Origin of the sequence: Rhizobium sp. BK181 (assembly GCF_014193305.1) — a bacterium.
Lineage (GTDB): Bacteria > Pseudomonadota > Alphaproteobacteria > Rhizobiales > Rhizobiaceae > Rhizobium.
In genome coordinates, this window is the sequence record NZ_JACHZA010000001.1 from 731153 (window position 1) to 788823 (window position 57671).

At 59.7% G+C, this 57671-nt stretch carries 53 protein-coding genes (2 of these 53 running past the window's edge); 10 read left to right on the forward strand and 43 right to left on the reverse strand.

All coding sequences use genetic code 11. The annotated features are described in order from the left end of the window. Window positions 1–680 carry the 5' end (the start) of an acetoacetate--CoA ligase gene (locus FHT77_RS03615; protein ID WP_183752586.1) on the reverse strand. 1273 nt of this gene lie to the left of the window's left edge, so only the first 680 of its 1953 coding nucleotides appear in the window; it begins with the start codon at window positions 678–680; its stop codon lies off the left edge, out of view. Between the two features lie 161 nt (window positions 681–841). Here FHT77_RS03615 and FHT77_RS03620 point away from each other — a divergent pair, with 161 nt between their 5' ends. Beyond that, window positions 842–2722, forward strand: coding sequence for an AsmA-like C-terminal region-containing protein (locus FHT77_RS03620; RefSeq protein ID WP_183752588.1), 1881 nt, complete (start codon window positions 842–844; stop codon window positions 2720–2722). Here FHT77_RS03620 and FHT77_RS03625 read toward each other — a convergent pair whose 3' ends face one another. The 5 genes from FHT77_RS03625 to FHT77_RS03645 form a co-directional block, all read right to left on the reverse strand. Continuing rightward, window positions 2723–3541, reverse strand: coding sequence for an ABC transporter permease (locus tag FHT77_RS03625; RefSeq protein ID WP_016552816.1), 819 nt, complete (start codon window positions 3539–3541; stop codon window positions 2723–2725). A 2-nt stretch (window positions 3542–3543) separates the two neighbouring features. Then, window positions 3544–4455 carry an ABC transporter permease subunit gene (locus FHT77_RS03630; protein WP_114711504.1) on the reverse strand — a complete coding sequence of 304 codons (912 nt, stop codon included), beginning with the start codon at window positions 4453–4455 and terminating at the stop codon, window positions 3544–3546. Between the two features lie 3 nt (window positions 4456–4458). Beyond that, entirely contained in the window at window positions 4459–5601 is a 1143-nt protein-coding gene (locus FHT77_RS03635; RefSeq protein WP_183752590.1) for an ABC transporter ATP-binding protein, read from the reverse strand. A gap of 93 nt (window positions 5602–5694) precedes the next feature. Continuing rightward, on the reverse strand, window positions 5695–6795 hold the full coding sequence (locus FHT77_RS03640) for a polyamine ABC transporter substrate-binding protein (protein ID WP_183752592.1): 1101 nt from the start codon (window positions 6793–6795) through the stop codon (window positions 5695–5697). Between the two features lie 129 nt (window positions 6796–6924). After that, window positions 6925–8337, reverse strand: a complete 1413-nt coding sequence (locus tag FHT77_RS03645) for a short-chain fatty acyl-CoA regulator family protein (protein ID WP_183752594.1) — start codon at window positions 8335–8337, stop codon at window positions 6925–6927. A gap of 191 nt (window positions 8338–8528) precedes the next feature. On the opposite strand from FHT77_RS03645, the gene aceA reads away from it, so the two are divergent. Then, window positions 8529–9818 carry an isocitrate lyase gene (gene aceA / locus FHT77_RS03650; protein ID WP_183752596.1) on the forward strand — a complete coding sequence of 430 codons (1290 nt, stop codon included), beginning with the start codon at window positions 8529–8531 and terminating at the stop codon, window positions 9816–9818. Window positions 9819–9840: 22 nt separating this feature from the next. After that, entirely contained in the window at window positions 9841–10077 is a 237-nt protein-coding gene (locus FHT77_RS03655) for a hypothetical protein (RefSeq protein WP_016552811.1), read from the forward strand. A gap of 19 nt (window positions 10078–10096) precedes the next feature. Here FHT77_RS03655 and FHT77_RS03660 read toward each other — a convergent pair whose 3' ends face one another. Next, window positions 10097–10966, reverse strand: a complete 870-nt coding sequence (locus FHT77_RS03660; RefSeq protein WP_183752597.1) for a LysR family transcriptional regulator — start codon at window positions 10964–10966, stop codon at window positions 10097–10099. 88 nt (window positions 10967–11054) lie between these two features. Here FHT77_RS03660 and FHT77_RS03665 point away from each other — a divergent pair, with 88 nt between their 5' ends. After that, the gene (locus FHT77_RS03665) at window positions 11055–11288 is read left to right on the forward strand and encodes a hypothetical protein (RefSeq protein ID WP_183752599.1); all 234 of its coding nucleotides are present in this window, start codon (window positions 11055–11057) and stop codon (window positions 11286–11288) included. On the opposite strand, the gene FHT77_RS03670 is transcribed toward FHT77_RS03665, so the two are convergent. From FHT77_RS03670 to FHT77_RS03685, 4 genes are all read right to left on the reverse strand, one after another. Next, window positions 11261–13102, reverse strand: coding sequence for a methyl-accepting chemotaxis protein (locus FHT77_RS03670; protein ID WP_183752606.1), 1842 nt, complete (start codon window positions 13100–13102; stop codon window positions 11261–11263). The genes FHT77_RS03665 and FHT77_RS03670 overlap by 28 nt on opposite strands. A gap of 166 nt (window positions 13103–13268) precedes the next feature. Then, complete coding sequence (locus FHT77_RS03675; protein ID WP_183752608.1) at window positions 13269–15797, reverse strand: methyl-accepting chemotaxis protein; 2529 nt, start codon at window positions 15795–15797, stop codon at window positions 13269–13271. Window positions 15798–16095: 298 nt separating this feature from the next. Further along, window positions 16096–16239, reverse strand: coding sequence for a hypothetical protein (locus FHT77_RS03680; protein ID WP_183752610.1), 144 nt, complete (start codon window positions 16237–16239; stop codon window positions 16096–16098). Window positions 16240–16388: 149 nt separating this feature from the next. Beyond that, entirely contained in the window at window positions 16389–17570 is a 1182-nt protein-coding gene (locus tag FHT77_RS03685; protein WP_183752612.1) for an NAD(P)/FAD-dependent oxidoreductase, read from the reverse strand. A gap of 125 nt (window positions 17571–17695) precedes the next feature. On the opposite strand from FHT77_RS03685, the gene FHT77_RS03690 reads away from it, so the two are divergent. The 5 genes from FHT77_RS03690 (at window position 17696) to edd (ending at window position 24644) form a co-directional block, all read left to right on the forward strand. Beyond that, entirely contained in the window at window positions 17696–19132 is a 1437-nt protein-coding gene (locus tag FHT77_RS03690) for a glutamine synthetase family protein (RefSeq protein ID WP_183752614.1), read from the forward strand. 13 nt (window positions 19133–19145) lie between these two features. After that, window positions 19146–20444, forward strand: coding sequence for an FAD-binding oxidoreductase (locus FHT77_RS03695; RefSeq protein ID WP_183752616.1), 1299 nt, complete (start codon window positions 19146–19148; stop codon window positions 20442–20444). A 133-nt stretch (window positions 20445–20577) separates the two neighbouring features. Further along, complete coding sequence (gene zwf / locus FHT77_RS03700; RefSeq protein WP_183752618.1) at window positions 20578–22053, forward strand: glucose-6-phosphate dehydrogenase; 1476 nt, start codon at window positions 20578–20580, stop codon at window positions 22051–22053. Window positions 22054–22064: 11 nt separating this feature from the next. After that, a complete protein-coding gene (gene pgl / locus FHT77_RS03705; protein ID WP_183752620.1) occupies window positions 22065–22763 on the forward strand; it encodes a 6-phosphogluconolactonase in 699 nt (232 codons plus the stop codon). 60 nt (window positions 22764–22823) lie between these two features. Further along, on the forward strand, window positions 22824–24644 hold the full coding sequence (gene edd / locus FHT77_RS03710) for a phosphogluconate dehydratase (RefSeq protein WP_114711477.1): 1821 nt from the start codon (window positions 22824–22826) through the stop codon (window positions 24642–24644). A gap of 72 nt (window positions 24645–24716) precedes the next feature. Here edd and FHT77_RS03715 read toward each other — a convergent pair whose 3' ends face one another. The 6 genes from FHT77_RS03715 to FHT77_RS03740 all read right to left on the reverse strand — a co-directional run bounded on the left by FHT77_RS03715 (window position 24717) and on the right by FHT77_RS03740 (window position 31840). After that, the gene (locus tag FHT77_RS03715) at window positions 24717–25070 is read right to left on the reverse strand and encodes a hypothetical protein (RefSeq protein WP_040673934.1); all 354 of its coding nucleotides are present in this window, start codon (window positions 25068–25070) and stop codon (window positions 24717–24719) included. A gap of 270 nt (window positions 25071–25340) precedes the next feature. Then, window positions 25341–26432 carry an ABC transporter ATP-binding protein gene (locus FHT77_RS03720; protein WP_183752622.1) on the reverse strand — a complete coding sequence of 364 codons (1092 nt, stop codon included), beginning with the start codon at window positions 26430–26432 and terminating at the stop codon, window positions 25341–25343. 20 nt (window positions 26433–26452) lie between these two features. Next, a complete protein-coding gene (locus FHT77_RS03725) occupies window positions 26453–28105 on the reverse strand; it encodes an alpha-glucosidase family protein (RefSeq protein WP_183752624.1) in 1653 nt (550 codons plus the stop codon). A 26-nt stretch (window positions 28106–28131) separates the two neighbouring features. Then, window positions 28132–29295, reverse strand: coding sequence for a carbohydrate ABC transporter permease (locus tag FHT77_RS03730; protein ID WP_183752626.1), 1164 nt, complete (start codon window positions 29293–29295; stop codon window positions 28132–28134). A 1-nt stretch (window position 29296) separates the two neighbouring features. Next, window positions 29297–30310: a carbohydrate ABC transporter permease gene (locus FHT77_RS03735; protein WP_114711469.1), complete on the reverse strand. Its 1014-nt coding sequence runs from the start codon at window positions 30308–30310 to the stop codon at window positions 29297–29299. 165 nt (window positions 30311–30475) lie between these two features. Then, the gene (locus FHT77_RS03740; protein ID WP_183752628.1) at window positions 30476–31840 is read right to left on the reverse strand and encodes an ABC transporter substrate-binding protein; all 1365 of its coding nucleotides are present in this window, start codon (window positions 31838–31840) and stop codon (window positions 30476–30478) included. A 282-nt stretch (window positions 31841–32122) separates the two neighbouring features. Here FHT77_RS03740 and FHT77_RS03745 point away from each other — a divergent pair, with 282 nt between their 5' ends. Then, window positions 32123–33169, forward strand: a complete 1047-nt coding sequence (locus tag FHT77_RS03745) for a substrate-binding domain-containing protein (RefSeq protein ID WP_183752630.1) — start codon at window positions 32123–32125, stop codon at window positions 33167–33169. On the opposite strand, the gene folD is transcribed toward FHT77_RS03745, so the two are convergent. The 26 genes from folD to FHT77_RS03875 all read right to left on the reverse strand — a co-directional run. Then, on the reverse strand, window positions 33148–34047 hold the full coding sequence (gene folD / locus FHT77_RS03750; RefSeq protein WP_183753873.1) for a bifunctional methylenetetrahydrofolate dehydrogenase/methenyltetrahydrofolate cyclohydrolase FolD: 900 nt from the start codon (window positions 34045–34047) through the stop codon (window positions 33148–33150). The two genes, FHT77_RS03745 and folD, sit on opposite strands and share 22 nt — an antisense overlap. A gap of 118 nt (window positions 34048–34165) precedes the next feature. Then, window positions 34166–35869, reverse strand: coding sequence for a succinoglycan biosynthesis protein (locus FHT77_RS03755; RefSeq protein ID WP_183752632.1), 1704 nt, complete (start codon window positions 35867–35869; stop codon window positions 34166–34168). A 120-nt stretch (window positions 35870–35989) separates the two neighbouring features. After that, a complete protein-coding gene (locus FHT77_RS03760) occupies window positions 35990–36781 on the reverse strand; it encodes a WecB/TagA/CpsF family glycosyltransferase (protein WP_183752634.1) in 792 nt (263 codons plus the stop codon). A 273-nt stretch (window positions 36782–37054) separates the two neighbouring features. Continuing rightward, window positions 37055–37588 (reverse strand): hypothetical protein, encoded by a 534-nt coding sequence (locus FHT77_RS03765; RefSeq protein WP_183752636.1) that lies wholly within the window; start codon window positions 37586–37588, stop codon window positions 37055–37057. Beyond that, window positions 37588–37953 (reverse strand): hypothetical protein, encoded by a 366-nt coding sequence (locus FHT77_RS03770; RefSeq protein ID WP_183752638.1) that lies wholly within the window; start codon window positions 37951–37953, stop codon window positions 37588–37590. Before FHT77_RS03770 ends, FHT77_RS03765 begins: the two co-directional genes overlap by 1 nt. 17 nt (window positions 37954–37970) lie before the next feature. Continuing rightward, window positions 37971–38537 (reverse strand): rod-binding protein, encoded by a 567-nt coding sequence (locus tag FHT77_RS03775; protein WP_016552788.1) that lies wholly within the window; start codon window positions 38535–38537, stop codon window positions 37971–37973. Between the two features lie 32 nt (window positions 38538–38569). Next, window positions 38570–38983 carry a hypothetical protein gene (locus tag FHT77_RS03780; RefSeq protein WP_183752640.1) on the reverse strand — a complete coding sequence of 138 codons (414 nt, stop codon included), beginning with the start codon at window positions 38981–38983 and terminating at the stop codon, window positions 38570–38572. A 4-nt stretch (window positions 38984–38987) separates the two neighbouring features. Beyond that, complete coding sequence (gene fliR / locus FHT77_RS03785; protein WP_183752642.1) at window positions 38988–39740, reverse strand: flagellar biosynthetic protein FliR; 753 nt, start codon at window positions 39738–39740, stop codon at window positions 38988–38990. Beyond that, on the reverse strand, window positions 39737–41824 hold the full coding sequence (gene flhA / locus FHT77_RS03790; protein ID WP_183752644.1) for a flagellar biosynthesis protein FlhA: 2088 nt from the start codon (window positions 41822–41824) through the stop codon (window positions 39737–39739). The genes fliR and flhA overlap by 4 nt, the downstream gene beginning before the upstream one ends. Before the next feature lie 88 nt (window positions 41825–41912). Continuing rightward, window positions 41913–42179, reverse strand: a complete 267-nt coding sequence (fliQ, locus tag FHT77_RS03795) for a flagellar biosynthesis protein FliQ (protein WP_016552783.1) — start codon at window positions 42177–42179, stop codon at window positions 41913–41915. Between the two features lie 64 nt (window positions 42180–42243). Beyond that, the gene (gene flgD, locus FHT77_RS03800) at window positions 42244–42684 is read right to left on the reverse strand and encodes a flagellar hook assembly protein FlgD (RefSeq protein WP_183752646.1); all 441 of its coding nucleotides are present in this window, start codon (window positions 42682–42684) and stop codon (window positions 42244–42246) included. Then, the gene (flbT, locus tag FHT77_RS03805) at window positions 42675–43124 is read right to left on the reverse strand and encodes a flagellar biosynthesis repressor FlbT (RefSeq protein WP_016552781.1); all 450 of its coding nucleotides are present in this window, start codon (window positions 43122–43124) and stop codon (window positions 42675–42677) included. Before flbT ends, flgD begins: the two co-directional genes overlap by 10 nt. After that, on the reverse strand, window positions 43121–43468 hold the full coding sequence (flaF, locus tag FHT77_RS03810; protein ID WP_007530128.1) for a flagellar biosynthesis regulator FlaF: 348 nt from the start codon (window positions 43466–43468) through the stop codon (window positions 43121–43123). Before flaF ends, flbT begins: the two co-directional genes overlap by 4 nt. Before the next feature lie 36 nt (window positions 43469–43504). Further along, complete coding sequence (locus FHT77_RS03815) at window positions 43505–44626, reverse strand: flagellar hook-associated family protein (protein WP_016552780.1); 1122 nt, start codon at window positions 44624–44626, stop codon at window positions 43505–43507. Window positions 44627–44629: 3 nt separating this feature from the next. Continuing rightward, window positions 44630–46096, reverse strand: a complete 1467-nt coding sequence (flgK, locus tag FHT77_RS03820) for a flagellar hook-associated protein FlgK (protein WP_183752648.1) — start codon at window positions 46094–46096, stop codon at window positions 44630–44632. Between the two features lie 18 nt (window positions 46097–46114). Beyond that, a complete protein-coding gene (locus tag FHT77_RS03825) occupies window positions 46115–47416 on the reverse strand; it encodes a flagellar hook protein FlgE (RefSeq protein WP_183752650.1) in 1302 nt (433 codons plus the stop codon). 129 nt (window positions 47417–47545) lie between these two features. Continuing rightward, on the reverse strand, window positions 47546–48217 hold the full coding sequence (gene rem / locus FHT77_RS03830; protein WP_016552777.1) for a transcriptional activator Rem: 672 nt from the start codon (window positions 48215–48217) through the stop codon (window positions 47546–47548). Window positions 48218–48500: 283 nt separating this feature from the next. Beyond that, entirely contained in the window at window positions 48501–49064 is a 564-nt protein-coding gene (locus FHT77_RS03835; protein ID WP_114711449.1) for a transglycosylase SLT domain-containing protein, read from the reverse strand. Beyond that, window positions 49006–50403 (reverse strand): flagellar hook-length control protein FliK, encoded by a 1398-nt coding sequence (locus FHT77_RS03840; protein ID WP_183752652.1) that lies wholly within the window; start codon window positions 50401–50403, stop codon window positions 49006–49008. Before FHT77_RS03840 ends, FHT77_RS03835 begins: the two co-directional genes overlap by 59 nt. Before the next feature lies 1 nt (window position 50404). Then, window positions 50405–51712 (reverse strand): chemotaxis protein MotC, encoded by a 1308-nt coding sequence (gene motC / locus FHT77_RS03845; protein WP_183752654.1) that lies wholly within the window; start codon window positions 51710–51712, stop codon window positions 50405–50407. A gap of 2 nt (window positions 51713–51714) precedes the next feature. Then, a complete protein-coding gene (locus FHT77_RS03850; protein WP_183752656.1) occupies window positions 51715–52998 on the reverse strand; it encodes a MotB family protein in 1284 nt (427 codons plus the stop codon). Next, window positions 52995–53630 (reverse strand): hypothetical protein, encoded by a 636-nt coding sequence (locus FHT77_RS03855; RefSeq protein ID WP_183752658.1) that lies wholly within the window; start codon window positions 53628–53630, stop codon window positions 52995–52997. The genes FHT77_RS03850 and FHT77_RS03855 overlap by 4 nt, the downstream gene beginning before the upstream one ends. 167 nt (window positions 53631–53797) lie before the next feature. After that, the gene (locus FHT77_RS03860) at window positions 53798–54763 is read right to left on the reverse strand and encodes a flagellin (protein WP_183752660.1); all 966 of its coding nucleotides are present in this window, start codon (window positions 54761–54763) and stop codon (window positions 53798–53800) included. Window positions 54764–55028: 265 nt separating this feature from the next. After that, window positions 55029–55937 carry a flagellin gene (locus tag FHT77_RS03865; protein ID WP_183752662.1) on the reverse strand — a complete coding sequence of 303 codons (909 nt, stop codon included), beginning with the start codon at window positions 55935–55937 and terminating at the stop codon, window positions 55029–55031. Window positions 55938–56179: 242 nt separating this feature from the next. Next, entirely contained in the window at window positions 56180–57070 is an 891-nt protein-coding gene (locus tag FHT77_RS03870; RefSeq protein ID WP_183752664.1) for a flagellin, read from the reverse strand. Between the two features lie 283 nt (window positions 57071–57353). Further along, window positions 57354–57671: the 3' portion of a flagellin gene (locus FHT77_RS03875; protein WP_183752666.1), read on the reverse strand. The gene runs 573 nt beyond the window's last position; the window shows 318 of its 891 coding nt (coding positions 574–891); its start codon lies off the right edge, out of view — the gene reads right to left on this strand; the stop codon is at window positions 57354–57356.

Genomic DNA, 57671 nt, shown 5'->3' on the forward strand with positions numbered 1-57671 from the left:
GCATAGTGGACGACGAGGCAGGGCACGCCAAGTTGCCTTGTCACGGCCGCGACCTTGGTCTTCACATCCTGCAGCTTGCCGCCGTACCAATAGCCGTCACAGGCGATAAAGAGCTTCGGCTCGATCTGACCAAACCGATCGAGCACGCCCTGCTCCCCGAAGTCTGGCGAACACGACGACCAGATCGCGCCGATCGAAGCGGCGGCCAGCATACAGGCCACCGTTTCCGGCATGTTCGGCATCATCGCCGCAATGCGATCCCCGGAGCCGATGCCCATCGACTTGAACACCTGCTGCAGCCTGGAAACCAAATCGCGCAGCCGATCCCAGCTCCAGCGGTCGGCGACCTTGTCTTCGCCGCGAAAAATCAGCGCATCGTCGGCACCTTCTTGGCAAAGCAGATTCTCGGCAAAATTCAGGGTGGCATCAGGGAAGAAGCGCGCATCCAACATGACATCGCCATTGACAAGCGCCGGGATTCCGCGCTCGCCTTTGACACCGCAGAAGTCCCAGACGGATGTCCAGAACCGCTCCCGATCAGCGACGGAAAATGCGTGCAGGTCGCCATAGCCTGCCAATGAGAGCCCAAAGTCGCGGTTGCACTTCTTCATGAAGGCATACATCGGACTTGCCTCGATCGATGCCTGAGATGGCACCCAAAGTGGCTTATCGTCGCGCATTCGACACTCCTTCTGTTCGCTCGCCTATATACAATGCAATATCAGCTTATAAGGGCAGTGACGAGCACGGCCAGCGGCATGTATTTGCAAGCAAACGGCATTTGATATATCCGGCATTTCAGAGCATTAAGGGCAACTACCCAAGGAGACTGGCGGATTATATGGGGACGTCACGACAGCCGCGGTGGTGGAACAAAATCAGGCCAGTGACCGGCTGGCTGCCAAGCTTTGCGAGGCTGGTAACAGTCACGCTGCTCGTTGTCTTGTCGATCTTCGTCGCGCTTCGGGTGGCCGCCCCCTATCTGATTTCCACCGGCCTTGTTCGATCCGGCATTGAGGATGCGCTTTCGAAATGGGCAGGCTATCGGGCAGAGATCGCCGGCAAGCCGGTCATCGAATTCTGGCCGACGCCTCGCATCATCCTCAGCAAGATCTCCGTTCGCCAGAAAGATGACGGCGCCAAGCTGCTTGGGACGGTCGAAAGCCTTTCCGCCGAGTTCAGCCTGATTGACGCGATCAGAGGGCGTGCAAGCTTCCACGAGTTCCATCTTCTGCGCCCCAACCTGCTGCTGACGCGTGAAAGCAGCGGCGTGATCGACTGGACCAATGAGGGGCTTCTGGCAAAGGCGATCGCCAATGCGCGTGAAGAAGGCGGAAGAGAAGTCCTCGACAAAAAGCTGGATGCCGCCATCGGGGCGATTACCGTTGAGGACGGGACAGTGAATGTCGCCGACGTCGCCAGCGGCAGGACGTTCCGTTTCGACGGCGTGACGGCCGATGTCAGCTGGCGCAAACTGTCGAGCCCAATCACCGCCGTGTTGATCGCACGGACGAGCGGACAGGATTTGAAGCTCGATTTTTCCTCCCGCAGCCCATTGCTCATCTTCGGCGGCAAGAGCGCGGAGATGACGGCGTCGCTGACTTCCGGCCTGCTTACAGCGCGGTTCCAAGGGGTGGCAAATATCTCGCATCTCTTCGACCTCTCCGGCAACATGGCGCTCAGCATCCCCGACATGCCGGCACTGCTGACATGGGTCGACCGATCGCTGCCGGGTATCGCGACCCTTCGGACCTTCTCGCTCGAGACGGATGTCGCGTCGGTGCCGAACGGCTTCCGCTTCGACAATGTCAACATGAGCATGAATGGATCGAATGCGCGCGGTGCTATGGATGTGGCCTTTCCACCGGGCAAACGCGCCAAGCTCGGCGGCACGCTCGCTTTCGACCAAATGAATTTCCGGTCGCTGTTCGATGCGTTTATCCTGCGCCTGGCCGCCGGTGAGGCGGATGGACCGCCCGATGGCGGACTTCTGCAAAAGCTGGACCTCGACCTGCGGCTTTCCGCCAAGCAGGCGCTGGTGGAGCCTTTCACGCTATCGGACGTCGGGGCCAGCATCATCGTTTCCAGCAACGAGGCGAAGTTCGACATCGGCGACAGCCAATTCGAGGGCGGCGAACTATCTGCTCACTTGGAGGCGATGCGTGGGGATTTCGACGGCGGTGGCAGATTGCAACTGTCGATCCGGGGTGCCGACTTTGCCGGCCTGATCGAGCGGCTTCAGCTCCAAGGACCGCTGCCGCTTGCAACGGGTTCGCTGGACATGTCGGTGAAGACATTGATGCCGCTCTGGAAGGCAGGCGCCAGCGACGTGACGGGAAGGATCGCCTTCCGCGCGCGGTCGGGCTCACTTCCAGGATTTGATGCGGAAGCGGTGCGCGAAGAGGCAGCACGGGCCGACTTCTTTCCCTTGAATTCAGTATCCCATCGCGCCTTCGCTTTCGACAATTTCGACATCACCGCGGACCTCGCGGACGGCGCAGCGACAATCCACGGGGCACGGATCGAGGGACCGCAGCAGACGCTGATCCTTTCGGGCGTCATTCCTTATCGGTCGAGTGGATTGGCCTTGTCGGGAACGATCGAGGCGACCGACCCAACGGTATCACCGAGCTTGCCGCCTCTCCCATTCTTCGTTGGCGGTGCGTGGCCGGAGCCGGTTATCTCGCCTGCCCCGGTCACGCAGCAGGGGTCGACCAAATAGTCACGGCGCGTTTGCCGCCGCACGCTCGTCCCGCTCGCGCTGCAGTTCGCGGCGCTTCGTGATCGTCGATGCACAGATGACGCCAATCGCCACGATGCCGATCAGAATAGTGCAGACCGCATTGATCTCGGGCGTTACCCCGAGGCGGACCTGGCTGTAGATCTTCATCGGCAGCGTCGTCGCTCCGGGGCCGGAGGTGAAGCTCGCGATGACAAGGTCATCCAGCGACAATGTGAAGGCGAGGATCCAGCCGGAAAGCACTGCAGGCGCAATAATCGGCAGCGTGATTTCGAAGAACGTCCGCACGGGCGGCGAGCCGAGATCCTGGGCCGCCTCCTCGATCGATCGGTCGAAGCTCAGCAGCCGCGATTGCACAACAACGGCAACGAAGCACATGGTCAGCGTCGTGTGCGCCAGCGTGATCGTCCAGAAGCCGCGGTCCAGGCCGATTGCGACGAAGAGCAGCAGAAGCGACAGGCCGGTGATCACCTCGGGCATGACCAGCGGCGCGTACACCATGCCGGAAAACAGCATGCGCCCGCGAAAGCGCGTGTAACGCACCAGAGCGATCGCGGCGAGCGTTCCGAGGATCGTTGCCGCGGTGGCCGAGAGTATCCCGACGCGGATCGTCACCCAGGCCGCATCGAGCAAAGCCTGATTATGAAGGAGCGAGACGTACCATTTGGCCGAAAAGCCACCCCAGACGGTCACGAGTTTCGACTCGTTGAAGGAAAACACGACCAGAAGAACGATCGGCAGGTAGAGAAACGCAAAGCCGAGCGCGACGGAAGCGACGTTGAAACGGGTCCATCTCAGCATGTCTATCTCCCCTGCTCATCGGCCTTGGCCTGCGCGTTCTGGAAGAACACGATCGGGATCACCAGGATCAGCAGCAGGATGGTCGCGACAGCCGAGGACACTGGCCAGTCGCGGTTGGAATTGAATTCGTTCCACAACGTCTTGCCGATCATCAGCGTCTGCGATCCGCCAAGGAGATCCGGGATAACGAACTCGCCGACAGCGGGGATAAACACGAGCATGCAGCCGGCGACGACGCCGGGCAGCGACAGCGGGAAAGTCACTCGCCAGAACGCGCTGATCGGCGTGCAGCCAAGATCCTGCGCAGCTTCGATCAAGGTGCCATCCATCTTTTCCAGCGAGGAGTAGAGCGGCAGGACCATGAACGGCAGGTAGGAATAGACGATGCCGATATAGACCGCGACATTGGTGTTCAGGATGATCAGCGGGGTGTCGATGACGTGCAGCGATAGCAGAAGCTGATTGAACAATCCTTCCGGCTTCAGGATCGCGATCCAGGCGTAGACCCGGATAAGGAAGCTCGTCCAGAACGGCAGGATGACGAGCATCAGCAGCGTCGGACGAATGCTGCGCGGCGCCTGTGCCATGCCGTAGGCGATCGGATAGGCGATCAGCAGCGTCAGGAACGTCGAGATGCCGGCGATCACCAGGCTCGATATGTAAGCGTTCACATAGAGCGGATCATCGATGAGGTAGCTATAGTTGTCGAAGGAAAAGGTGCCGACTTTTTCCCAGAAACCGGCCAAGCCATCACCGAGCGAAAAAACCGGCTCGTAGGGGGGCATGGCGATTGCCGTCGTCGACAGCGATATGCGGAAGACGATGAAGAACGGCGCCAGGAAGAACAGCAGCAGCCAGACATAGGGAACGATGATGACCAGGCGATTGTAGAAAGCGGAACCGAGCTTGCCCATGGTTCAATCCTTGAGAAGGACGCCGGCATCCTCGGCGAAGGTGATCCAGACTTCCTGATCGTAAGTAAACGGATCGTCGACGGCGCGTTGGGCATTGAGAAGCGAGGCCTTGACCACCTTGCCGCTCGTCAGCTTCACGTGGAAAACCGTCATGTCGCCGAGATAGCCGATGTCCCACAGCTCCCCGGAGGCCGCGTTCACCTTTGGATTGGCAGGCGGCTTGCGTGAAACCTTGAGCTTTTCCGGACGGATCGCGAAGCCGACAGACGAGCCCATGGTCGGCTTTTCGGGGGTGACGACGCTGATCGAGAAATCTTCGTCGACGGCAATCTCGACGGTGCTGTCATTCGCGCTCGCGACCTTGCCATCGAAGATGTTCACGTCACCGATGAAGTCAGCAACAAAGCGGGAGTTCGGCGCCTCGTAGATCTCGGCCGGCGTCGCCACCTGGACGACCTTGCCGTGGCTCATCACCGCAATTCGATCGGCCATGGTCATCGCCTCTTCCTGGTCGTGGGTGACCACGACAAAGGTCAGGCCGAGGTTCTGCTGCAGATCCATGAGCTCGAACTGCGTTTCCTCACGCAGCTTCTTGTCCAGCGCGCCAAGCGGCTCGTCGAGCAACAGCACCTTCGGCCGCTTGGCAAGGGAACGCGCCAGAGCAACGCGCTGGCGCTGGCCACCGGACAGCTGGTTCGGCTTGCGCGCGGCGAACTTCTCGAGCTTCACCATCTTCAGCATCTGCAGAACGCGCTCGGCAATCTCCTCCTTCGGCATGCCATCCTGGCGCAGGCCGAAGGCGATATTCTTTTCCACGGTCATATGCGGAAAGAGCGCGTAGGACTGAAACATCATGTTGACCGGCCGCTTATAGGGCGGCGTGCCGGCAAGGTTTGTGCCGTCGAGGACGATTTCGCCCGAAGTCGGCTGCTCGAAGCCTGCAAGCATGCGCAGCAGCGTCGACTTTCCGCAGCCGGAAGCCCCGAGCAGAGCAAAGAATTCGCGGTGATAGATATTCAGAGACAGGTCGTCGACGGCCGTGAAGTCGCCAAATCGCTTCGTGACGTTGTTGAACGATATAAACGGCTTCGATGCCGGGTCTGTCCACGGTGAAAAGGAGCGGCGGATATTGCCAAGTGACTTCATATTGTGCCCCGAAAAGTCATTCTAGGAGCCGGCTTCCCCGAGGCCGGCACGGAAAGAAAAGGCCCGGGCGTTACCGGCCGGGCCTAATTTTCGTTATTGGCCGGTGACGACTTTCGTCCAGATCCGGGTCGCGGTGCGCTGCGTTTTCGGATCCCATGGTGTGACGCTGTAGAGCTTCTTCATCACGTCCTCACTCGGATAGACCGACGGGTCGTCGAGGACTTCCTTGTCGATGAACTGCTGAGACGCCTTGTTGCCGTTGGCGTAGAACACATAGTTGCTGGCCTTGGCGATAACCTCAGGCTTCATCATGTAGTTGAGGAATTCGTGCGCCTCGGCGACGTGCTTGGCATCCGCCGGGATCGCCATCATGTCGAACCACATCTGCGCGCCCTGTGACGGAATGGAATAACCGACTTCGACGCCATTCTTGGCTTCGGTCGCACGGTTGGCAGCCTGGAAGATGTCGCCGGAGTAACCGAACGCGATGCAGATGTCACCGTTGGCCAAGGCGTTGATATATTCCGAGGAATGGAACTTGCGAACGAAGGGCCTTACCTTTTCCAGCAGTTCGCCGGCCTTCTGCAGATCGGCCGGCTTGCTCGAATTGGGATCAAGGCCGATATAGGTCAGGGCCGACGGCATGACGTCCTTTGGTGCATCCAGCATATAGATGCCGCAATCCTTGAATTTTGCCGCAACCGCCGGATCGAAGATTGCTTCAAGGCCCGGCGCCTTTGCGTCGGGTCCGAGGATCTCTGCGACCTTCTTCTTGTTGTAACCGATGCCGTTGGTGCCCCACATATAGTCCACCGCGTATTCGTTACCGGGGTCGTACATGGCGGTGCGCTGCTGGATCATATCCCACATATTAGAGAGATTCGGCAGCTTGGATTTGTCGAGCTTCTGGAAGACGCCGGCCTGGATCTGGCGTTGAAGGAAGTCGCCGCTCGGCACGACCACGTCGTAACCGGTGCCGCCAGCAAGCAGCTTTGTTTCAACCGTCTCGTTGGAATCGAAGGTGTCGTAGACGACCTTGATCCCCGTTTCCTTGGTAAAGTCTTCCAGGATGGAGCTGTCGATGTAGTCCGACCAGTTGTAGATGTTGACCACACGCTCCTGCGCAAAGGACGGCGCAGCGGCGAACGCGAGTATAACGGCGCTCGCTGCAAGTCTTGCGATTACTGACCTCATGCTATCTCCTGTTTTCTTCTTGCTTTGCGGTGCCGTTTGCCGACGCCGCCCCTCTGGTTTTGCAGGCAGACTAGAAAGGTTTTCGGAAGCCGACAAGCGCAAAAACCAGTAGTCTCAATCATTTCACAGTCATTGAAAGTCGAAGCTGCTGAGGCCTGCAACCATCTCATCGAGGCCCAACGGTCGCGTGACGGGCGGCTCGGCGCGCGAGAGGCAACCGCGCCGCTCACACAGGCGGCAGGCGGGTCCGATCAGGACCGGCTGCTGCGCAGTTACAACCTGACCATAGACCGACGCTTCACCGGTCACCGCCTCGCAGCCGAGTAGTAATGCCGTGCGCCTCACCCGCTCGCCGAACGCAACGTTCGGCCCCTCCAGCGTCCGGGCGACGGTGAGGTAGCGACCGCCATCCGGCAGTTCGACCGTTTCGGCAAGAATCTGGCCGGGCTGAAGGAAGGCCGCATGAATGTTCAGCTTGGGACAGCCGCCGCCAAAACGCGAATGCGGGAAACCCTGCGCTCCCGCACGCCGCAGCCGGTGGCCAGCCGCATCGATCTCCATCATGAAGAATGGAATGCCGGAGGCACCCGGACGCTGCAGCGTGACCAGCCGGGCCGCCGCCTGCGCATAGGAAACGCCGAAGCGCGAGCGAAGGATGTCGACATCGTATCGGCCGGCTTGAGCTGCAGAGAGGAATGGCGCGTAGGGCATGGCGAGCGCCAACGCGCCGTAACGAGAGAGTTCGAAGCGGGCTATCCGCTTCGCCTCCGGCGTCAACAGCGCCAGACCGTCGAGCTCCACCAGGATGGCATCGCGCAAGGCGAGCGTCGCAACCTCGATGGCGACCTCGTGCGCTTGATCGGCCGGTGACAGTCGCTCGGAGACGAAGAGACGCATCGAGTGCCGGTCGAAGCGGCGCCGCAGGTCGGGCATGACATGAACTGGAAGGACACGCACACTGATCCCGCGCTCCGCCCCGAGCCACTCCTTGAACGCCGCCGGCAAATCACGCACCTCGGTAAAGCGGGCCAGGAAGGCCTCTGCCGCTGCCTCCAGCTCAGGAAAATAGGCGGAGCGCCGCTCTAGAACATCGCGGACTTCGTCGGCTGGAAGCCGCGCGCCCGCCAGCGGCATTTGTCCCGGTCCCGCTGTCAGGGACGTCAGGTCCGACAAGCGGCTCGCCTGTTCGCTGTAGGCGCGGTACAGCTTGATGATGCCACTGGCCGCGTTGGGCGCTGCTTCCGCGACCTCGACGAGCTCCTGATCGCCGGGCAGTTCGCCCGCCAGCAGCGGATCCGCAAAAATCTCCCTCAGTTGATCGAGACTGCCGCCACTGCCTTCCCTCAGCTCCTCCAGATCGACCTTGTAGACCGAAGACAGCTTCAAGAGCAGTTGCACGGTCAGTGGCCGCTGGTTGCGCTCGATAAGGTTGAGATAGGACGGAGAGATCCCGAGCGCCTCGGCCATCGCGGACTGGGTCAAGCCGAGACCGTTTCGAATGCGCCGAACCTTTGGTCCCGCAAAGATCTTGCGCTCCGCCATGTGACAATCCTTTACAAAACTTCGACGAGCGACATTTACAATATTTTACAAATTCACAAAGCGAACCTGTCAAAGCTTTACATCCTAACTCGTTTTCGCCCGCTATACCATAGATAACTCTGGCTTTTCTCAGGGATTTGTAAATTCTGTCAAGCATCCAGACCGACCACACAATCTACAAGGAGCATGAGATGACAGAATTTGACAAGCTGCACCGGGATCTTCCGGCAGGACGTTTCAACGGGGTCGAGCGTCCCTACTCGATCGATGACGTCAAGCGGCTGCGCGGCTCCGTCGAACTACGCCATACCCTCGCCGAAATGGGCGCCAAGCGGCTGTGGCAACTTCTGCATCAGGATGATTTCGTCAACGCCCTCGGCGCGCTCTCCGGTAATCAGGCGATGCAAATGGTTCGTGCCGGATTGAAGGCAATCTACCTTTCCGGCTGGCAGGTCGCCGCAGACAGCAATACCGCTTCTGCCATGTACCCGGACCAGTCGCTTTATCCGGCGAACGCCGGGCCGGAGCTTGCCAAGCGGATCAACCGGACCCTGCAGCGCGCCGACCAGATCGAAACATCAGAGCGGAACGGCCTTTCCGTCGAGACCTGGTTTGCGCCGATCGTCGCCGACGCGGAGGCAGGCTTCGGCGGTCCGCTGAATGCCTTCGAGATTATGAAGGCCTATATCGAGGCCGGTGCCGCCGGCGTCCATTTCGAGGATCAGTTGGCGTCCGAGAAGAAATGCGGCCACCTCGGCGGCAAGGTTCTGATCCCGACTGCCGCGCACATCCGCAATCTCGACGCAGCACGCCTCGCAGCCGATGTCATGGGCGTCCCGACGCTCGTCATCGCCCGCACGGACGCCGAGGCCGCCAAGCTGCTGACCTCAGACATCGATGAACGCGACCAACCCTTTGTCGACTACGAGGCCGGTCGCACGGTCGAAGGCTTCTATCAGGTTCGCAACGGACTGGAGCCGTGCATCGCCCGCGCCGTGGCCTATGCACCGCACTGCGATCTCATCTGGTGCGAGACCTCGAAGCCGGATCTCGAGCAGGCGCGCCGCTTCGCCGAGGGGGTCCACAAGGTGCATCCGGGCAAGCTGCTCGCCTACAACTGCTCGCCGTCGTTCAACTGGAGGAAAAACCTCGACGATGCGACGATCGCCAAGTTCCAGCGCGAACTCGGCGCGATGGGTTACAAGTTCCAGTTCATCACGCTTGCCGGCTTCCACCAGTTGAACTTCGGGATGTACGAGCTCGCCCGCGGCTACAAGGACCGGCAGATGGCCGCCTACTCCGAACTGCAGGAAGCCGAATTCGCAGCGGAGATCAACGGCTACACCGCGACCAAGCATCAGCGCGAAGTCGGCACCGGCTATTTCGATGCCGTTTCGATGGCCATCACCGGCGGACGTTCGTCGACCACTGCAATGAAAGAATCCACCGAACACGCACAATTCAAACCAGCAGCAGAATGAACGCACCAAGGAGGAGAATGCCATGCCCACGCTTGCACGCGTCAAGGAACGCGCTGAAGAACAGTCCACCTGCATGACCCCGGATCAGCAGACGATGATCCGCATGCTCGCCAACGACCTGCACCGGCTGAACCAATCGGTCATGAAGGCAGTCGATGCCGGCGTTTCCGTCGAGATCGTTCGCTCGGCGAGACACCATGGTGGCGACGGGAACTGGGGCGACCTTCTGATCCCCGTCATCGTCGCGGGACGCAGCTGAACGACACCGGTCGGCGCCCTCAGCTTCGGCTGGGGCGCTTGCCCGCGAAGAGATCGACATAGCTCTTCAGCAATTTCGTCATGCGATCGGCAACGGTCCGGATTTCCGGTCGGTGCCGATCCTCGTTGTTCATGACGATCCATTGCCGGTGGCGCAGTTCGGGCAACTCGCCACCAAGACGCTGCAGTGCGGGATCGAGGTCGCCGACGAAGCACGGCAGGACGGCCCTACCCGCACCGGCTCTGACCAACGCTGGAAGGGAGCGCGGACGGTTGACGGTCGCAACAATCGAACCGGCTGCATTGCGATGCGGCCAGCGGAGATAGTTCGAGATCGCTTCCTCTTCGGCGACCGCCACCCACCGCTCTTCGGCGCCGTCAGCATTGCGCCTCGTGTAAACTGCATAGGCCACCTCGCCGAGCAGGCGTGCTGCGAGGTTGCTTTCTTCCGGCTCGAAAGCGCGGATGCCGATATCGCTTTCCCTGTAATTGAGGTTTGCGCGCGCTTCGCCGATGGTCAGCGAGACGGCAAAGGCATCGCCGGGCTTGCGGATCGCTGCGAAGTTGTCTGTCAGGAGCCAGGCCACCCAGGTGCCTGCAGCCACCCTTACCGTGGCGGCGACGCTGCCCGCCTGCCGCCAGGCGTCGACCTTGCGGGCCGCAGCCTCCATGTCCTGCAGATGATCCAGCAGGACCTGGCCGTCCGCAGTGAGGCCGTATCCCGTCTGGCTGCGGATGAAGAGAGCCTTGCCGATCTCATGTTCAAGATCGAGCATGCGGCGACCGATCGTGGCCGGACTGAGCCCACTCGACGTGCTGGCGCCCGTCAGCCCACCAAAGCGAGCGACCTGCACGAATAATTGAAAGGAATCCCATTGAGTGTTTTTCATGAGTGAAAAACATAGTGAGAGAATTCCCGTTTATAAAGCAAATTCCGGGTAATAACTAAGGTGATGCCCAAGATTGACGGACATCGCCATGATTACTCTCATCGCCATCGCACAGATTGCGGATCTGCTGAACGACAGTCGTGACAAGTATTCGGCAAAAGCCGAAAGCGAATTCTACGAGAGCGTCGGCAACTCCAGTATGGTCCGCTTCGCGGCCTTCCTCATGTCTCCCCAGCTAAACCGCGGGACGCTTCGCCCCCGAGGAAAGGACGCCTGCCGATCCGGACAGATCGGTCACGCCGCCTGCCTTGCGCGGTCATAATCCTGGGCGGCTTCGAACCGGAACTGCTGCACCAACGTCATCAAAGCATCAGCTTCGTTGGCAAGTTTCCGGCTCGCCTCCGTGGTTTCCTCGACCATCGCGGCGTTCTGCTGCGTCATCTGGTCCATCGCATTGACGGCCCCATTGACCTCCTGCAGAGCGGCTGATTGATCCTGGCTTGCCGTCGCTATCGTTTCAACGTGGCTGCTGATCGCAACGATCTCCTGGCTGATCGTTGCAAGCACGGCACCGGTCTTCTGCACGAGGCCGGAGCCTGCCATAACCTCACGCGTCGACTTCTCGATCAGCCCCTTGATTTCGCGCGCCGCGTCGGCGGAGCGCTGTGCAAGCTCGCGCACCTCCTGCGCGACCACGGCAAAGCCCTTGCCCGCCTCGCCGGCCCGAGCCGCCTCGATACCGGCGTTCAGCGCCAGAAGGTTGGTCTGGAACGCAATATCATCGATGACTTCGATAATTTGTTCGATCTGCTTCGATGCCTCTTCGATGCGGTTCATCGCCGCGACCGCGTCGCTAACGACTGCGCCCGAACTATCGGCATTCTTCTTGGTCGCGGACACGGCCTCGTTCGCTTCGCGTGCACGCACCGCGGACGATTTGACGGTCACGGTGATTTGCTCGACTGCGGCTGCGGTCTCCTCCAGGTTGGCGGCCTGTGCTTCCGTGCGCTTCGAAAGCTCGTCGGCAGAGGCCAGCATGGCACCGGAGTTGTTCTGGATCGAAGCGGTGTTGTCGCGAATGCGTGCCAACGTTTCCTGCAGCCGAACGAGGGAGGCATTAAAGTCGACACGGAGCTGCTCGAGGCGACCGACAAATGGTGTCTGGATCGTCTGCGAAACGTCGCCCCGCGCCAGGCGCCCCAGGCCCGCAGCCAGCTGGTTGACGGCGAAGTCGATCTGGCCGTCGAGCGCGCGCTTCTCGGCGTCGTTGCGGGCACGCTCATCGTCGCTGAGTTGCCGCTGTTCCGCGGCTTGCACCTCCAGGATCTGACGGGCGCGCGCATTGTCGCGGAACAGCGCGAGCGCGCGGCCGATCGCACCGAATTCGTTTTGCTTCTCCACGCAAGGGATCGGCCCGTTGAGATTACCGTCGGAAATCGTGTGAATGGTTGCGGTCAGCGCCTCCAGCGGCCTGATGGACGCGCGGATTGCAAAGTAGGCCACCACGCCGACCAGCAGCAAAACTGCGACACCGACACCGGCCACCAGCATCAGCAGCTGCTGCAGGCTGCTGTAGTAGACCTCCATCGGGATGCCGATGAACAGGATCCCGACGTTCGAACCAGCCGTGTTCTTCACCGGGAAATAGCCCGTCATGAATTTGCGACCGAAAAGGTCAGCGGGACCGTAGTAGGCCTCACCCTTGGCCAACACCGCCTGCGCCGGATGATCCGTGGCAAGCTTCGTGCCGACAGCGCGGTCGCCGTTCTCTTTCTTGACGTTGGTGGAGACGCGGACGTAGTCGCCGCCCTGGCGCTCAAAGACGGTGGCAACGCCGGCGATCGATTGTGCCGTGCGATCGACCAGCACGTGATCGCCGAGTGAAGGAAGCTTCTCTTCTGTCACACTCGCAAGCTCATTGTTGCTGACGTCCACCCTCACTCCGGCATCGCTCGCGCCGTAGAGAACCGCCATCGTCCGGCTCGCGTCCTTTGCGTCGGAAACGGCGCTCGCCATCACGTAGGCGCTCAGATTGTAGTAGGTGACGCAGACGATCGCCGCGGTGCTGAAGGCGAGTAGAACAAGTGTGATGGCAACGATCTGACGTACGATGGAAGCCGAGAACAGGCGCAGCATAGATATCCCCTGAGACATGAGCCTCATGGGTTAGCGCTAAAAATTTAAGGAAAGTCTTCAAAAAATTGACAATTGTCAAAAATTTGAAAAAGGCACGCAGCCGATCGAGAAACAGAAAAGGCCCCGGAATACCGGGGCCCTCAAAGCGCTTGTGCTTGCGGTCGCTTTATGCGGCGCGATAGACCGCCGGCTGCGCGTCGCCATCAATCTTGAACTGCTGGATGAGCCGCAGCAGTGAATCCGCCTCGACGGCAAGCTCGCGACTTGCCGCAGTGGTCTCTTCCACCATCGCGGCGTTCTGCTGCGTCATCTGATCCATCTGGTTGACGGTCGCATTGACTTCCTGCAAGGCGTTCGACTGATCGTGGCTTGCACGCGCGATCGTCTCGACATGCTGGCTGATCGTAACGATCTGGGCGCTGATCTTTGCGAGCACCGTGCCGGTCTCCTGCACGAACTGCGAACCGGAACTGACCTCTGTCGTCGACTTGTTGATGAGCCCCTTGATCTCCTGCGCTGCGGCAGCGGAGCGCTGCGCCAACTCACGCACTTCCATCGCGACGACGGCGAAGCCCTTGCCCGCTTCACCAGCACGCGCTGCCTCGATCCCGGCGTTGAGAGCCAGCAGATTGGTCTGGAAGGCGATCTCGTCGATGACGCCGATGATCTGTTCGATCTGGCGGGACGCCCCTTCGATCCGGCCCATCGCGTCGATGGCGTTGCTGACGACGACTGCCGAGTCGTCGGCGCTGCGCTTGGCCTGGCGGACGATTTGGTCCGCATCCTTGGCTCGCTCCGCGGAAGACCGGACCGTCACCGTGATCTGTTCAACCGCAGCAGCGGTCTCTTCCAGCGAGGCAGCCTGCTGCTCGGTGCGCTTGGAGAGATCTTCCGCCGACTGGGCCATCTGGTTGCCATTGCCCTGGATCATCTCGACGTTGTCGCGGATCTGGCTCATCGTCGCCTGCAGGCGCATCATCGAACCGTTGAAATCCTGGCGAAGCTGTTCAAGGCGGCCGATGAACGGCGTCTCGATCGTGGTCGAAATGTCGCCCTGCGACATCCGTTCGAGGCCGGACGCGAGCGCGTTGACGGCAAACTCGATCTGGCGGTCCATCTCCCGCTTCTCGGCATCGTTACGCTGGCGCTCATGCTCGGCTGCGGCGCGCTCTTCCTCACTCTGCTCCTCGATACGGATCTTCGAGATCGCGTTCTCCTTGAAGATACCGAGCGCCCGAGCCATGTCGCCGATTTCGTCGTGCCGCAGATCGCCCGAGATGTTGGTATCGAGAACGCCGTCGGCAATGCGACGCATCGCTGCGGTGATCTGGCCGATCGGGCGCTGCAGCGTCAGAACAAGCGCGATGCCGCCGATGATCGAGACGAGAATGCCGAGGCCGGTCGTCAGCACCGAGATGCCGTTTGCCTGCGTGCGTTCGGCACCGGCGCTCTGCTTTTGCAGCTCGGCGAAGGTTGTCAGCTGGCCCCAGACAGCATCGAGTTGCTGGCGGGCGGAAGCGTAGTCGGCAACGCGCTGGTTGATCGTGTCGACCAGGCTCTGGGCATCCTTGTCCATGGAGGCAAGGGCTGGCGACATCGCAGCGACGATGTCTTCCGCGAAGTTCATGCCTTTCGCACTGGCAAGCAGGGTGTTGAGGTTGGTGCCGAGCGTCGCGATCTCCTGGTGCAGGCGAACGCGGTTTTCCTTGCCCGGCTTCGCGGCGAATTCGCCCAGAACGAGTTGCAGCGAGTAGATCGCGCTTTCCAGACGGCGCGTGTCTTCGAGAACCGAGTTCGTCTGCGCAATGCGGCTATCCAGCTCGACGAAAGTCGTCGTCGCTTCGCGCATCATCTGCGTCGCCGTCAGCTGAGTGTAGGTCGACATCTGACGAAAGCGGGACACGAGCCGACCGAGATTGGCAATCGCCTCATCGGTGCCGGCGTCGGCGGCAGTCGCCTGCGCCTTGACGTCGCTAATCGTCTGCGACAGCGACTGCGTCATGCTCTTCTGGTTCTGCGGCACGGAAATCTCGATCAGGCGCTGAGCCTTGGCGATCGCAGGAATGGCATCGGTTACGACCTTGAGCTTGTCAGCTGGCAGTTGGGCCTTGTTGAAGTCGCCCATAACGGTCGCCAGCGTATCGCCGCCCTTCAGCAGACGATCCGCCGCGCGCAGCGTCGCCGTGGCGTTGCCCTCGTCCTTGCGGATGTTTTCCTCAAGCTGCTGGGCATCGTAGTTGACGTTGAAGCGGCTGGTAATCATTACCTTCTGCGCGTCGTCGATCGACTTGCGCAGGGCAAGTTCCTGCTCATGCAGGGTCCAGAGCTTGCCGACAGTATCGGAAATCCCCGAGGTGCCATCTGTCGCGGCCCGCAGGTTGTCGCGGCCACCATTATCGCCGATCTGCTTCAGCGTCGCGTTTAGCGTGCCTTGCTGTGTCTTGATGTCCCCGTAAAGCTTGTCACGGGCTTCCTGGCTGGTGATTTGCAGGAAATCGTCCATGGAGCCGTAAAGATCCTTGAACCCGCTCAGCGACTGCAGCACGCTATTGGAGATTTCCATGCGTCCTTGCAGCATGCCCGAAGCATAAAGGCCCGTCAGGCCGACTGCCGAAATGCTGACAACGAACGGCAACACAAAAATCAGGACCTTGGTTTTGATCCTGAAGCGGGAAAGAATCTTATCAATCAACATGGCGGTTCCGGCCTTCCATACACCACTCCTCCCGCCAGCCGCCTGATGGGCGCCGACCGAGTGCATCGAGCTGCTTAAATTGGAACAATTGGAGTCCCGGCCGGGACCGGGCGGCAGTCATTGCCAACTCGCTTCACGCGCATGCGTAAGCGCCCAAATTATTGAGCGAATGTTGCAGAGGATGTCTTAATTTTCGGATAAGCGAAAACTATGGAAAAGCGCATTCAAATCGATTTATCCGCGCGATAGCCAGCGGGACAAACTACTTCATGCGGTCGCCAAAAGAACTCGGGGGATGTCAGAGCCAACGTGCGAGGAGAAGAGCGGCCACGGCGGCCAATGCGCTGGCTGAGATGACGAGATATCGCAAGGCAACGAGCTTGTTGTCGGGCTTGGCCTGGGCGATTGCAATGGCGCGTGCGCGTCGAGCGTTCTTGTTCATTTGCAGAACCTCACTTCATCTCTGGCATAACAATCCAACAAAACGTCTTGCTGGTAAAGCTTTATTTAGGAAGCGCTTTTCCAACTGTTCATGAGGCAGGATGGCGCACCCAGTTTAAGAACTCTTGAATCGGCCAGATAGTTTCACGTCTACAAAGATTCGCCGGCAATAAACCCAGACGCCCAGGCCCATTGAAAATTATAGCCGCCGAGCCAGCCCGTCACATCGACACATTCGCCGATGAAATGGAGGCCTGGAACCTCCTTCGTAGCCATGGTCCGGGAGTCGAGTGCCGCGGTATCGATGCCGCCAAGCGTCACTTCGGCGGTTCTGTACCCTTCCGAGCCCGATGGCTTGATCTTCCAGCTCTGCACGGCCTCGGCGAGGCGCTGCAGCGTCTTGTCGGAAAGGTCCGCCATGTGGCCGACAATACCCTCCCGGTCAGTCAGGTGTTGCGCGAGCCGCTTGGGGAGTATCTCGGCCAGCGCCGTCTGAGCGGACTGCCGACCGTTTGTCCTCTTCGCCGCCTTCAAATGCTCAAGGAGATCAATGTCGGGCTCGATGTCGACGGTAATATCGTCGCCCTCGCGCCAATAGGATGAAATCTGCAGGATCGCGGGGCCGCTCAGGCCGCGGTGCGTGAACAACAGCGCTTCGCGAAAGGCGGTCTTGCCGTGGCGTATTTCGGCGGGTGCGGATATCCCCGATAGTTCGGAAAGATTTTCGAGCGTGGCCTGATCCATGGTCAGTGGTACGAGGCCAGGCCGCGTCTCCACCAGAGGAAGGCCGAACTGCTCGGCGATACGATAGGCGAGGCCGGTCGCACCCATCTTCGGGATCGACTTGCCGCCGGTCGCAATGACCAGCGAGCGGCATTCGTATGTACCCTCCGACGTCGCGATACGAAAGCCCTCGCCGCTCTTCTCGACATCAACGATCTCGGTACGCAGATGCAGAGCTGCGCCTGCGGCCTGCATCTCGTCGAGCAACATGCGGATAACATCCTTGGCGGTGTCATCGCAGAACAGCTGCCCAAGCGTCTTCTCATGCCAGGCGATCCGGTGGCGATCGACCATGGCGATGAAATCCGACGGCGTGAAACGCGCCAGCGCCGACTTGCAGAAATGCGGATTGGCGGAGAGGAAGCTCTTCGGGCTGGTATGAATGTTGGTAAAGTTGCAGCGCCCGCCACCCGAAATGCGGATCTTCTCGCCCGGCGACTTCGCATGATCGAGAACGATGACCGAGCGGCCGCGCTGAGCGGCGCGAATGGCGCACATCATGCCGGCGGCGCCCGCGCCGAGGACGATCACATCGCATTTTCGCTGCAAAACCACTTCCCTTGTCGAAAGGCGTCTTCTTTTTCCATCATTGGGCGAAAGTCAACGTGCCACCCTCTCGCCAATTGCCAAACTCCGGTTATGATGCCGCCACGATCAACGCAAACCGGTGTGTCATGTCCCCAAAAAAGACGACGCTGAAGCCTGCCAGAAACGTACCCGCCTCGAAAAAAACTCCCCCGGACCCCGGACATCAGCGCGGCGTGGCAAACTGGAAGGAAGCGGCGCAGTTCTTGCGGGCACGCGGCATCGAGGACATCGAATGCATCACGCCGGACCTCGCCGGCGTGCCGCGTGGCAAGATGATGCCGAGTTCGAAGTTCACCTCGAACACCTCGCTTGCGCTGCCTTCGGCGATCTATCGCCACACCATCTCCGGCGAATATCCTGACGAAACGGAAAGCTTCCGCTACGAGCCACGCGACAGCGACCTGAAGCTGGTGCCCGATCTTTCGACGCTTTCCGTCGTCCCTTGGGAAACCGACCCGACGGCGCAGGTGATCTGCGATATTGTTAGCGTGGATGGGGAAGAGGTTCCCTATACACCGCGAAACGTCCTGAAGCGCGTGCTGAAGCTCTATGGCGACCGCGGCTGGAAACCGATCGTGGCGCCAGAGATCGAATTCTATCTCGTTGCCAAGAACGATGACCCTGATTATCCGCTGCATCCGCCGAAGGGCCGCTCCGGCCGCTCGATCCTCGGCGGTCAGGGCTATTCGATCGCCGGCATCAACGAGTTCGACGAACTGATCGACGACATCTATCACTTCTCGGAAAAGCAGGGCCTCGAGATCGATACGCTGATCCACGAGGAAGGCCCGGCGCAGCTGGAAATCAACCTGCGCCACGGCAACCCCATCGAGCTTGCCGACCAGGTGTTCCTGTTCAAGCGCACAATCCGTGAAGCGGCGATGAAGCACGGGATCTACGCGACCTTCATGGCCAAGCCGATGCAGGGGCAGCCGGGTTCGGCGATGCACATCCACCAGTCGGTCGTGAACCAGGAAACCGGAAAGAACATCTTCTCAAACCCCGATGGTTCTGCCTCTCGCGAATTCTTCCATTTCATTGGCGGCCTGCAGAAATACGTGCCGAGTTCAATGGTGATGCTGGCGCCCTACGTGAACTCCTACCGACGGCTGACGCCTGACATGTCGGCGCCTGTCAACAACGCCTGGGGCTATGACAACCGCACGACGGCATTCCGCGTGCCGGTATCCGATCCGCAGGCCAGACGCGTCGAAAACCGCCTGCCGAGTTCGGATGCCAATCCCTATCTCGCGCTTGCGGCCTCGCTCGCCTCCGGCCTACTCGGCATCATGAAGGGCATCGAGCCGACGGCACCGACAGAGGATACGGCCAACGAGGGCTCGATCGACCTGCCGCGCGGCCTGCTGGAGGCCGTCGCGCTGATGGAAGACGAGGAGGCCTTCGAGGAGGTGTTCGGCAAAGAGTTCCTCGGCATCTATGCTGGCGTGAAGCGTGGAGAGTTCGAAACCTTCATGCAGGTGATCAGCCCCTGGGAGCGCGAATTCCTTCTGCTGAACGTGTAGGGAGGGCTCAGTCATGACATCGCAGGAGAGATGGCAGAGCCCCATTGCGCCCGGCATTTCGTGGTATCAGGCGACATCAGGCGAGCGGCCGACCTACCCCGAAATGGACGGCTCGAAGACGTGCGACGTCGCCATCGTCGGCGGCGGCTACACCGGCCTTCAAGCCGCCTACAATCTCGCCACGTCAGGCGTCTCGGTGGTTCTCATCGAGGCGTGCCGGGTTGGCGACGGCGCCTCGGGCCGCAATGGTGGCCAGCTTGGTACCGGACAGCGCTGGTGGCCGGAAGAACTTGAGGAAAAGATCGGCTACGAACGCTCGCGCGCATTGTTCGATCTGGCCGAAGCAGCCAAGCACCATCTCATGGATTTCGCGACCGACCATCAGATCGACATGGAGTACATGCCGGGTCAGATGAACGTCGCGCACAAGGAGAGCTACAAGGCGGACTACTTCGAAAATGCTGAAATCGCGGCGATGCGTTACAATTATCCGCACATGCGCTTCATGGACAAAGCCGAAACCCAAGAGCGTCTCGGCTCAACGCGCTACTATTGCGGCGTTCGCGACACCGGCACTGGCCACATTCAGCCGCTCAAACTGCTGATCGGGCTCGCCCGTGTTGCGGCCAATGCCGGCGCGCAGATTTACGAGATGACCAAGGCCTCGGCGATCCTTCATGGCAGCAACAAGGTGATAATCGAGACGTCGCGGGGCACGATTACTGCCGACAGGGCGCTGATCGCTTGCAATGGCTACATCGGCAATCTCGAGCCGGTGACGGCTAGCCATGTGATGCCCATCCGCTCCTTTATCGGGGCTACCGTGCCGCTTGAAGGGCATCCGGACGTGTTGCCGGGCGCCGAAGCCGTGGCCGACTCACGCTTCGTCGTGCGCTATTTCCGCAAATCCAAGGACGGCCGGCTGCTCTTTGGCGGTCGGGAGGCCTATACGGCCGACAATCCGCGCGACATAACGCAGCACATCCGCCGACAAATCGCCGAGATTTACCCGGCGCTTCGGGATATCGAGATTTCGCACGCCTGGGGAGGCTCGGTCGGCATCACCATGCCACGGCAACCGTTCGTGCGTGAGGTGATGCCTGGTGTGACGTCCATCGGCGGCTATTCCGGGCATGGCGTGATGCTGTCCAATTACTGTGGAAAGCTCTATGCTGACACGGTGCTCGGACGATCGGCGGATTTGGAACTTTTCAAATCGCTGGATATTCCGGCATTTCCGGGAGGCGCGGCCATGCGTGCGCCGCTGCTTTTCCTGGCGCTTTCCTGGTTTGCCTTGCGCGACAAGTTTTAGTCAGATTGCGGATTTCATCGCGCGGCAATTCGATCTAAAACCTCTTTCCGAGAGATTCATTGCATCGCACACTGGCTTTTTTAAATCGATTAGATTAAAGAGCCAATAACCCGTCTGATTGAGAGACATCCTCATGAGCAGCCAAACCATCCCCGTTGAACCCTTTGATTATGTCGTTTTCGGCGGCAGTGGCGACCTTGCAGAACGCAAGTTGCTGCCGGCCCTTTATCACCGGCAAGTCGAGGGTCAGTTCTCCGAGCCGACCCGCATCATCGGTGCGTCGCGTAGCCCGCTGACGAACGAGGAATATCGAAAGTTTGCCCAGGATGCCCTGAACGAACACCTCAAGAAGGGCGAATACAACGAAGCCGAAGTCACGAAGTTCCTGCAGCGCCTGTACTACGTACCAGTCGATGCGCGCTCGGATGCCGGCTGGGATCACCTCAAGAAGCTTCTGGACGAAGGCAAGGATCGCGTACGCGCCTTCTACCTCGCCGTCGCACCGGGCATTTTCGGCGACATTTCGCAGAAGATCCACGATCATAAGCTGATCACCAAGTCGACGCGCATCGTGGTCGAGAAGCCGATCGGTCGCGATCTCGCTTCCGCCCTGCAGCTGAACGACACCATCGGGAAGGTCTTCAAGGAAGAGCAGATCTTCCGCATCGACCATTACCTTGGCAAGGAAACGGTGCAGAACCTGATGGCGCTGCGCTTTGCCAACGCCCTCTACGAGCCGCTGTGGAACGCCAACCATATCGACCACGTGCAGATCACGGTCGCGGAGTCGGTCGGTCTCGAAGGCCGCGCCGGATATTACGACACCGCTGGGGCGCTGCGCGACATGGTGCAGAACCACATCATGCAGCTCGTCTGCCTGGTCGCGATGGAAGTCCCCTCCTCGATGGACTCCGAGGCCGTCCGCGACGAGAAGCTGAAGGTGCTGCGCGCGCTGAAGCCGATCAATGCATCGAACGTCGAGACGAGCACCGTTCGCGGCCAATATCGTGCCGGCGCTTCCGGCAGCGGTCCGGTCAAGGGATACCTTGAAGAGCTCGAAGGCGGCGTTTCGAACACCGAGACCTTCGTGGCGATCAAGGCGGAGATCGGCAATTGGCGCTGGGCTGGCGTTCCCTTCTACATTCGAACCGGCAAGCGCCTTGCGGGTCGCATGTCGGAGATCGTCATCACTTTCAAGCCGATCCCGCACTCGGTCTTCGACCAGTCCGCCGGTCGTATCAACCAGAACCAGCTCATCATCCGCCTGCAGCCTGACGAAGGCGTCAAGCAGTCGCTGATGATCAAAGACCCCGGCCCGGGCGGCATGCGTCTGCGCAACGTGTCGCTCGATATGAGCTTCGCCGACGCCTTCCAGGTCCGTAACCCTGACGCATACGAGCGCCTGCTGATGGACGTCATCCGCTCCAACCAGACGCTGTTCATGCGCCGCGACGAAGTCGAGGCCGCGTGGCAGTGGGTCGATCCGATCCTGAAGGGCTGGGAATCCACCGGCCAGAAGGTTCAGGGTTACACCGCCGGCACCTGGGGCCCCAGCCAGTCGATTGCGCTCATCGAGCGTGATGGCCGCACCTGGCACGACAACCTGTAGGATCAAAGACGATGGCAGCGACGATGCATGCTTTTGCCAATGGCGCGGAACTGGCTCGCAACCTAGCAGACAAAGTCGCTGCGTCGCTTTCCGCGGCAATCGACGAACGGGGAGCGGCAACCTTTGCCGTTTCCGGCGGCTCGACGCCGAAGCGCTTCTTTCAGGAGCTTTCGGCGCGCGATCTCAACTGGGCGAAGGTGACCATCACGCTCGTGGATGAACGCTTTGTTCCGGCCGACAACCCACGCTCGAACCATCTGCTGGTGGCCGAAAACCTTCTCCAGAACAAGGCCAAGGCAGCGAATTTCCTGCCGCTCTACCAGCCGGCAGCTTCGGTCGAGGACGCCGCAAAGCTCGCGACGAAGGCGACCGAAACAATCGGCAATCCCTTCGATGTTGCGATTCTCGGGATGGGTGGTGATGGCCACACCGCTTCGTTCTTCCCTGATGGCAGCAACCTCAAAGCCGCCCTCGACCCGAAGACGCCGCGTGGTATCATCACCATGGAGGCTGAGGGCGCGGGCGAACCGCGGCTGACCTTCACCTTCTCCAGCCTCCAGGATGCAAAGCTGCTCGTGCTTCATATCGAAGGCGAGAGCAAAAAGGACGTCCTGGCGAAGGCGGAAGGCGCCGGCGACGAGGCAGAGATGCCGATCCGCGCCATTCTGCGGCGGGCAGCGAGCCCCGTCGAAATCTACTGGGCTCCATAAGCCTTCGGGCAGATAGCCGCGAACGAAAAACTGAAGAGCAAACAAGGCAGGATACCTCCCATGTCCGCTAATGCACGCATTTCTGCGATCACCGCCCGCATTGTCGAACGATCGAAGCCGACGCGCGGACTTTATCTGGAGCGCCTGCGCAATGCCGCCTCGAAGAGTGTGAGCCGCTCCGTTCTCGGATGCGCCAACCTCGCGCATGGCTTTGCGGTCTGTTCCCCCGCCGAGAAAGACGCTCTTGCGGGAGACCGCGTGCCCAATCTCGGCATCATCACCTCCTACAATGACATGCTCTCGGCGCATCAGCCGTTCGAGACCTATCCCGCGATTATCCGCGAGGCGGCAGCCGAGGCCGGCGGCATTGCACAGGTCGCAGGCGCTGTCCCCGCCATGTGCGACGGCGTCACCCAAGGTCAGCCGGGGATGGAGCTCTCGTTGTTTTCCCGCGACCTGATCGCCATGGCGGCCGGCGTTGGCCTCTCCCACAACATGTTCGATGCCGCTCTCTTCCTCGGCGTCTGCGACAAGATCGTGCCGGGTCTCGTCATCGCCGCCCTATCCTTCGGCCATCTGCCTGCGATCTTCGTTCCTGCCGGCCCGATGACGTCGGGACTGCCGAACGACGAAAAGTCGCGCGTGCGCCAGCTCTATGCCGAAGGCAAGGTTGGCCGTGCCGAGTTGCTAGAGGCTGAATCGAAGTCGTATCACGGTCCGGGCACCTGCACCTTCTACGGTACGGCGAACTCGAACCAGATGCTGATGGAAATCATGGGCTTCCATATGCCTGGCTCCTCCTTCATCAATCCAGGCACGCCGCTGCGCGAGGCCTTCACGCGCGAAGCGGCCAAACGGGCGCTGGCGATCACCGCGCAGGGCAACGAATTCACGCCGGCCGGCGAGATGATCGACGAGCGCTCGGTCGTCAACGGTGTCGTCGGCCTGCATGCCACCGGCGGCTCGACGAACCACACGCTGCACCTCGTCGCCATGGCGCGGGCAGCCGGTATCCAGCTCACCTGGCAGGATATTGCCGAGCTCTCCGAGATCGTGCCGCTGTTGGCACGCGTCTATCCGAACGGCCTTGCCGACGTTAACCACTTCCACGCCGCCGGCGGCATGGGCTTCCTCATCAAGGAATTGCTCAAGCACGGCATGGTACATGATGACGTACGCACCGTCTTCGGACATGGCCTGCAGGCCTACACGATCGACCCCCGCCTCGGCGACGACGGCGCGATCGTGCGCGAACCCGCACCGGAAAAGAGTGTCGACCCGAAGGTGCTCGCCAATATCGAAACGCCCTTCCAGGCTAATGGCGGCCTGAAGATGCTTCGCGGCAATATCGGCAAGGCAGTCATCAAGATCTCGGCGGTCAAGCCGGACCGGCATGTCATCGAAGCACCGGCCGTTGTCTTCCATAGCCAGCAGGAGCTTCAGGACGCTTTCAAGGAAGGCAAACTCAACAAGGACTTCATCGCCGTCGTGCGCTTCCAGGGACCGAAGGCGAACGGCATGCCGGAACTGCACAAGCTGACGCCGCCGCTCGGCGTGCTGCAGGATCGCGGCTTCCGCGTCGCGCTGCTGACAGATGGCCGCATGTCCGGCGCCTCCGGCAAAGTGCCGGCGGCGATCCACGTCACGCCCGAGGCTGTCGATGGCGGCCCGATCGCTCGCATCAAGGACGGCGATATCATCCGTCTCGACGCGATCGCCGGCACTTTGGAAGTTCTTGTCGACGCAGCTGATATGGCCGAGCGTGAGTCGGTGGTCGCCGACCTGTCGGAGAACGAATTCGGCATGGGCCGCGACCTGTTTGCGCCATTCCGCCGGGCGGTTGGCCCGTCGGATCGTGGTGCGAGTGTGCTGTTCCACTAGTCGGTAGCCAGCCATCAAACAACAAAGCCCGCGAGGAAGCTCGCGGGCTTTGTCTTTTAATGGTTTGAAAACTCAGGCGCGAATATCGAGCACGCGATCGCGGTGCGCCGGATGTGTGCTGTAGACGAAGATCTTGTTCAGTTCCTTGTCGTTCAGCATGCGCAGGAATCGGACTTCGATCGTGTTGTTTGCATTCACCCTCATCAGCATGCAGCCGACTTTGGTGATGCGCGCGTCCGGAATATCGAGATAGAACTGCTTCGGAAGGGCGTATTGGGTGAGGAGCGCGAGAACCGCCGTGCTCTTGGAAATGCGAATGATGTCGCACCGCCGGGACGCCATGTGCATGACGCCTTTTTCCGTATATTCGATGCGCGCGGCGTTCCTCGTATCCTCCATTCTGAACCGCACTTCGCGGTCGTACATGAAGGATTCCTCTTTGTTCAGAAAGTGCTGCCCAAAAGGCATCGGATTGGATGGAGCCACCGCTCGTATTCCCCTCAATACTCAATGAGGAAATACTAGCGGGCGATGCTTAACAGAAGGTGAGAGCAGTTTCGATATCGAGTACTATCCACAGCGAACGGCGGGGCGTGTCTCAGCAAATAATATTGTTTTCGATCAGATACATAAAAAGCCCGGCAGCGCTTGCTGACCCCCGGGCTTTGTTTTTTGCTGCTCCCGTTTGGAGCACTTTTATTTACGATACGTACGGCCGTCCGCATCAAAGAGATGCAATTTGGAACGGTCGGCCGAGAAATGCATCTTCTGGCCCCTTTTGATGTCGTAAATGCCTGGTAGCTTGACGATGATCGGTTCGCCGCGGACAAGGCCCTCGATGTAGAGAAGCGTCACCTCACCGAGCGCCTCGACGATCGAGACTTCGCCTTCGAAGAGGTAGTCGTCGCCCGCACCGGCGACGCGCAGATCTTCAGGGCGGACGCCGAAGCTTGCCGTCTTGCCCTTCTCGGAAGCCGCTGTCGCAATATCCAGCGTGACGGACTTGCCCCCCGTCAGCGTCACCGTTGTCGTGTTGCCAGCTTCGGTGATGGTCGCAGGAATGACGTTCATCGCCGGAGAGCCGATGAACTTCGCGACGAAGAGGTTTGCCGGGCGCTCGTAGAGTTCCAGCGGTGCGCCTACCTGCTCGATGTTGCCTGCAGAAAGAACGACGATCCGGTCGGCAAGCGTCATCGCTTCGACCTGATCGTGGGTGACGTAGATCATTGTCGTGCCGGCCATCTGCTCGCTGAGGCGGGCAATCTCGATGCGGGTTGCGACACGAAGCGCTGCATCGAGGTTCGACAGCGGCTCGTCGAAGAGGAAGACTTTGGGGTTGCGGCAGATGGCGCGGCCGATGGCCACGCGCTGGCGCTGACCACCGGAGAGTGCCTTCGGCAGACGATCGAGATACTTGCCGAGCTGCAGGCTGTCGGCCGCAGCACGAACACGGCGATCGATCTCCTGCTTGCTTTCGCCGGCGATCTTCATGCCAAACGCCATGTTGTCGTAAACCGTCATGTGCGGATAGAGCGCGTAGGATTGGAACACCATGGCGATGCCGCGCTTCGACGGCGGCACATCGTTGACCAGTTGGCCATCGATATACATGTCACCGCCGGTGATGTTCTCCAGGCCGGCAATCATGCGCAACAGCGTGGATTTTCCGCAGCCCGAAGGACCGACGAACACAACGAACTCGCCCTCCTTGATCTCAAGATCGATCCCGTGAAGAACGTCCACGGAGCCGTAGGATTTGCGAATATCCTTGAGCGTCAGTCCAGTCATTAATTCCTCCTCCAGAATCGTCAGGCGAGACGAGCGAAATACGCTCCCCATGCCGGAATATCGATCTTCTCACCGTAGTTATTGCTGACGAAGCCGTGGCCCGTCAACGCCTGCCAGTCGCCGGCGGGCAAAACAGCTGCGCTTTCGGTAGCGCTCATGTTGAAGACACAAAGCAGCTTTTCGTTGCCGTATTCGCGCACGAAAATAAGCACGTCGTCCTGCGGTTCCATGAACTCGATCTCGCCCTTGGCAAAGGCCGGATGCTGCTTGCGGAAGGCGAGGAAGCGGCGATAGTGCTCGAACACCGAGGTCTCATCGCCCTGCTGGACGCTGACGGCGCGCAGGATGTGTTCGACCGGGACCGGCAGCCATGGCTTGACGGTGGAGAAGCCACCCTGAGCAACCTGACTGTCCCAGACCATCGGCGTGCGGCAGCCGTCACGGCCCTTGAACTCCGGCCAGAACTGGATGCCGTACGGGTCCTGCAGGTCCTGGTAGGCAAGATCGGCCTCGGTGAGGCCGAGTTCCTCGCCCTGATAGAGGCAGACAGAGCCGCGCAACGTCAGCAGCAGGGACGCATACTGCTTGGCAAAGGCATCGTGGTCAGCGACCAGCGATCCCCAGCGGCTGACATGGCGCATGACATCGTGGTTGGAGAAAGCCCAGCACGCCCAGCCATCCGGTGCTGCCGCAGCGAAGTCTTCCATGACCTCTTCAACCCGCTCGGGAGCCAGGGGATCGGGCGCCAGGAACTCGAAGGCATAGCACATATGCATCTTGTCGTTGCCTGATGTGTATTCCCCGACGATCTCGAGACCGCGCTGGCTGTCGCCCACCTCGCCGACGGCCGCAATCGCCGGAAACTCCTCGAGCACGGCGCGGAACCGCTTGAGAAACTCGAGGTTCTCCGGGCGGTTCTTGTCGTAGACGTGTTCCTGGAAGTTATAGGGATTGACCGCCGGAGCGGTGGACGCGTTGCGACGCTCGGGGGGCAGAGCCGGATTGTCGCGCAGTTCCCTATCATGGAAGTAGAAGTTGATCGTATCGAGACGGAAGCCGTCGACGCCGCGCTTCAGCCAGAAGCGCACCACATCTAGCAGCCGATCCTGAACCTCGGGATTGTGCAGGTTCATATCCGGTTGCGAGGTCAGGAAGTTATGCATGTAGTATTGCATGCGCGTCGGGTCCCACGCCCATGCGGACCCGCCGAAGATCGACAGCCAGTTGTTCGGCGGCGTGCCGTCCGGCTTGGCATCGGCCCAGACATACCAATCCGCCTTGGCGTTCGTCTTGCTCGTGCGGCTTTCGACGAACCACGGATGCTGGTCCGAGCTGTGCGAGATGACGAGGTCGATCATCACGCGGATACCGAGGCGATGGGCTTCTGCTATCAGCGTGTCGAAGTCCACCAGCGTGCCAAAAATCGGATCGACGTTTTCGTAGTCGGAGACGTCATAGCCGAAATCGCGCATTGGCGAGGTGAAGAAGGGCGAAATCCAGATCGCATCGGCGCCAAGGGCGGCGACATGCGGCAGTCGGGCAGTGATGCCCTTGAGGTCGCCGATGCCGTCGCCATTGGAGTCCTGGTAGGAGCGCGGGTAGATCTGATAGATCACCGCGCCGCGCCACCAGTCCTTGTCGGCCGTCAAAATGGATTGGGATGCCATGCTCATGTTTCCTGTTGGATGCTCTTGGGTTGCTAGCCGCCCTTGACCGAGCCCGCGAGCAGACCACGCACCAGATAGCGCTGCAAGCTAAAGAACACGAGCAACGGTACGACAATGGTGACGAAGGCCGAGGCCGTCAGGATTTCCCAGTTGCCACCTCGCGAGCCGAGCAGTGCATTCAGGGCACCTGTCAGAACGAGGTGATCCCTGTCGGTTCCGAGGAAGACCATGGCGACGAGCAGGTCGTTCCACACCCACAGGAACTGGAAGATCGCGAAGGATGCGAGCGCCGGGAAGGACAAAGGCAGTACGATACGGGTAAAGATTTCGAAATCGCTGGCGCCGTCGACGCGGGCGGATTCGATGATCTCCTTCGGAAGGCCGGCGATATAGGCGCGCAGCAGGTAGATGGCGAGCGGCATGCCGAAGGCGGTGTGAGCAAACCAGATACCGGGATAGGTCTTCGACGGAGCGTCGAGTAGCGCGCCGATGCCGTTATAAAGCCTGAGAAGCGGGATCAGCGACATCTGCAGCGGCACGACGATCAGGCCGACGACGAGCGCGATCATCAACGCGCGGCCGGGGAATTCCATCCAGCTCAGCGCATAGGCGGCGAAGGCGGCAATGAGGATCGGGATGATCGTCGCCGGGATGGTCACGGTCAACGAGTTGATGAAGGATTGGCCAATCCCCTCGCTGGTCAAAACGTTCTTGTAGTTCTGCAGGGTGAATTCCGGCGGCGTGGCGACGGAAATGTAAACACGCCGGCCGCCATCATCCGGTCCAAAGGCGGCGTTCTTCATGTAACGATAGTTGCCATCGCTGGCGACGATGAGCGAAAGGCCATCGCCAAGATCTGCCGTCTCGCCGGCCTTATAGGCAGATGGCTGCTGGACGCGCGTTCCGAAGGCCCGGATGGAACGGCCCTGCTGGCCCTCCAGCACATTGCCGGAAATGACGTAGACGGCTCCCTCCTGCGTCTGCTGGTCCGGCTGGCCAAGACGCGCCGCAACCGTCCGCGACGAGCCGGCAAAAGCCGTCCACCAGCCTGAGACGACGAGCTGGTCTTTGTCGCGCAACGCACTGACAAAGATGCCGAGCGTCGGGATCAGCCAAATGATGACGATGACTAGGACTGCGAAGTGAACGAAGAGGCGGGCGGGGCCGATCTTGAAGAAATCTCGGGTCAGCGTCATCTCAGTGGCCTCCCAGCTCGCGATTTGCACGGCGGACGTTCCAAACCATGATCGGCGTCACGGCGAGCATGATGATCAACGCGATAACAGCACTTCGGCCGGAATCGCCGCCTCCACGGAAAAGCCAGTTGAACATGAGATTGGCGAGCACCATCGTATTCCATTGACCATTGGTCATGGTCAGCACGATATCGAAGACCTTGAGGACGAGGATCGTGATCGTCGTCCAGACAACGGCGATCGTGCCCCAGACCTGCGGCACCATGATGCGCCAGAAGATCTGCCAACCATTCGCGCCGTCGATGACGGCAGCCTCGATGGTTTCCTCCGGGATGCCGCGAAGTGCTGCGGACAGGATCACCATGGCGAAGCCCGTCTGAATCCAGATCAGGATGATCATCAGGAAGAAGTTGTTCCAAAAGGGCACCGAGATCCACACCTGCGGCGTGCCGCCGAACAGCTGGACGATGGCGTTGAGCAGGCCGATCTGTACATCGTTGCCGCCACGATACTCGTAGATGAACTTCCAGATGACCGATGCGCCGACGAAGGAGATCGCCATCGGCATGAACACGATGCTCTTGGCGATATTGCCCCACCAGATGCGATCGGTCATGACGGCGATAACGAGGCCGAAGAAAGTGCAGGCCGCCGGCACGACAGCCAGCCACAGGATGTTGTTGAAGATCGACTGACGGAATTCGCGGTCGGTAAACGCCCACTGGTAGTTCGCAAAGCCGACGAACTGTTCGCCGGAGCGATCATAGAAAGACAGGATCAGCGTCGCGACCACAGGATAGACGAGATAGACGACAAGCAGCAAAAGGGCAGGCCCGATGAACAGCCACGGTCGGATCATTGCCCGGCGGTTCAGGTTACGCGCCGCGAAATGGATGTCGCCATGCTTCACCGGCAGCGACCAATCCAAGATCTTGTTCGAGAAGTAGAAATAGGCCGAGCAGGCGAAGACCGCCACGACCACGACCCCTAAAGCGGAAACTATCTGCGACAGCATTCGTCCCTCCCCTGCGACCCGGTCTATCCTGACGGGTTTGCGCGCCGATGTCGTCACGCCGCCGTCGCTTTCGAAACGACAGGCGACAGTGGCCGGACACTCCCAGTATCCGGCCATGCACTTCAATCATGCCGCCGCAAACGGCGGCATGGAACTCAGGCGTTGTTACTTGATGGCATCCCAGGCGCCCTGGATTTCCGTGGCGGTCTCTTCCGCGGACTTGCCACCGACGAAATCGACCATGCCGGTCCAGAACGCACCGGCACCGATCTTGCCAGGCATCAGGTCGGAGCCATCGAAGCGGAAGGTAGTCGCGGTCGTCAGGATCTCGCCTTCCTTCTTCATCTGCTCATTGGCGTAGGCGGCCGTGTTGACACCCTTGTACGGCGTCAGGAAGCTCGACTGCGCCATCCAGACTTCGTGTGCGATCGGCGTCTTCAGGAATTCGACGAAAGCACGAGCAGCCTTGGAGTCCTTGGTGATGGTGACGAGCGTACCGGCACCGAGAACCGGCTTGCCGAGGTCGGCATGCGCCGCATAGGTCGGCATGTAGAAGAAGTCGGCATCCTGACCGAGCTTCGTGCCTTCAGGGAAGAAGGACGGGATGAACGAAGCCTGATGGTGCAGGTAGCACTTCGGCGGCACCCCGAAGAGGCCCTTCGGGCTGTCGCGGAAGTCGGTTGCGGCAACAGCTGCAACACCGCCACTGACGTACTTCTCGTTCTTGGCGAAGGAACCGAATTCCTCGATCGCAGCGACCACGGCAGGATCCGTGAACTTCACTTCGTTGGTGGTCCACTTGTCGTAAACGTCAGGCTTCTGCTGGCGCAGCATGATGTCTTCAATCCAGTCCGTTGCCGGCCAACCGGTCGCACCGCCTGAACCGAGACCGATGCACCACGGAACACCGCCGTCCTTGACGATCTGGTCCGTCAGGGCGTGCAGTTCTTCCATGGTCGTCGGGACCTTGTAGCCTGCTTCCTTGAAATTCTCGGGAACGTACCAGACCAGCGACTTCACGTCGGCCTTATACGGGAAGGCATAGAAAGCTTCTTTGCCGTCCTTGCCCTTGTAGGTGCCGTAGCCGACCCAGCTGTCGCCAGCGCCGTAGTTGTCCTTGATCCACTTGGAGTTCTCTTCACCAAGCGGCGTCAAGAATCCCTTGCTGGCGAGATCGGCGAGAAGGCCCGGCTGCGGCAGAACGGCGATATTCGGCGGCGAACCAGCCTGCGTGTCAATGACGATCTGCTGTTCGTAGTTTTCCGAAGAGGAATACTTGGCGTCTACGCCGGTCGCTTCGGTGAAATAAGCAAGAATGCTGCGGAAGAAGGCTTCGTCTTCGCCGCGCCACGGCCCGAAGATCGTCATCTGCTCGCCCTTGAGATCGGCGTGAGCAGCCTTGAAATCGTCGTAGCTCTTCCAGTTGAACTTCGAATCCTGCCCAGGGGCAAACTTTAGATCGGCAGCAGATGCGGCACCGGCAGCAAAAAGCGCCGCCGCAGCAACGCCCATCAAAAACGTCTTTCTCATGTGATCAACCTCCCATCACAATCCCAACCGCACTTTTGAACCATTTTGACGCCGTTCCAAAGCGCTTTGACAAAAGCACTCATGTCACTTTCGGCGGAAAAGAGTCAAGCAATTTTGCGAAAAGCGTAAAAGATGCGGCCTTTTATATCACGGCTTCAGCGCCATATCTTGGGAATATGGAGCGATTTTCCTTGAGTCAAGCGGCACAATTGCTACATAATTAAAAGCGCTTTGGATGCCATTGGGAGCTGGCAACCAGGGTAGGCGGAGGAAGCATAGCACGTGAATTTGAAACAGCTATCGGAATTGCTTGGCCTGTCGCAGACGACGGTAAGCCGTGCATTGAACGGCTATCCAGAGGTCAATGAAGCGACGCGCGAGCGCGTTCTGCAGGCGGTGAAGGAAACTGGCTACCGCCCGAACAAGGCGGCTCAGCGGCTTGCAACCGGCAAGGCCGGCTCGATCGGCCTTGTGATGCCGACGGCTCCCGACCACTATTCCGATGTGCACTTCGGCGAGTTCCTGACGGGCCTCGGCGAGGAGGCCGTCCGCCACGATTTTCATTTCGTGATCATGCCTGCCGATCCTAACGACGAAGTGGGCGCGCTGCGGCGGCTTGCGATCAGCGGCAATGTCGATGCGCTGTTTGTGGCCTATATGCGTGGCCACGATCCGCGGCTGCCAATGCTGAAGTCGCTCTCCATGCCCTTCCTCGTGCATGGTCGTTCCATCGGTTCTGAGCCGGACTACCCTTATCTCGATATCGATAACGAAGGCGCTTTCTACGATGCCACGCGCTTGCTGCTGCAACTCGGCCATACGCGCTTCGCCCTGCTCAACGGGCCGGAACATCTCGACTTCGCAATGCGCCGCAAGAACGGGATGATTGCCGCGCTTTCCGAGCGCGGATTGTCACTTCCGGACGATCACATGAGCCACACGACGATGACCGACGAGCTTGGCCAGACTGCTATGGAACGGTTCCTGCAGATGCCGGAGCGGCCGACGGCGATCCTGTGTTCCAGTACGGTGCTGGCGCTCGGCGCAATCCGCGCCGTCAATCAGGTTGGTTTGAAGCTCGGGGAGGACGTCTCACTAATCGCGCATGACGACGTCCTGCCGCATCTGAAGCCAGAGAACTTCTCCGTGCCGCTGACAACGACGCGATCGTCGCTGCGCGCCGCGGGCGTTCGCATTGCCCAGCGCCTCATCGGCACGATCAAGCAGGATGGGCCGTTTCCGGAGCAGGAACTCTGGAAGACCGAGCTGATCGTCAGGTCCTCGACGGGGCCTGTGCCGCGAGCGGATCAGAACTTGGGCGGGGTTTGACCAGCCGTGCGATGCGCGGCGATGACGGTGTTGGCCATCAGCATCGCGATCGTCATCGGCCCTACCCCGCCGGGAACCGGCGTGATGACCGCAGCGACTTTCGCGGCTTCGTCAAAGGCAACGTCGCCAACAAGACGGGTCTTGCCTTCACCCTTTTCCGGCGCGGGAATGCGGTTGATGCCGACATCGATGACGGTAGCGCCGGGCTTTACCCAATCGCTCTTGACCATCTCGGGGCGTCCGACTGCCGCAACCAGAATGTCCGCGTTGCGGCAGACGGAGGGCAAATCCTTTGTGCGCGAGTGAGCAATCGTCACCGTCGCATTGGCGTTCAGCAGCAATTGTGCCATCGGCTTGCCGAAGAGGTTCGAGCGGCCGATAACCACGGCATTCAAGCCAGAAAGATCTTCGCCGTGTGTCCGGCGCACAAAGACCATCGCGCCTGCCGGTGTGCAGGAGACCAAGCCTGTTTCGAGATCGCCGGTCGCAAGCTTACCGGCATTGACGACGTGGAGACCATCGACGTCCTTTTCCGGCAGGATCGATTGGATGATCGGCTCGGATTTCAGGTGCTTGGGCAGCGGTAGTTGCACGAGGATGCCGTGGATCGACGGATCGTCGTTCAGCGAAGCGACGAGCGCCGCCAACTCCTCCTGGGTCGTCTCGACCGGCAAGGTGTGCTGGACGGATTTGAACCCGCATTCCTTCGCCATCTTGCTCTTGGAATTGACGTAGGCATGGCTGGCCGGGTCATCGCCGACGATCACGACGGCGAGTCCCGTCTTGACGCCACTCTGCTTGTCCAGTGCCGATGTCGCCGCCTTTACCGTTTCGATGACGGAAGCTGCGACCTGTTTGCCATCAATCACTGTCGTCAAGACTGTCTCCTGCCCTTGCTTTCGCTCATTGTAGCCGGTGGCGCTCAGCGCGATTTGCCTGTCCACGCCCTATCCTGCCTAAAATGGCAAATGCAAGAACAATCGTGTCGCAGCAAGGTCAGGACGTCGCCGACCGGGTATGCAGCCTCTGCCGCATAGCGGCGAGGTCCGCGCGGATGGAGGCCATGTCCTGTGAAGTCTCGACCGGAGCCAATGATGGAGTGACAATTGCCGGCTCTCGCGTAATTGTCCGCATTGATGGCTCTTTCCTTATCGGAACAGCCAAGATCGTACGCGCCTTTATTGAGAGAGTCGCGAGGCCGAAAGCAAGCCCAGCAAGAGCGCCGAGCAGCGGTGGAAGCCAGCCTTGATCGGCCGGCACCGCCGCGACCTGCACGGGTTTCAGCAGTTGCACGCCGCCAGCGCCAGGCACGGATCCTGTGGTAATCGCATCGTCAAGACGCGAGCGCGCCGCGCTCGCCTTGTCGCGGAGTTCGATGAGTTTGGCCAGGTCGACACCCGTATCCTTGCTCTGCGCGATGAGCGCATTGCGACGGTCAGTCAGCTGCCGTTTGTCTGTAGTGGCTGACTTGATCTCATCATTCGCGTCGCGCACCAGGCGCGCCAGTTCGTCGCCGACTGCTGCCCTCACGCTGTCGACCTCCGCCTGCTGCGCCTGAAGCTGAGGATGACGGGGGCCGAGACTGACGGACAGTTGCGAAAGGGCGAGTTGCGCGGCCACATCCTTGTCGCGGCGCTCGACGAGTGTCGGCGACATGAGATCCGCATCCAGTGTGCCGGCCAACACATCGCCGACTTTCGCCGTTTTCAGCCGGCGCACCCTGTCCTGAGCGGTGACGATGCGTTGCTCGGCCGCCTTCACCTCCGCATCAACGCTTCCGATCTGCTGCCGCAGATCAGTGGCAACCTTGACGTTTCCTTCGCCGCTCTTCTGCGTGAAGGAGGAAAGTTCGAGCTGTGCGGCGTCAGCCGCCTTCTTCAGCGATCCGCCTTCGGCCACTGCGGTGGTGGCGCCTGCGCCTGTTAGGATTGAGGCAAGGTAGCCGGCGATCCGCGTGGATTTCGCCACACTCCCGGTCGTCACCTTGAAATCGACCGTGCCCGCATGTGTATCGGTCGCCGTTTGAATTGCGGAGGCGAGTGATGCCTCGGCGCGTGAAACAGGATCGGTGGCGGCGCCATCGGCCGCGATCAGGTCGAAAGCCACCGCAAGCGCATCGGAGGACGCCCCGGAAAACTCGGCATCGCGATCGAGCTTCAATGCCGCGACGGTTGCTGCGACCGTGTGAGAAGACAAAAGCGTCCTTTCGGCCGCTTTTGCCATTTCACCGCGACCTTGGCCGGTGCCTTGGATGCTAAGCCTGCCTTCGGCGCTATAGCGCGCCGGTTCCACCGGGATCAGAGTACCGCTCGCGGCGCCCAATGCACACATGAGACCAATCATGAAAAGGGGCTGCAAACGCCGCGCACCGACGGCAAGTGGCACCTGATTGAGATTTGCGGCCGGACGCACCACCTCTGGCTCCGCCACCACTGGCTGTGGCTCAACCACTGCAAATTCTGCATCGTTTGCGGCTTCGAGCCTCTTGCCCAAGATCGTCTCGATGCGGTTGACGAGCGCCGGCGCATCAGCCGTGGCAGCCTGCCTCGCTCTCTGCTGCTCAAGCGCGCGCTCGATCACGCCGAGCAGTTGTGCCTCGGCCGCCGGCAACGCAGCCGCCGCATTGGATGGGGCCGCGGCACGATCGCGCCGGGGGGCCGACCGATCGAAGGCTTGGCTTCTCTGATTACTGTCGTACATCGCCGGATCTCATGCGTAAGAACGGTCGGACGCCCGCGATTGCGGATGGTTAACCAAGCCTAAATGTTCATGGCAAAGAAATGGTTAACTGGCGGCGCCTGATGCGATGCCGCTAGCATCTTACCTCGATCGACTCAGGATCCGTTTGCGGCGTGATCGGCGGTACTGGAGCACATAGTAGAGAAACGCTGCAAAGCCGAGGCCATGCTGAAGGCCCAAGCGAGCCGGTTTCTGCGTCCGGAGATAGGAGCGTCCGAAGCCCAGCCTCCGCACAATCGTCAGCGGACGACGGGGAGCACCGGCGACGGCGGCGAACAAGTCACCGGCAACAAGAACGAGCCGGGCGTGATCAGCCCGGATATTCCTATGAACCCATTTCTCCTGAGACGGCGTCGTCGCCCCGACGATGAGTATGTCGGGTCGCTGCTGGTCGATCTCCTTGACGATCGCCGATCCCCCTTCGGTCCCGTCGAATCTGTCGGAAATGGCGATGAATTCATGCCACGGAGCGTGCTGACGGAATGTCGCGGCTGTCTTTCTGACGGCCTCTGAGGTGCTGCCGACCAGGCCGATGCGCCGTGGTATTTCCATGAACGTCAGCAGCGCCGGCACGAAATCGGCGGCCTTCAGGCTGGCTGGGAACGGTGATCCGTGCGCCGCCTTCGATGCGATATCGAGTCCCGGGCCATCGGGGAGCAGCAGACTTTGCGCAAGAACGGCACGATATTCACTGTCGCGCAGCGTCATCAGCATATTGCGCGCGTTGACGAACGAGATCGTCGTCTGTCCGACCGGTATCGACAGCAGTTCGTTGATGAACACCAGCGCGTCATCCCAGCCGAGATCGCAAACCGGCAGATCGAAAATCGCACGACGGGACGACAGAACCGCGAAATTCGCGATCAAGTTCATGCCGGTCTCCTGACGGTAGTGCTTCATGCCGCATGCATCCCGGAACAGATAATCAATCGCGCGGGCGATTGAGCATCGACCGAGCGCGTTCGCCTGGGAGCGTATGTAAGAATTCCGGGAACCGGAATGCAGGTGCACAATCAGCCCATCGACGGGACTTGTAGCAGCGCGATTTCAACTATCCCTTAGGAAAATCGCTTGAATTGCCGGTTGCGAACGAAGGAATCATTAACCATCGAGACCCACACGCAGACATGCCGGCAACGGCAAGGTCTATTCGGTTGCAGCCGGATCCGACACTGGCGCCGGAGCTACGACGTTGACAGGCTTGACCGTCTTCTTCTGTTGACCGGAAGCGTTTGCCTTGACGTCTTCCTTGGAGAGATAGTCGAGCTGCTCCAGCATGACCTGGTCGATATAGTCCCCGCCGAGATGCTGGTTGATGTCCTTCTTGATCATCTCCCGGAAGGCATTCGGATCGAAGGATTTCATGTTCGAGATGTCGACCATCTTGTTGCCGACGAGCAGTGTGAAGAGTTCGTCGGTGGTCATTTCGGTCAGAGGCAAGGACACGTTCTTCACCGCGTCCTTGTTCATCATGAAAGACACCTTGCCGAGGAAGTAACCGGTGACGGCACCATCGGCAATGATCGGCACGGTGATCGTCTCGCCCTTTACAAGCTCGAGCTGGCTTTGCTTGGAATCATCAGGAGCCGGCGCAGGGGCCGTGGCCATGTGCACCGAGAAATAGACCGATGCCAGCGTGATCGCGCAAACCCAGACGCCTGTCAGAACGAGCTTAATCATCAAGCGTCACGTGCCACGAATTGCTCTTGGGAATAGGTGCCGTCGGCATCCGCATCCTGAACCGCATTCTTGAGGAGATCGGCAACCGTGCGGACCGCCTCAAGATGAGCTTCGACGCGCCGTGCGTTCAGTACCAGCTTCTTCTTCAGCCCGTGAAGCTGGTCAAGATGCGTCTCCGCAAGTTCCTTCGGGTCGGTGTCGCGGAAGAGCATCGAGAGTTCATAGAGGCAGCGGCTCTTGTGCGCGTTCGACACCTTGAGATCGAACTGCGGATCGTTGCCGATCCGCGTGTTCTCATTGTCGATGATCATTTCCAGGCGTCCAAGAACCGATTTGATACGGTATTCGTTCGAGATTATTTCCATTTTTGTCCTCGATTCTCTCAGGCGTCATTGGCGGACTTGTTGTCCGCAGTTGTTGTACCGAAGGTCTTGCGCTGGAACTCGTCGATCATACTCATCGCCATGTTGCGATCGTCCTGATCGGTCGAAGCGTTGGCGACCTTGCCTTCCTGCTTCTTCAGCGCGTCCTGATAGAGCTGCTTGGCAATGCCGATGCCGTCGCCCTTTGAAATCTCGTTGCCGAGCTGTTCGGCCATCATGCCCTTCCAGATATCACCGGTGGCACCCTTGCCGTACACTTCTTCACTGTCGCTCGGCAGCATGTTCTTGATGAAGTTCTGCAGCACCATCGCCTCGAATTTGCGATAGGTTTCCGGCACCTCTTCCGTCTTGGTGGTGCGATTCTTGCCGTCGCTCAAACCGGTCTTGCCGACGGCGCGGTCGAGAATATCGACGGCCGACGTGAAGCCTTTGCCGGCTTCGGCGAGACTGTTGGCGGCAAAAGCGGCCTGGTTTGCCTTCAGTTTGTCCTGCGCCGCCTGGACCTCGAGTGGGTCGGCAGCCTTGACAACATCCAGGACCAGATCACTCGGAGGTGAAATAGCCAAGTCACAATCCTCTTGCTTTAAGATTGTGACGATTATGGTTTTTGAAGCTTGCTGGAGGCTGGCGTACCGAACTTTTGATCGATGAGATCATAGACCGCGTTGTCATCGGCTTCGCGGCGTTCCGACTCCAAGGCCTCGCGCATGCCGTCTTCCAGCCTGTCGCCCTTGGCGCGCTCCTGAACAACGCGCATCTCGTGAATCTGCTGCATGCCGGTCAGCTGTTTGTCTTTGATCCCGAGCCGGTTGAACCGATCCGCGTAGCCCTGCGAGAAGGCGTGGTGGACCGGATCCATAGAACCAAGCGCCAGGATGACGCTGTCCATCTGGTCGTTAACCTCCGCGCGCTGGCGGCTGGTTTCGGCAAGATCGAATTCGGCCATCTGCTCCAAATGACGTTGAACGGCCACGAGGCGCTTCAATTTCTGGGAGCGTGTCTTGTCCGCCATGCCGCTACCTGCCGACAAAGACGCTAGCGAAGGACTGGCCGAACTGGCTGACCAGTGCCGCCACGGAGAAATAGAAAAGGAACAGGCCGCCGAGAAGCAGGTACGGGGTCGATATGAAGTACACCGGAATCTGCGGCGCGAGCTTGTTGATGAAGCCGATGGCGATATTGAACATCAGGCCGTAGATCAGGAAGGGGCTCGAGAGCCGCAGCATGATCATGAAGGTCGACGACAGCGTGTCGGTGAACGAGATCAGCGTGCTGCGCATCTGCAGGATGCCTCCGAAGGGCATCGACGTGTAGGAATCCACCAACGCCCGGAACACGATGTGATGAAAGTCCATCATGAACAGGATCATCATGCCGGCGAAGGTGATGAAGCCTGAAAGGCTGGTCTCGGGAGTATCTTCGAAGATGTCGCCGGCGCTCGGCTGCGTGTATCCCACCATCATGGCGATGACACTGGCCGCGAACTGCAGGCCGAGTGTGTAGACCCGAGCGAGCATGCCGTACATCACACCGATCAACGATTCGCTGAAGATGTAACCGATATAGGTGGCGTTCGATGTATGAACGATCGGATAGACCGTATCCCACAGGACCGGAAGGATCGCCAGCGACAGGGCAGCACCGATGAAGACCCGCAATTGCGGCGGCACTCGCGCCGAGGAAAAGCCGGGCATCGCCAGGACGCAGCCGCCGATCCTGCAGAAGATCAGGAACAACGCCAGCACGGTCCCTTGCGGGTCAGTTATCATGAAATAGAGCCCAGAATCTTTATCTCGATGCCCTTGGCGAGCTCTACATGCGAGAGGACCGGGAGCGTTGCGAACAAGCGTTCGATGATCATGCGCACATAGGAGCGGGTTTCCGGCGAAGTGACAAGGGCGAACGGCAGGCCGCGATCCATGAATTCACGGATAACTTTCGTTGCCTGCTCGCTGAACTCCTCGAGCATGCGCGGGTCGATGTCGAATTCGATGATCTCGCCCTTGTTGTCGCGCTTCAGAGCCTGATGGAAGGCAAGATCCCACTTGCTGCCGAGTCGCAACACCCGCAGTACGCCATTGTCGGCAAGATCGCCACACAGCTGCTGCGCCATCCGAACGCGAACGTGTTCGACAATCTGCTCGGTCTTGCGGACATGGGGCGCCAGTTCGGCGACGGCTTCCAGGATCAGATGCAGGTTGCGAATTGATACGCGCTCGGCAAGGAGCAGCTTCAAGACGGCTTGCAGGCCGGAATAGGACATATGCGACGAGCAGATCTCGTCGGCCAGCTTCTTGTATTCCGGATCGAGCCTGTCGATCAGCACCTTCACGTCCTTGTAGGAGAGAAGCGCCGGCAGATTGTTGCGGATGACTTCGCTCATATGCGTCAGCACAACGGAAACATTGTCGATCGGCTGGAAACCTTCGCGCTTCAAGTCTTCGGAAAAAGCCTCAAGGATGGAAACGGCGGGCATGCCGAAGGCCGGCTCTCGAATCTCGTCGCCGGGAATGCTCGGCTTGCGGCCAGAGCCGGTGACAACAAGAACTTCGCCAACGCGCAGCATGTTCGACGCGACCGTCGTGCCGTGGATTCGGATCTGATAGGACTTCTCGGCGATGGCGATGTCGTCGGTCACCTTGATTTCGGGAACGACAAAGCCGTACTGCGTCGCGAACTTCTTGCGCATCTTTCCGACACGGAAGGCAAGCTCCTGATGGGCGCCGAGCAGACGGGTCGATACCATCTTGCCGAGCGCGAGCTCGATCTCCGAGGTGCGCAGCACCGACTTGACGGAGTCTTTTTCGAGTTCCTTGTTCTGGACGACCTTCTTCTCTTCCTGCTCGCGTCGAGCCTTGTTCTCGGCCTCGACCTGGCGAGGAATGAACCAGGCACCGAAGGCCAGAAGACCGGCAAGGAACATGAAGGGGACGAATGGCAGACCCGGCATGAGGCCGAGGATTGCCATCAGCACGGCGGACACCGAAAGCGCGCGCGGATAGTTGCTGAGCTGATTGACGACCGCCTGCTCGGTGGAACCGACCGTGCCGCCGCGCGAAACGAGAAGGCCGGCCGCGAGCGAAACGATGAGCGCCGGCATCTGCGAGACGAGGCCGTCGCCGACCGAGAGCTTGACGAAAACGTCGGCGGCCTCGCCAATCGGCATCCCGTGACGGAAATAGCCGATGATGATGCCACCGAAAATGTTGATGCAGGTAATCAGAAGACCGGCAATCGCGTCACCGCGAACGAACTTGGACGCACCGTCCATCGCACCGAAGAAGGAGCTTTCCTCTTCGAGTTCCTTACGCCGGCGCTGGGCTTCCTTCTCGTCGATGATGCCGGCAGAAAGATCGGCGTCGATCGACATCTGCTTGCCGGGGATCGCATCGAGGGTGAAGCGCGCGCCGACTTCGGCGATACGCGTTGCACCCTTGGTGATGACGATGAAGTTGATGGTGATCAGGATCAGAAAGACGATCAGACCGATCACGAAGTCGCCGGACATGACGAGGCTTGCAAACCCTGCGATGACGCCGCCGGCGGCATCATGGCCCTCGTTGCCGTGTGAAAGGATGACACGGGTCGTCGCGATGTTGAGCGCCAAGCGCGTCATGGTCGCGATCAGAAGGATGGTCGGGAACGACGAGAAATCGAGTGGCTTCTGGATCCACAGCGCCACCATCAGGATCAGCACCGAAAAGGCGATCGAGAACGCCAGGCCCATGTCGATCAGGAATGGCGGGATCGGCAGGAAAAGCACGCAGATGATAACGATGATGCCCATGGCAAAACCGATATCACGTACGCTAAGTCCGGCTTTCGGAAGGGGAAGTGCGGGAGGTTGCGCCATTTCGATTCCGTCTCTTCATGAGAGGTGCGGGCATGATGCCCACCAATTCGGAACGAGAACTAAATGGCGAAGCTTGCGCGAAGGTGGCTCAGAAGCCAGACTGGATGCGCGAAAACACCAGATTGGTGAAAATCGAAATCTGCGATCCGACAAACGGCGCAGAGATGCCGATGGTCACGAGGACGGCCACGATCTTCGGAACGAAGGTGAGCGTTGCTTCCTGAACCTGCGTCAGCGCTTGGAAAAGCGCGATGATCAGACCGACCACCATGGCCGCGGCGACCGCCGGGCCGGCGGAAACGAGAACGGTCCAGATCGCTGCCTGGAAGAGGTCAAGTGCATCAGCTTCATTCATTTTCAGGCAACCTCATATCGCCTTGCGGTTCGTCCGACTGGGCCGAACCGCTCTGTCATTTCACCTAGCTCGACGACGAAGTATCTGTCGTCGTCGGCGCCTTGTCGGACAGGGTGATTCCCGCCTGAACGAGGATATTACCGCCATCGGTCGTCGTCGCAATGATGCCGTCGGAATAAACCTTTACCGAGGCGACCGTGCCCTTCACGCTGCCGTCCGCGCTGGTCATGTATTTGCCGATGTAGCTGCCTGCCTGGGTCAGGCTCGAGCTTGCCAGCAACGTGTCCAGCTTGCTGTTCGTCTGGATCGTCTGCTCGACCTGCGAAAAGCTTGCCAGCTGCGACATCTGCTCGCTCGCATCCACCGGATCGGTCGGATCCTGGTTTTTCATCTGCGCGATGAGAAGCTGCAGGAAGTTGTCGTAGTTGAGCGTTGCCTTTTGCTGTGCGCTCGAGTTGCTCGACGACGAAGAATTGTTGACGTTTGATACGCCGTCTACCGCCATGGCGCGATCTCCTTGCGAATCTGCTCGACCATCGTCGGGTGCATTTCCTGGTTGTTGAGAATGCTGTCTTCGATCGAATAGAGGCCGCGGATCGCCTTCAACGCGTCAAAGGCGCGTCCGGTGGAAACCAGACCGTCAATGCGCTTCAGTTCGGCGAGGACTTCCTCGTTCTTGAAGCAGGTCAGCAACATCGTGATCGACTTGCGGAACATCGCCGTCGACTGATCCTTGCCTTCCGGATTGATGAGGATCATCTGCGCGATGAAGTAGAGCTGACGCAGAGGCGTCGTCGCGTCTTCCGGCTGGAGAACGTGGTTTTCAAGAAGGAACGTTACATCGTTCAGGAATTCCAACGCGACCTTGCGATCGACGCGCAAAACCGCACCGTTAATGAAGATCTTTTCCCCGGCTTTTAGCGAGATACGAAGTGTGCTTTTCATTTTAGTCCATCCCTGATGATGGTGGTAACGTCGATAATGCCTTGGTAGTTTGTCGACTGCCGGCGCCTGATCCGATCGCACTCTTTCAAGATCCAGATCGCGATGGAGATGAGGTTCGCCCGCAGCTGGATTTCAAGCTGGTTGTCCGGATGCTTGAGATCCTCGATAAAGCTCACCCAAACACGCCGGGTGTAGAACAATGCATCAATGGCTTCCCGGCTGTATTTCTCTTTGTCCCGCGCAATCGACAGCAGCTCGATGGACCGGTCGAGAACTTGACGCTCCCGCTCCTTCGCATCGGCCACCGAGTCCTCCATGATCTCGGAGTAAGAGAACTGATACATTCATGCATCCTTCTTTGTCTTTCATACCCTTGATCATCAAAGGTAGTTCACGAGACTCAACTGCTGGATTTTCGAGACAATGGTGTAGGCGGTCTCCAGCTGCGTCTGGAGCGTGTTGACCAGCGTCGATGCTTCCGAGGTATCCACGCCCTGGAGATCGACGAGCTTGTTCTGGATGATGCTGGACTGGGCATCGAGGGCATCGTTAGCCTTCTCGACGCGCTCCTGCGAAAGGCCGAGCTGGCTCGCCTGCGTCACGATGCCAGTCGTTGCCTGTGCCGCATAGCCAATCGCCTTCGACGTGACCGTGCTTAGTGCGTCAGCGCTTACATTCTGGCTTGCCAACGCCGATACTGTGATCGAGGCCAGCGCGAAGTAGCGCATACCGTCCGAGTTGGAGTTGGTGGACGACGTCACGACTTCCGAGTTGCTGATACGGCTCGTCATGTTCTGGTTCGAGGCAGCCGACCAATCGCTCCAGGCAGGCGGCGTCACGTAGGCCGCTGGCGCCACGGGCGTCGGTGCACCGGGCGGCGGGAACGCGATCGGCGTCGAGGTGCCGTTGAAGGTGTCCTGCGAGAACATCGGCTCGACGAAGTTGGTGATGAAGGTGCCCATTTCGGCGCCCGTCAGAGAGCTGACCGGTTTGCCGAGGCCGCTTGCATAAGCTTCCAGGTTGGTCTGAATAGCGGTCGTCGCGGCGGTCTGCTGATTGGTGAGCGGCTGGACATCGGTGTTGATACCCGAGAACAGATACTCGCCGTTGAGCATCGAATTGCCGGTATCCATCAGCTGCGACAGCGCGTCACCGGCAGATTGCATTGCCACCGTGATGCTGGTCTTGTCCTGGCTACCCTGAAGCGCGGTCAGCTTGGAGACCAGCGCATCGCCGGCCTTCTTCATGCTGTCGAGGCCGAGCTGCGATGCTTCCAACCGCGCTGAGACGACGGAATTGCTGCCCTTGAGAGCCTTGATACGGCTGACTTCGGCCGTGAAATTCACGCTTTTCGCCGCGCCCGAACCAAGCGAGGCACCAATGTCGGCGTAAACGCCGGTCGTTGCTTCGAGAGAAGCGCTAACCAATTGCTTCTGCGACTGGCGGATCGTCAATCGCATTGCGTTCTGAATGGCTGAGCTAGAAATAAATGAACTTTTCATGGCTTAACTCGCTATATCCAGCAATGACTTCATCATTTCGTCGACAGCGTTGAGGATCTTCGTAGCCGCCTTGTAGGACTGCTCGATATCGAGAAGCAGCGTCAGCTCTTCGTCGAGGTTAACGCCAGTCTCGTTGGAGTATGCTTCCGTCGAACGCGAGAGCGCCGCGGAGGTGTTCTCGGAGGCCGTCGTCGCGTCGCTTCGGTACTGCTCAAGCCAGCCGATCGAGTTCGAGGCGTAGTCCATGATGTTGACGTTGGACGACAGCCCGGCGGTGGCCGAGAAGGTCTGCGCGGTGCCCATCTCCGTGTAGAGCGCGTCGAGATTGTCCGAGAAGCCGCTGCTGCCCGTTGTGTTCAGATTGGTGAGGCCCGAGATCGAGCCGTCACGCAACTTCATCGGGTCGCCGCCCTGGTTGGTGATGACGGCGGCGTTCACGGTGATCGTGCCGGCAATGCCGTCGATCACGCCAGGCGCAGTCGGGGTACCGCCCGGCGCTCCAACCGCGGTCTTCCAGACAAACAGGCCGGGCTGCGTGGTAGTGGGGGTGCCGCCGGTTTCCGAGAACATGGTGACCAGCGACTTCGCGATCTCATCGAGCTGCGACTGGAAGGTCGGAGCGATATCATCACGCACCTGCAGCAGCGCTTGCAGGCTTCCCTGCGCCGTGCTCGTCGAGCCCTTGCCGCTGCCGAGCAGCACGCCGTCGATGTAGACGCCGTTGCCCTTCGTTTGAGCGGTATAGGTGTTCTGGGCGACAAACGTGACTGTGCGCGGGATCGTATCGAAGACGACGGTGCCGTCGGTCGTGTAGAGCGCCATATCGCCGTTGTCGCGGTCGACCGCGTTAACGCCGACGATCGAAGAGATCTGCTTGAGCAGCTTGTCCCGCTCGTCCAGGGCATCGGCTGGATTGCCGCCGGTCGCAGTGGCGCTCTTGACGGCGTCGTTCGCCGTCTTGAACTGCGCAAGCAGCGTGTTGAGAGTCGAGACCTGCGTCGCGATTTCCTTGTCGGCGCCCTGACGAACGGCCTGGACGGATTTCGTTGCGTCGTTCAGCGAATTGGCAACGTCTTGGGCTGCTGTAACTGCGCTCTGCGCGGCAATCGTGCTGCTCGGCGACGTGCGGAAAGCCTGCAGCTTCTCGCGGAACGTCGCCAAGTAGTTGGCTGGCGACGTTTCGTAATCGTTGCCGCCCATGATCGATTTCAGGTCGGTCAGCCCGCCCAGCAACGTCTGCTGGCCACTGTCCTGCGCACTCGCCTTCAGCCACTGACGCATCAGCGCGTCTTCCTGCGCGCGGCTGATCTTCACAACCTGCGCGCCACCCAGCGAGGTGGTGATCATCGCCTGCCGGCGCACGTAGTCGCTGTTGCTGGAGTTCGAGATATTGTTCGATACGACACTGCTTTGAGTGCCGGTATTGTTGAATATGTTCTGCGCCGTATTCAGTGCGGAAGTGAGCGACATGGCTTATCCGTACCCTACTTATCTCTTGAGGTTGACGAGGACGTCCATGATGTCGGACCCCGTCTGGAACACCTTGGAATTGGCGGTGTAGCTGCGCTGCGATTCGATCATTTCGGTCAGTTCGCCGGCGAGGTCGACGTTCGAGCTCTCCAGCGCACCCGCTTGGATCGAGCCGAAGCCGTTCGTCTGCGGGAAGCCGGTAACCGTCACGCCCGACTGGCCGTTGGCGCTATAAACGTTGCCGCTCATCAGCGTCATGTTGTCCGGGCTGGCGACAGTCGCCAGCGGAACGCGGTAGAGCGGCTTAGACGTGCCGTCCGCGTACTTGGCATATACCGTGCCGTCCTTGTCGATCGTCACGTCCTTGACGGGGCTTGCAGCCTGGCCGTTCGGCGTACCGCTGCCCGCGAATTCCGAAGCAAGCTGCGTGAAGCCGCTCACGTCCATCGCGATGGAGCCACCCGTTACCGGGTCGGTGAGCGTCATCGCGCCGGCGGAAGCCATCTTGCCGTTTGCGTCGAAGGTCAACGTCGTCGTACCAACCGCGGCCGACGAATAGGGGAACGATGACGTGCCGCCCGTGGCCGCGTCGTCGTGCCGGTAGACTGCGACCTGCCAGGTGCCGGACGTTGCTGCAACCGGCGGCGGACCTGGGGAAGCTGGCGTCCCGGCCGCGGTCTTGGTGAAGTAGAAATCGTACTGCACGGTGTTGCCGAGCTTGTCGTAACCGACCATCGACATCTGCTTCGTGTCAGCGGTGATTGGCGCTGTGTTCGAGCTCGGCAGGTTGCCGGTCGCAACGTTCGCGTTCGAATTGAGGTTTCCGGAGAACGTACCCGTCGTCGAGGCGATCGCCGTCAGACCGGACTGGTTGACGTTGATCGGTACAAGGCCCGAGAAGCCGTTGACGACGACCGAGGGAGCGCCCGAATTGTAGGAGTAGCCCATCAGCTTGAAGCCGGCGGAATTGACCAGGTTACCTTCGGGATCCTTGGTGAAATCGCCGGCGCGAGTCAGGACCGGAACGCCGTCCGGGCTCTGAGCGATGAAGAAACCGTCACCAGAGATCGCGAGATCGTAGCTAGAGGTCGTGTAGGAGATATCGCCCTGCTCCGACACGGACTGGCGAACGGATGTCTGGACGCCACCCGAATTGTAGTTACCCGAGGTCGAGGGTAGAACCAGCGACGAGAAGGCGGTCGAAACGGCCTTGTAGCCCGTCGTGTTTGCGTTCGCGATGTTGTCGGCGACGGTGCTGAGGCGGTTTGCCTGGGCGTTCATGCCGGACACGGCCGTCTTCATGCTGCCAAAAATGCTCATCTGAAAACCTCGATTCCCTTAGTAGGCTTGAAAGTATTTGGTGGGCCTTGCGTGAAGCTGTCTGGAGCTGAACGATCGTCGGGAGAATGCAGCGACAATGCTCAGGCAACACGGCCCGTTCTAAAAAAATCAGTTCCAATCAATGCAGTAGCCAAGAAAGCGCTTCGAATCGACCGGATCGAAGCCGAGCTTCTTCCGGAGCTTCTTGCGCAGCTTGGAAATATGACTTTCGACGACGTTCTCTTCGACTTCGTCGTCGAAAATTCCGTAGATCGCGTTGAAGATCTGAGTCTTGGTGACGCGACGACCGCGATTTGCGATCAAATATTCGAGGATGCGGCGCTCGCGACGGGGAAGCGCAAAGACTTCGCCGTGAATTTCCGGATCGCGGCCATCCGAGAACACGCGGATCGCGCCGATGTCCGTGTGGCTGGAAATCGCTTTCAGTCGACGCCGAATGGCGGCGGCTCGGGCCAGGATCTCCCGGGGATGCACCGGCTTGCGCACGACGTCGTCGACGCCACAATCAAAAAGTGCAAGCGTGTTTTCCAAGGATGGCTGGTCGCTGACCGCGATAACCGGCGCCATCGTCCGATCGCGAATCGCGCGCGGCAGCTCGAAAGTCTGCTGCCCCTGGCCGATCAGGAACGCCTCGACAGCCGCGATATCAGAATCCGCCGCCGTCTGAACCCATTCGCCGAATTCATTTGGATCAAACCCTGTGGAGGGAATGCCTTCCCGCCCAAAAAGTGAAGTGTAGCCATCTTTCACGAGCTCACGCTCATCAACCACTACGATCATTCGTCCGCCTCCGAATCACTTGTGGTACCTCGATGCTCTATGGGTACGAATCGCGCGATTCTGGGACAAGCTGTAGGAACTAATCGACGGGAATTAATAGTTGATTAAGAATTGAGGCGCGATTTGATCTAGATGTAGTAGCAGACCGAAATTATGCACACAACAATTTCGTGGAAAAGTTAACAAGGTCTAAAATGTGACTTGCCTTGCCACATTGAGACAGATTCTCGCCACAATATGACACATTTCTGCTTTGTTCTGTTTTCTGCTCGCTTTGATTGAGTCAGTTCTGGCAGAAGTTGCTCGCATTGGGAGTCCATTTCCCGTAGCCAGTGGCGACCAGATTGGCGATGACCCGGCAGACATATTGCTTTTGGGCGGGGTCGTTGTTGGGTCCGGCGTGATAACGGGCGACCGCCATTGTCCATGTTTCGTGCCGGTCATGGAGGTTGCGAAGGAACCGTGCCGCGTATTCCACATTGCGGCGGGGGTCGAACATCTCCTCTGCCGACCGAAAATTCTCACCATGGTAGTACTGGTTGATCTGCATGCAGCCGATGTCAATCAGCTTCGCACCGGACCTGCGCGCAACGTCAACCTGCCTCAGAGCGTCCTGCTCGGAGGGAGGAAAGAAGGCCTTCCCTTCGATGTTCAGCGCGTAAGGGTAGAGCGATCCCTTGCGACCGGTCTCGGTCAAACCAACGGAATAGAGTATCCCTTCGGGGATGCCATACTTCAACGCGGCGGATTGAATCTCCTGCTCACAGGCGCTGTTCGACGCCCATGCGCTAGAGATAGACGTCGCCACTGCGGCCGCTGCCAGCGGTGCCAGGAGAAGTGCCTTCAACACTGCTTTCGCCCGAGCCATTGAAGCCTCCGCCAGTTCGCTGTCCTGATTGATTTTGGCGCTCTCTGGCCTCGCCCTGGCCCTGCTGAGCAAAGGCCTGGCCCTGCTGCTGCGCTTGTGTGTTCGCCTGATTGCCGGTGTCGGAGCGGTCGACGGGCGCCATGCTGATGGTGACGTTGTCGATCGCGTAGCCTTGGCTGCGCAGAGCCTCGATGATCTTGCCGTGGTCTTCCTTGAGCTGTCGATAGGCCGCTCCGGTCTCGACCTTCAGGTCGACGTTGAGCGCGTCGCCCTGAAGCCGCATCGTGGCCGTGACCAGGCCGAGATCGATCGGATTCATCTGGATCTTGAGCGTATTCACCACCTTGCCGGTGCTCGACCACTCAGCGGCGTTCGACAGGGATGAGCTCGCCTGCATGGCCTGCGCCCACTCCGGATCACCGGATATCGCGGCCGTCACCGCGGCAGAATTGGTGTTCTGCGCCAGACCGATATAGCGGCGCGTGTCGAGGACGGATACGCTCTCGATGCTGGCCTTGCCGCCGGACTCGGCTGGGGCATCCTTGTCCAAGCCAAGATGCATGTCCATCGACTGGCCGCGGCCATCGGCGCGGCTCAGCCTGAATGTCGTCGCGTCGGTAACGCCAGCAACGTCCGTGCCCGGCAGTTGAACGTCACCCGTCGCATCGACGCTGACAGCATCGTTGTGAATGGACGTCTCGTCCTTTTGCTTGATGCCGGCCACTTGCTTGTCTTTGGGATCGGCCGCTACCTTGCCGTCAGCCTTTTGGTTCGCAGCCGCCATGGCCGCAAACGCTGCTGCCGCCGTTCCGTCCGTCGGTAGCTGCTTCAATAGGCTGAGAACATCGGAGATGGCATTGTCGTTGTCGCCAGTGTTCGTGACCTCAGTGGCGTCAGTCTTTGTCTCCTTGGCGCCTTTGGCCGGACGGGACGCGACGGCATCCTCCAGCACATCGGCAGCATCCTCCGGGACGGCCTCATCGTGCTTGCCCGCGGCCTTGGTGGCGCCGCGCTCGGTCTTCTTCGTGTCTTTGTCCACGGAGCCGGACGCCTTCTCTTTCATCTCGGTGCGGGCTGCTAGCGAAGCGCCTCCAAGGTCCATCAATGCCTTCGTGCTCGTATGACGCGGCGCGCTGGACCCGCTGCCGTCTGCCGTCGCTTGCCCTGCCGCGTCATGCTTGCCGCCGCTTGCCTTGTTCAGGACGTCGGAGAACCCTCCTGCGTCCGCATCACCGGCGCTGCCCGTCTGACGGCCAGCGCCGGCCGCCGAGGCGGCCCCTGCTCCAGACGCTCCCCCCGAAACGCTGATGTCCATCATCTCAATTACTTTCTTTGTTCAAGAGGCCGTCGATTTCATCCAGTTGCGATCGGCTTGACGTCACGAATGCGCTGAATGACGGGTCGGCGTCCTGCTGTCCCCCAACATTGGATGGCGGCGTTAGACCCGCGTCTCCGACAACAGGACCTGGAGCTGGATTTGGTATATCCCCCTGCTCCGCCTCCGGTGAGGCCGCTGCCTGTTCAGAAGTAATTTCTTGGCTGTAAGATTTAGGGGTCGTCGCTTGCGTCAGGCTTGCCGGATCGGGCGCGCGAAGCACTTGTTCCGCAATAGATTTTGCCGCGGCCCGCAGTGCCTGGTCGCGTGGCGACAACTCCTGGTCCGGGATGGATGAGATGTTCTTGGTGGCCGCATCGATCTTGTCCGTCGGGATCGACGCCATGCCGCCATAAAAATCCGCCAGCGCCCCAAAGGCATTGTCAGAATCGCCGGCGAGCGTCTGTGCGCGGGCCGCGGCCATCCGCGCGAGATCGCCCTTGCCGGCGATCGCAGCCGCGCGGGCAATGCGAAGATAAACCTCACGCTGCCTCGCCTCATCCATGAAGGAGAGGATGCTGATGACGTCGTCCGCCTTGACCTCGTGGTCATGATTGACGAGCAGCCTTACAAACAAGTCCGCGAACTGGCTGGCATAGGGTGAATGCAGGAAGCGGCGCACATAGCGTTGCGAATAATCGAGGCCCTTGTCCACCATGCCGGCTTCGACACAGATCGACACGGAGCGGCGCAGCGCCGCCTCCTCGACGATCGTGCCCGGTGCGGTAAGGCGCGCTTGGTCGTACAGCTTCAACGCTTCCATCGGACTCTTGGCGATGGTTACATTGCCGCCGACCAGCGCAAGATAGGGACCGATCTTCTTGTCTTTGTATTCGTTCGCGGTCTCGACAAGGCTCTTGGCGACGAGCAATCCCTTGCCGCTGAGATACTTCCGCAGCACATCGCTGATGCGGTTGTCGAAGTGACCGTTTACATCCCGGGCGACCAGGTATTCGAGGGTCTCCGGATTGCCGCCACTCATCGCATAGATGAGTGCCGCATCGACGTTGCGATCATCGTCAAACACCGACTGGTCGATCGTACGCAGGCGCTGATCAATCGTGCCAAGCATGAAGCGCTGCATCTCGGCAGCCGAGTGATCGCCGAGCACGACGGAATCTTGCACGAACTGCAACGACCGCAGCATCTTGTAAGGCGCGATGTCCTCCTGATCTTCCGCATGCGCGACCGCAGCAGGCCCCACCGCGAGGCCGAGAAGCATAAGCAGAAGACGTTGGTGGTGACGGATCATGACTATCCTTGATCCGCCTGCAGCAATATTTCGATTCGTCTGTTGGTGGCATTGAACGGATCCGCCTGATCCTTCAATTTGCGGTCAGCAAAGCCGGAGACCTGCGAAACCCGCTTCTCGTCGAGGCCGCCACGAACGATCATGTAATAGGCAGCCTGGGCGCGATCCATGGACAGGCGCCAGTTCTCGTTCTCGCCCTTGTACTGGCGACCGTCAGTATGACCCCGGATGACGACAGCGCCGGGCTTGCCCTTTAGGACCTCGCCGATCTTCTCCATCGCAAGCACCATTTCCTTGCGTGGGACGGCCGATCCAATGTTGAACATGGAATCGTCGCTCTGATCGGAAATGCTGACCAGGAGGCCGCCTTCCGATGATGTTACCGTCAGACCTTCGGCGAGCTTGCCGGCTACGCCACTAATCTGTTGGGCGATTTCCTTTTGCAGATCTTCAGCCCGTTTCTGCTCGGCGGCCTTTTGTGCCTCAGTCTGCGGCTTTTCCTTGCCGTCGACATTCTCAGACGCCGTGTTCACGGACGATTCAGCCTGTGGAGGCTGGCTTTCGGCCGCTTCCTCAGCGTGCTCACTTTGAGCCTTGCCGGTCAGATCCGCCGGATTCTCGGCCTCCGCCTTGGCAACTTCGGTGGCGTCTGCCGCACCATCAACGGGCGTATCCTTCGAGGCGGGCTGCTTCTTCTCGGCATGCGTGACTTCCACCTGCTTCGTCCAGAAATCAGGATCGAAGGGGTCACGATAGGCCTGACCGCCGTCGGCACCAGTTGCCGGACCCGATTCGCTGGCACCGCCCTCGCCCTTGGCGCTGACATTTGCCTGCTGACCGACTTCCTGCGCAATCTCCGCCAGCACGGAATAGGGGTTCTCGAAAAAGTCGGCTTCCGAATAATTCGTCTGGTCGCCTGAGGTCGAGGTCTGGTCATCGCCATTGGCGGCCGATGCGCCTTTGGTCGGTTCGTCCTCTTTTTCCTTCGACTTGTCCTGCTTCTGGTCGCCATCCGCCTGGTCGACCGGCTTCTTCAAGCCTTTTTGCGTGGGCTTCTCGTCGGCCAGCTTGATCGGATTGAAATAGGTCGCGACCGAGGCCTTGGTTTCCTCGTTCGCAGCGTTGACCAGCCACATGACGAGGAAGAACGCCATCATGGCCGTCATGAAGTCGGCATAGGCGATCTTCCAGGCGCCACCATGCGCACCGTCGTGATCACCGCCGCCATGCCGTTTGACGATGATAATCTCGTTCTTGCCGTGATGGTGGTTTTCGCTATCACTCATTCCAGAACTTTCTTCAGGCTCGTCGCCCAGGCTGACATGCGCGTGACAAGGACGGCGTCGTCAAACTCGACGGTCAGGTCGACATCAGCCGTTTCATGATGGCGCAGAAGACCAGCCTTTTCGCCGAGTGTATTCTTCAGCACGTCGAACAGTCGCGTCGGCCCCTTGACCGTCACGGTGCCGACATCACCTTCCAGCAACGCCTCACGCAGGATGCCGGCAAGATCAACGGCAGCCTTTTGTGACAGAACATCGGTCATGACAGGCGCAAGCGCCTTTGCGACCGTCGCGCTGACGAGCTCGGCGATATCGCCCGCCATCGCGTCGAGACGGGAGGCGATCAGCTCTGCGGCCTCGACCTCGTACCGGTCGCGAAGCTCTTCGACTTCACGCTGGTGCACGAGTGCCACCGTCTGCGCTTCCAGCTCATATTTCTCCGTCAGCGCCGCGGTGGCTTCCGCATAGCCGTCCGCATGAGCGCTGTGGCGTTCTGCTTCGAGATCAATCACGGGTTCGGAGGCGACGTCGGCAAACCCGCCAAAGTCGCCCGCGAAATCATCCGCTTCCGCAACGGGAGCGACGACGGCAGGCTCGCCAAAATCCTTGAGGTACCGAGAGAGCAGCGCGCTCACCGAATCCACCCTTTCGCTGCAGAGGACTGCGACATGCCGTACCCCATCATGAAACTGACAACTCATCCGGCACGGTTTTCGCACTGCGCCTTTGTATCGAAACTAGGGTGTCAAACTTGCGCGAGGATGAAGGGTGGAGCCGGACAAGCTCAACAGCGCTCCGGCCACTATTGCAACAGGATCAGCACCTTGCTGGCGGCTGTGTTCAGGATCGAGATGGCCTGAACGCCCATTTGTTGTTGCGTCTGGAGCGCCTTCTGAAGTGTCGACGCTTCATCCATATCGGTGTCGACCAGCGCACCAACGCCCTTGTCGATCAAATCGGACATGTCGGCGGTATAGGAAACACGATCACTGATACGGGCACTCATCGTGCCGAGGCCGGCCGCGGTCGTTGTCAGTTTCGACAGGATGGAATCGACAACCGCCATCATGTCTTTCAATTGCGCCGGCGTCGTGTTGGCGTCGAGCGCTATTTCGGTTCCGCTCGCGGGCGTCGTCGAGCCCGCATCCAGAAGGTAGTAGTTGCGCGCAGTCGTCGTGCCATCGGAATTCAACGTGTTCGCGTCGACCGTCTTCGTGAGAAGACCGCGATTGGCGTCCGTCATATCGATCATGACGGTCTGGTCGGCCGGAAAGTCAATGGTCTGCGCCTGATATTCACCGCTCGTGCCACGCACGAAACCGCCGATCACCGAGCGCGAGATCGGCAGGTTCGTATCGCGGTTGAGCAGCCAGTTCTCACCGGCAAAATTCGTCGTCTGGACAGTCGTCTGCAACTGTCCCTTCAACTCGGTCAGCGTCGTATTGAGCTTCGTCTTGTCGACGCCGGCCTCCTGCGCTGTCACCAAGGTCTTGCGGATCTCGCCCAACTGGTCGATGAGGCTTTCCATCGACGTATAGGCGGTATCGACCTTCGATGCGCCGACGCCGAGCGCGTCGTGAACATTCTGCAGCGAGCTGCTGTCCGAGCGCATGACGCTTGCAAAAGACCAGTAGGTCGCATCGTCGGCAGCCGTTTCGACGCGATAGCCCGATGAAACCTGCTGCTGTGTCGTTGCGACGTCCTTGTTAATGATACGCAGCGCCGCGAGGGCGTTTACCTGGGCCGAGCTGGTAATTTTGTATGTCATTTTCTGGCTCTGAGTAGGGAAACGGGACAGGCCGGCGACCGGCAGCGACTGACCTGGCGTCATGCCCCCGGCTGGCTTCCCAGGTCCGGTTTGTCGCAAAAACAAATCAACTGTTAAACGAAGTTAACCAAGGCCTTCCACGGGCGCAAGTGCAGCGGCTTCAGTGTCGCAAGCCTCGCGCAATCTTGATTATTGCTTCAAAAACAAAGAGAAAGCCGCATCGACGACGCGGCTTTCCTATCTCTTTATGATACTGCTGGACGGCTTAGTTCTTGAACAGCGTCAGAACGTTCTGCGCGCTGGAGTTCGCGATCGACAGCGATTGGATCGCCAGTTGTTGCTGCGTCTGCAGGGCTGTTAGCTTGCTCGATTCCTCTTCCATATCCGCGTCGACGAGGCGTCCAACGCCCGAGTCGATCGAGTCGCTGAGGTCGGAAACGAAGCTTTCCTGCAGGTCGATGCGGGTCGAGATCGAGCCGAGCTGGGAGGCGGCTTTCGTCATTGCGCTGAGGCCGGCTTCGACAGTCGTCAGGGCAAGGTCGATGTCGCTCGGGCTGAAGCTGCTGATGTTCATGCTGTAAATAGAACCGACGCTGCCCGAGGACGTCCCGATGATGCCGCTGGTGGTGCTGATGGCACCCGTAGTGGTCATGCCGAAGAGGACATTACCGTTGGTGCTGTCATCGAGCACATACTGGGTTGTCTGGACGGAAACCTGACCATTGGCGTTACGGACGAAAGACGAAACGACGCTCTTCGTCGTGTTGCCTGCAACCCAGTTTTCACCCGAGAAGGAAGCAGACTGGGCGATGCTCAAGAGCTGCTGCTGGAGCTGCGCAATTTCATCCTGGATCTTGTTCTTGTCGACACCCTTTTCAGTCGCCGCAACAATCTTCGCCTTGATCTCGCTAACGACGTCGATAGAGCTGTCCATCGCCGAATAGGCGGTGTCCACCTTTGCCGCACCAAGGCCAAGCGCGTCGGAAACGGCCGAAAGCGCCTTGTTGTCGGAGCGCATCGTCGTTGCAATCGACCAATAGGCAGCGTTGTCCTTGGCTTCGGCGACGCGGTAGCCGGACGAAACACGGCTCTGTGTCTCTTCCAGGCTGCCATTGATGCTGCGCAGGGTCTGGAGGGCGGACATTGCCGCGACGTTCGTCAAAATGCTGGTCATGAAATTATCGCCCCTTATTGGCAAATATTGAAAAGGGACATTCCGGTCCGCCACCGGGGAACGGCAATCAGCTTCATGCCCGCTAACCGCTTCTTAAGCTTGGTTAACATACCGTTTCGTTGACGGCAGAAAACATGAGTTTGGTTAACGCGAAGTTAACAAGCATTAAAAAAGCCGCGCTTGGGAAGCGCGGCTTTCGATTGGCGATCTGTCTGCCGAAACGCCCGGAGGCGCTCCTAGTGTTAGTTGCGGAACAGCGAGAGGATGTTCTGCGAAGAGGAGTTCGCGATCGACAGCGACTGTACAGCCAGCTGCTGCTGGGTCTGCAGGGCGCTGAGCTTGGAGGACTCTTCTTCCATGTCGGCGTCAACCAGGCGGCCGATACCGGAGTCGATCGAGTCGCTGAGCGAGGAGACGAAGTCGGTCTGGATGTCGACGCGCTTCTGCAGCGAACCGAGCTGCGAGCCGAGCGTCGTCATCGCCTTCAGAGAGAGTTCGACGTCGCTGAGCAGGCTGTCGATCTGGCCCTGGGTCGTCGTTGCACTGATCGTGAAGGAGTAGATAGAGCCGGCGGTGTAGTTCGTGCCGGTCGAGCCGAGAATGCCGCCCGTGGCGCTGTTGAACAGGGTGTTCGTGGCGTTGAGGACGTAGTCGGTGGTCTTGACGCTGACCGTGCCGTTGGTGCCGCGGACGAAGGAGGAAACAACGCTGACGGTGCCGCCCGAGTTGTTGACCCAATTTTCGCCGTTGAACGAAGCGGACTGGGCAACGCTGTAGAGCTGTGCCTGCAGCTGGGTGATTTCGTCCTGCAGCTTCAGCTTGTCGACGCCCTTTTCGGTCGCGGCAACGAGCTTGGCCTTGATTTCGCCGACGAGGTCGATGGCGCTGTCGACAGCGGTGTAAGCCGTGTCGATCTTTGCAGCACCCATGCCGAGGGCGTCGGAAACAGCCGAAAGGGCCTTGTTGTCCGACTTCATCGTGGTGGCGATCGACCAGTAAGCAGCGTTGTCGGAAGCCTTGCCGACGCGCAGGCCAGACGAAACGGCGCCCTGCGTCTTCGACAGGCCGCTGTTGACATCACGCAGCGTCTGGAGAGCGGCCATTGCGGAATTGTTGGTCAGAATGCTGGTCATTTTAATTTGCCCCTTTGGCATAATTGATAGGAAGGGACATTCCGGACTACCGGGAACGACGGTCAGCCTCATGCCTGTTGACCGCTCTCTGTGCGCAGTCAACTCGCCGTTTCGATAGGCACATAAAACCCTATCATGGTTAAGAAACTCTGAACTGAAAAATCAAAAAATAGTTAAAAAAATCCAATGCTTAGCGGCGCCGCATTAACCGGAAATTAAAACATTTACGGCCGGGGCAAGCCCCGGCCGTAAATCTTTTCTCTGATACTGCGCGAGGCTGTTATCAGCCGCGGAACAGCGAGAGAATGTTCTGCGAAGAGGAGTTCGCGATCGACAGCGACTGGATCGCCAGCTGCTGCTGGGTCTGCAGGGCGCTGAGCTTGGAGGACTCTTCTTCCATGTCGGCGTCAACCAGGCGGCCGATACCGGAGTCGATCGAGTCGCTGAGCGAGGAAACGAAGTCGGACTGGATGTCGACGCGCTTCTGCAGCGAACCGAGCTGCGAGCCGAGCGTGGTCATCGACTTCAGAGCGCTTTCAACGTCGCTGAGCAGGCTGTCGATCTGGCCCTGGGTCGTCGTTGCACTGATCGTGAAGGAGTA

Bases quoted from the DNA above. Each gene is read 5' to 3' on its own strand.
- FHT77_RS03620 (WP_183752588.1), top strand. From the start codon at position 842: ATGGGGACGTCACGACAGCCGCGGTGGTGGAACAAAATCAGGCCAGTG.
- FHT77_RS03625 (WP_016552816.1), bottom strand. From the start codon at position 3,541: ATGCTGAGATGGACCCGTTTCAACGTCGCTTCCGTCGCGCTCGGCTTT.
- FHT77_RS03630 (WP_114711504.1), bottom strand. From the start codon at position 4,455: ATGGGCAAGCTCGGTTCCGCTTTCTACAATCGCCTGGTCATCATCGTT.
- FHT77_RS03635 (WP_183752590.1), bottom strand. From the start codon at position 5,601: ATGAAGTCACTTGGCAATATCCGCCGCTCCTTTTCACCGTGGACAGAC.
- FHT77_RS03640 (WP_183752592.1), bottom strand. From the start codon at position 6,795: ATGAGGTCAGTAATCGCAAGACTTGCAGCGAGCGCCGTTATACTCGCG.
- FHT77_RS03645 (WP_183752594.1), bottom strand. From the start codon at position 8,337: ATGGCGGAGCGCAAGATCTTTGCGGGACCAAAGGTTCGGCGCATTCGA.
- aceA (WP_183752596.1), top strand. From the start codon at position 8,529: ATGACAGAATTTGACAAGCTGCACCGGGATCTTCCGGCAGGACGTTTC.
- FHT77_RS03655 (WP_016552811.1), top strand. From the start codon at position 9,841: ATGCCCACGCTTGCACGCGTCAAGGAACGCGCTGAAGAACAGTCCACC.
- FHT77_RS03660 (WP_183752597.1), bottom strand. From the start codon at position 10,966: ATGAAAAACACTCAATGGGATTCCTTTCAATTATTCGTGCAGGTCGCT.
- FHT77_RS03665 (WP_183752599.1), top strand. From the start codon at position 11,055: ATGATTACTCTCATCGCCATCGCACAGATTGCGGATCTGCTGAACGAC.
- FHT77_RS03670 (WP_183752606.1), bottom strand. From the start codon at position 13,102: ATGCTGCGCCTGTTCTCGGCTTCCATCGTACGTCAGATCGTTGCCATC.
- FHT77_RS03675 (WP_183752608.1), bottom strand. From the start codon at position 15,797: ATGTTGATTGATAAGATTCTTTCCCGCTTCAGGATCAAAACCAAGGTC.
- FHT77_RS03680 (WP_183752610.1), bottom strand. From the start codon at position 16,239: ATGAACAAGAACGCTCGACGCGCACGCGCCATTGCAATCGCCCAGGCC.
- FHT77_RS03690 (WP_183752614.1), top strand. From the start codon at position 17,696: ATGTCCCCAAAAAAGACGACGCTGAAGCCTGCCAGAAACGTACCCGCC.
- FHT77_RS03695 (WP_183752616.1), top strand. From the start codon at position 19,146: ATGACATCGCAGGAGAGATGGCAGAGCCCCATTGCGCCCGGCATTTCG.
- zwf (WP_183752618.1), top strand. From the start codon at position 20,578: ATGAGCAGCCAAACCATCCCCGTTGAACCCTTTGATTATGTCGTTTTC.
- pgl (WP_183752620.1), top strand. From the start codon at position 22,065: ATGGCAGCGACGATGCATGCTTTTGCCAATGGCGCGGAACTGGCTCGC.
- edd (WP_114711477.1), top strand. From the start codon at position 22,824: ATGTCCGCTAATGCACGCATTTCTGCGATCACCGCCCGCATTGTCGAA.
- FHT77_RS03715 (WP_040673934.1), bottom strand. From the start codon at position 25,070: ATGTACGACCGCGAAGTGCGGTTCAGAATGGAGGATACGAGGAACGCC.
- FHT77_RS03720 (WP_183752622.1), bottom strand. From the start codon at position 26,432: ATGACTGGACTGACGCTCAAGGATATTCGCAAATCCTACGGCTCCGTG.
- FHT77_RS03725 (WP_183752624.1), bottom strand. From the start codon at position 28,105: ATGAGCATGGCATCCCAATCCATTTTGACGGCCGACAAGGACTGGTGG.
- FHT77_RS03730 (WP_183752626.1), bottom strand. From the start codon at position 29,295: ATGACGCTGACCCGAGATTTCTTCAAGATCGGCCCCGCCCGCCTCTTC.
- FHT77_RS03735 (WP_114711469.1), bottom strand. From the start codon at position 30,310: ATGCTGTCGCAGATAGTTTCCGCTTTAGGGGTCGTGGTCGTGGCGGTC.
- FHT77_RS03740 (WP_183752628.1), bottom strand. From the start codon at position 31,840: ATGAGAAAGACGTTTTTGATGGGCGTTGCTGCGGCGGCGCTTTTTGCT.
- FHT77_RS03755 (WP_183752632.1), bottom strand. From the start codon at position 35,869: ATGTACGACAGTAATCAGAGAAGCCAAGCCTTCGATCGGTCGGCCCCC.
- FHT77_RS03760 (WP_183752634.1), bottom strand. From the start codon at position 36,781: ATGAACTTGATCGCGAATTTCGCGGTTCTGTCGTCCCGTCGTGCGATT.
- FHT77_RS03765 (WP_183752636.1), bottom strand. From the start codon at position 37,588: ATGATTAAGCTCGTTCTGACAGGCGTCTGGGTTTGCGCGATCACGCTG.
- FHT77_RS03770 (WP_183752638.1), bottom strand. From the start codon at position 37,953: ATGGAAATAATCTCGAACGAATACCGTATCAAATCGGTTCTTGGACGC.
- FHT77_RS03780 (WP_183752640.1), bottom strand. From the start codon at position 38,983: ATGGCGGACAAGACACGCTCCCAGAAATTGAAGCGCCTCGTGGCCGTT.
- fliR (WP_183752642.1), bottom strand. From the start codon at position 39,740: ATGATAACTGACCCGCAAGGGACCGTGCTGGCGTTGTTCCTGATCTTC.
- flhA (WP_183752644.1), bottom strand. From the start codon at position 41,824: ATGGCGCAACCTCCCGCACTTCCCCTTCCGAAAGCCGGACTTAGCGTA.
- fliQ (WP_016552783.1), bottom strand. From the start codon at position 42,179: ATGAATGAAGCTGATGCACTTGACCTCTTCCAGGCAGCGATCTGGACC.
- flgD (WP_183752646.1), bottom strand. From the start codon at position 42,684: ATGGCGGTAGACGGCGTATCAAACGTCAACAATTCTTCGTCGTCGAGC.
- flbT (WP_016552781.1), bottom strand. From the start codon at position 43,124: ATGAAAAGCACACTTCGTATCTCGCTAAAAGCCGGGGAAAAGATCTTC.
- flaF (WP_007530128.1), bottom strand. From the start codon at position 43,468: ATGTATCAGTTCTCTTACTCCGAGATCATGGAGGACTCGGTGGCCGAT.
- FHT77_RS03815 (WP_016552780.1), bottom strand. From the start codon at position 44,626: ATGAAAAGTTCATTTATTTCTAGCTCAGCCATTCAGAACGCAATGCGA.
- flgK (WP_183752648.1), bottom strand. From the start codon at position 46,096: ATGTCGCTCACTTCCGCACTGAATACGGCGCAGAACATATTCAACAAT.
- FHT77_RS03825 (WP_183752650.1), bottom strand. From the start codon at position 47,416: ATGAGCATTTTTGGCAGCATGAAGACGGCCGTGTCCGGCATGAACGCC.
- rem (WP_016552777.1), bottom strand. From the start codon at position 48,217: ATGATCGTAGTGGTTGATGAGCGTGAGCTCGTGAAAGATGGCTACACT.
- FHT77_RS03840 (WP_183752652.1), bottom strand. From the start codon at position 50,403: ATGATGGACATCAGCGTTTCGGGGGGAGCGTCTGGAGCAGGGGCCGCC.
- motC (WP_183752654.1), bottom strand. From the start codon at position 51,712: ATGATCCGTCACCACCAACGTCTTCTGCTTATGCTTCTCGGCCTCGCG.
- FHT77_RS03850 (WP_183752656.1), bottom strand. From the start codon at position 52,998: ATGAGTGATAGCGAAAACCACCATCACGGCAAGAACGAGATTATCATC.
- FHT77_RS03860 (WP_183752660.1), bottom strand. From the start codon at position 54,763: ATGACATACAAAATTACCAGCTCGGCCCAGGTAAACGCCCTCGCGGCG.
- FHT77_RS03865 (WP_183752662.1), bottom strand. From the start codon at position 55,937: ATGACCAGCATTTTGACGAACGTCGCGGCAATGTCCGCCCTCCAGACC.
- FHT77_RS03870 (WP_183752664.1), bottom strand. From the start codon at position 57,070: ATGACCAGCATTCTGACCAACAATTCCGCAATGGCCGCTCTCCAGACG.